This is a genomic window from Kitasatospora sp. NPDC053057, assembly GCF_044546945.1.
Classification (GTDB): Bacteria; Actinomycetota; Actinomycetes; order Streptomycetales; family Streptomycetaceae; genus Kitasatospora.
This window is the reverse complement of sequence record NZ_JBITZP010000035.1, coordinates 1-53,517: the sequence shown is the minus strand read 5'-3', so window position 1 is coordinate 53,517 and position 53,517 is coordinate 1. Positions and strand designations below refer to the sequence as shown.

Genomic DNA, 53,517 nt, shown 5'->3' with positions numbered 1-53,517 from the left:
GTTGATCTGCTCGACCTCGGCGGCGGGGGCCGGCTCGCCGTCGACGAGGGCGCGCAGGACGGCGCGGATCGCGTCGCGCAGCGTCCGGAACGCCGCGAGGTCGGCGTCGCCGAGCGCGGCGGCTGCGGCGCCGGGGGCATCGGGGGCGAGCCAGGCGGTGAGGTCCTCCGGGGCGGCGAGGGTGTCGCGGACCTTGCCCCGGGTGGCGACCAGGGTGTTCGCGAATGCGACGGCGAGCGGCGGGGCGGACCCGGCCGGGGCCTTCGAAGCGGTGACGGAAACCATGACCTAATGGTAACTGCCCCTTGCAACCATCAAGTCTGACTGTCATGATTCTCACGGCTGAACAAGCACCAACCGTTAGAACCGACTCGGGGGAGCACCACCGAATGACCACCACAGTGATCGGGCCCGGCCCGCGGACGCAGGCGCAGACCGACCCGGCCGACGAGCAGCCCCCGGCCCCGGCCCCGCTCCGGCACAACCGGGACTTCCTGAAGTTCTGGTCCGGCGAGACGCTCTCCCTGCTCGGCACCCAGGTCACCACCCTCGCCCTGCCGCTCACCGCCGTGATCGCCTTCGACGCCACCCCGGAGCAGGTCGGGCTGCTGCGCTTCCTCCAGCTGGTCCCCTACCTCGGCCTGGCCCTGCTGTTCGGCGTCCTGGTCGACCGGATGCGGCGCCGGCGCGTCATGCTGCTGGCCAACGGCGCCCGGATGGTGCTCATCGGCCTCATCCCGCTGCTGGCCGCCACCCACCACCTCGACCTGCCGGTGCTGCTCACGCTCGCCTGCGCGATCGGCGTCTTCTCGGTCCTGTTCGACGTCAGCTGGATGTCCTTCGTCCCCACCCTGGTCAAGGACCCGAAGCACTACGTCGAGGCCAACCAGAAGCTCGGCGTCACCTCCTCCACCGCCGACGTCGCCGGCCCCGGCCTGGCCGGGCTGCTGGTCGGCGCCCTGAGCGCGCCGACCGCCCTGCTGGCGGACGCCTTCTCCTACCTGGTCTCGCTCGTGACGCTGCTGACGATCCGCACCCCCGAACCGCGCCCCGCACCGCCCGCGCAGGGCCGCCACCTCGGCCGGGAGCTGGCCGAGGGACTGCGCTGGGTCTTCGGCGACCGCGTCCTGCGCCCGCTCGCCCTCGTGGCGCCGTTCTGCAACTTCTCGATGGTCTCGGTGTGGACGATGTTCGTCCTCTACGCGGTGCGCGACCAGCACCTGACGCCCACCGAGATCGGCATCGTCTTCTCCGCGTCCTCGGTCGGCGGCCTGGCCGGCGCGGCGCTGTCCGGGCGGGTCGTCAAGCGGTTCCGCCTCGGCACGGTCTACGCCGTGTCGATGGCGGCGATCTTCGCGAGCCCGCTGCTGATCCCGCTCGCGGACGGCTCCAAGCCGGTGCTGATGGCCGTCTTCGTCGCCTCGTTCTTCATCGGCTACCTGGGCCTGGGCGTGGCCGGCGTGGTGATGGTCAGCCTGCGCCAGACGCTGACGCCGCAGCCGCTCATGGGCCGGATGAACGCGGCGTTCCGGACGCTGCTGTTCGGCGGCGGCTCGCTGGGCGGCCTGCTCGGCGGCGTCATCGGCGGGGCACTGGGGCTGCGCGAGGGACTCGCCGCGATCGCCGTCGGCTCGGCCCTGATGCTCGTCCCGCTGGCCCTGTCCCCCGTCAGCCGGCTGCGCGAACTGCCGCCGCCCACCGCCTGATCCCCCAGGCCCCCGGACCGCCGGGGTCGACCGGCCCCCTCGGGGGAGAGGCCGGCCGACCCCGGTTACGCGCGTGTGCGGTGGCCGGCGCACCGGCGGGTAGGCGCACGCCGAACGGACGAGCCCGGCCCGGAGGTGGCAGATGAACACCGTCGAACGCGCCCTGCGCGCCCTGGACCGCACCCAGCAGCACCACCGGGCCCCCGCAATGGTCGTCGGGGTGATCAAGAAGTACGGGGACGACCGCTGCGGCCTGCTCGCGGCGCTGATCACCTACTACGGCTTCGTCGCCCTCATCCCGCTGCTGCTCCTGCTCAGCACCGTCCTCGGCTTCGTCCTCCACGGCCACCCGCACGCCCAGCAGGCCGTCGTCAACTCCGCCCTCGCCGACTTCCCCATCATCGGCGACCAACTGCGGCAGAACGTCCACTCCGTCCAGGGCAGCGGACTGGCCCTGGCCGTCGCCGTGCTCGGCCTGCTCTACGGCACGCTCGGCATCGCCCAGGTCCTCCAGCACGCCATGGCCGAGATCTGGAACGTGCCGGGAGCGGTCCGCCCCGGCTACTGGCCTCGCCTGGCCCGCAGCCTGCTGCTGTTCACCGTCCTGGCCGTCGGACTGCTGCTGGCCACCTCCGCCGCCACCCTCGTCGCCGTCGCCCTCACCGGGCCGGCCGCCCGCATCGGCGGGCTCGTCCTGTCCGCCCTGGTCAACACCGCCCTGTGCCTGGCCTGCTTCCGCGTCCTCACGCCCAAGGGCATCCCCACCCGCGCCCTGCTGCCCGGCTGCCTGCTCGCCGGCCCGCTGTTCACCGTCCTGCAGGCCTTCGGCGCCCTCCTGGTCGCCCACCAGCTGCGGCACGCCACGGCCGTCTACGGGTTCTTCGCCACCGTGATCGGCCTGCTCTCCTGGCTCTACCTGAACGCCCAGATCACCGTGTACGCCGCCGAGACCAACGTGGTCCTGCACCGGCGGCTGTGGCCGCGCAGCATCCTGCAGCCCCCGCTGACCGGGCCGGACCAGGAGGTCCTGTCGTCCATCGCGCGCCAGGAGGAACGGCGGCCGGAGCAGCGCGTCAGCGTCGAATTCGAGGACGGGAAGGAGCCCGGGGCCGGACAGGAGAGCGGGGCCGGGAAGGAGCCCGGGGGCGGGGAGGAGGAAGCACCGCCGTCCGGGTAGGGCCGACCCGGGACGGCGACGGCCCGCCGGGTGCAGGGACTCTGCACCCGGCGGGCCGTCGGCCGTGGGCCCCGGGTCAGCGCAAGGTCACCGTGAACACCGGCGAGGCGGTGTTCCCGCTGACGATGCGCAGCTCGTTCAGGCCCTTGATGCCGAGCTTCACGCCGAGGGAGTAGGAGCCGTTGCGGGTCGTGTGCACGGAGGCCGGCAGGGTGACCCACTTGCCGTGCTGCTTCTGCTGGAGGGTCACCGTGGTTCCGGCCTTGAGGCCGGTGGTGGTGCCGGTGACCCGGAACAGCTGCCAGGCCTGGACGGAGGTGACCGACGGCTTGGCGGTGATGCCGGCGGACACGGAGGCGGCGGCGGGCGTGGCGGAGGCGGCCGGGGCGGCCGCCATGGCGGTGCCCGCCGCCCCGAGGAGCAGCGTGCTGAGGGTGGCGACGGCGGCCAGGCGCAGGGAGTTCCGCTTGGTGACGATCACGGGTGCACCCCTTTCAGGGGGAGGTGGTCGTGAGCCCGAAGGCACCGTCGGTGCGGTTCGGGCACTGTCCTTCTTGGAGACGTCCCACTCGGTGCCACCGGTTGTGTGCGGAACGTCACTGTCATGTAACAGTCGGAGATGGTCCTGCCCGGGCGGGGCGGGTCAGTCCTCGTCGGCGCGGGAGAGGGCGTCGGTGATCAGGCGGGTGGCGAAGTCGTGGTCGTCGCCGCAGATGCGGTTGACGTACTCCGCGAGGAGGGTGGCGGTGGCTTCCAGGGGGTTCATCTCGGCGTCGGTCCAGGGGCCGTACTGGGCACGCCACAGGTTGGGGCTCAGGCCGCTGCCGGCGGCGATGAGCAGGCCGGCCATGGTGGGGATGACCTCGGGGCGGAAGGTCTTGGGCATCATCCGCATCGTGGCGACGAGGGTGGGCACCACGTACTCGATGACGTCCTTGCCGTGGTCCTCGCAGGCCTGGCTCAGCCAATTCATGTACATGTAGATGAGCGTGCAGGCGCCTTCCAGCAGGGCGCCGAACTCGTCGGGGCCCATGGAGGCGGCGAGTTGGTCGACCATCCGGCGGTGTTCGGGGTCGGTCCCGGTGCGGCCGTCGTAGAGGGCCTTGAGCCGGGAGTCGATCACCATGAGCGCTGCGCTCACGTCGCCGGCGGGAGCGTACTGGGGGTCGCAGGGCGAGGACACGGGACTCCTCCTCCAAGGGGCGTGGCGGGTTTCGCTGTGCCCGTTGGCCGGGCCGCTCCATGACAGCGGAGGCGGGCCCGGCCCGGAGGGGAAACCGGGTCCGCGTCACCCGGACGGGATCCCGGTGGTGGCAGGGGTGTTGACGGGGCGTCGGCGCCTGCGGAGGCATCCGGTCAGGGTTTGAGGGCGACGCCGGCGTAGAAGGAGACCTGGGCGTCGGTGACGGTGGCCGGCAGCAGGCCGGTGGTGTCGTCGGCGCCGTCGGGGTGCCAGCGGTGGGCCGGGACGATGCCCGGGTCGAGGAGGTCCAGGCCTTCGAAGAAGGTGGCGAACTCGGCCTCGGGGCGCAGCCGCAGGGAGGTGCCGGCCTGGTTGTAGATCTCCTCGACCTTGGAGGCGCCGGGCGGGTCGAGTTCGGCGGTGGCGTGGGAGAGGACCAGGGCGGAGCCGGGGGGCAGGGGGTCCAGGAGGTGCTTGACGATGGCGTGGGCGTCGTCGAGGTCCGGGACGAAGTGGAGCAGGGCGATCATCGACAGGACCACGGGCCGGGTCAGGTCGAGGGTCTCGGCGACCTGGGGGGTGGTCAGGATCGAGGCGGGGTCTCGGACGTCGCCGTGGACGTAGGCGGTGCGGCCCTGGGGGGTGCTGGTCATCAGGGCGCGGGAGTGGGCCAGGACGACGGGGTCGTTGTCGGCGTAGACGACGCGGGCGCGCGGTTCGACGGCCTGGGCGACCTCGTGCAGGTTGGGCGAGGTGGGGATGCCGGTGCCGATGTCCAGCCACTGGCTCAGGCCGCGCCGGGCCAGGGCGCGGGTGGCGCGGTGCATGAAGGTGCGGTTGGCGCGGACGGCGGTGCGCATGGTGGGGAAGGCGGTCAGGACGCGCTCGGCGGCTTCGCGGTCGACGGCGAAGTTGTCCTTGCCGCCGAGGAAGTAGTCGTACATCCGGGCGCTGTGCGGGATGTCCTGGCGTATCTGCGGCCCCGTCGGCTCCGCCGGGTCGGGCTCGGTCGCGCTCATCCAGGTTCCCCCCATGCTCGTTCCTGTCCCTTCGTGATCACACCGGGCCGGGGCAGTCTAGCCAACTGACCGGTGCTGCGCGGGAAGTGGGTCCAGGTCCCGCGGGGTCCGCGGCTCGGCCGACAAGGGCCGGCGCGCCCGCGGGCGGTGAGGAGGACTTCGTGTGCGCCCTGCCGGCCGGTCAGCCGGCTGGGGGGTCCTGCCGGGGCCGGGGCGGGATCGGCTACGGTCAGCCGTCCGTGGTCCGGCCCGGGCCGTTCCGGCCGGTCGCGGGCGGGTCCGGCCTGGTCCGGCCTGGCAGGGAGCGAGAGGAAGGGGCACGGAGTGGCCGCGGGGAGTGTGTTCCGGGGTGAGGGTGTGTCCGCCAAGGAGCGGTTCGACTGCTGGCGGGAGCTGATCGGGCGCACCCGGGCCAGCGAGATGACCAGTGCCCACGCCGACGACTTCCGGGCGGAGATGCGGCGCCTGGAGCTGGGGCCGGTGACCCTGCTGAGGTCCTCGTTCCCGCCCACCCGGTTCCGGCGCACCGCCGCGATGGTGCGGCGCTCGGACCCGGGGGTGTACCACCTGACGATGCCGCTGGGCGGCGGGCTGTCGCTGACACGCGGCGCCCGGGAGGGGACCCGCACGTTCGGGCCGGGCGACCTGTACCTGGTCGACAGCTCGCACCCGTACGACGTGCGGGCCGTCGGTGTGCGCGCCGACGGCCGCCGGGAGCACCGGACCGAGGCCGTGGGCATCGACTTCCCCGTCTCGCTGCTGCCGCTGCCGCCGTACCGGCTGCGCGACCTGCTGGGCCGGGGGTTCTCGGCGCGGGAGGGGACGTCTGCGCTGCTGTCGGAGTTCCTGGTCGGCCTGGACCGGCAGGCCGCCGTCCTGGGGCCGGCCGAGACGGCGCGGCTGGGGACGGTCGCGGTGGACCTGGTGGCGGCCTGGCTGGCCCGGGAGCTGGACGCGGAGGCCGCGCTGCCGGACGACGCCCGGCGGCGGGCGCTGGCGCAGAGCGTGCGGGCCTTCGTCCGGCGCCACCTGCACGACCCCGAGCTTTCGCCGTCCGCGATCGCGGCCGCGCACCACGTCTCCATCAGCCATCTGCACCGGGTGTTCACCCAGCAGTCGCAGGGCGAGACGCTCGCCGCCTGGATCCGCGGCCAGCGGCTGGAGCATGCGCGCCGCGACCTCGCCGACCCGGCGCTGCGGGCCCTGCCGGTCCACGCCGTCGCCGCGCGCTGGGGCATCCCGCGGGCCTCCGACTTCAGCCGCTCCTTCCGCGCCGCGTACGGGCTCTCGCCCCGCGAGCACCGGCAGCGGGAGCTGGCCGGGGGCGCGGGTGCAGGCGGCGCGGGGGCCGCGGGCGGCGCGTAGACGCAAAGCCAAGGAAGTGGCGACGCAGTGCCAACACGGCGGGGCCGTGGCCTGGCATTCTCCACGAGGAACACCGCGGTACGCCCGGGCCGCTCGGCCCGGCGCGGCAGAACCGCCGGTGGCCCGGCACGCCACGGGGGAGCGTGCCGGGCCGCCCGGCCCTGACCGCTAGTTGCGGTAGCGGAAGCGGATCCGGCCGCGGGTGAGGTCGTAGGGGCTGAGCTCCACGAGCACCCGGTCGTGCGGGAGGATCTTGATGTGGTTCTTCCGCACCTTCCCGCTGATGTGCGCGAGCACGATGTGCCCGTTCGGGAGTTCGACCTTGAAGTTGGCGTTGCGCAGGCACTCGACGACGGTGCCTTCGACTTCGATGCCGTTCGTTGTCTTGGTCATGGTCCTTCACCTCTCTTCGATTCGATGACGATGCGGCTCGGGGACGCGTCAGCGCAGGACGAGTTCCAGGACGCCGCCCGTGCGTCGGGCGCCGATGCCCTGGAGGAGCGCGGTGGCGGCCGTGTTGGACTCCGCCACCTCGGCCCAGGCCTCGGTGGTGCCTTCACGGTGCAGTGATTCCAGTGCGTGGGCCAGCAGGGCCCGGGCGATGCCGTGGCGGTGCAGCTCGGCGCGTACGGCGATCAGGCCGATGCGCGGGCGACGGGGCGGTGACACCCGGATCAGCCCCACGTACCGGTCGTGCTGTCGCGCCACCGCGTACCGCGCGGGGTCGACCACGAGGGTCCCCGCCGGGCGGGGCAGGACCTGGGCCGGTATCGACTGCCATCCGGCGCCGGCCTCGATCTCGTCGTGGACGACGCGCTCCAGGGCGCGCAGCGGGCCCTCCTCGGCCAGGCCGGCGGGCACGATCGTCACGCCCTCCGGGGGCCGCGCCGGGCCGAGCCCGGTGACCTGCGGGTCGGTGGGCACCAGGTAGCCCCACTCGCGGCCCGCGGTCGTGAAGCCGGCCCGCCGCCAGGCGGACGCCGTGGCGTGGTCGCTCTCGTCGACCACGGTGTGCAGCGGGCCCGGCAGGTCGGCCCGCATCGCGGCGGCGATCCGCTCGAAGGCCGTGTCGTGCCACGCGTCGATGCTGACGAACAGCCGCCCGTCGGGCCGGCGCGAGGCGTCGCCGCGGCCGACCACCCGGCCGTCCTCCACGGCGTGCCACTCGGTGTCCGAGACCCGCGTGAGCGTGAGGGCATGGGGGTCGGTGTTGCGCCCGTCCGGGGCGGGGTGCGCAGAGTTCATGGTGTTGCCTTTCGGAAGTGCCTTGTCTGAGGCGCTCCCGGGCGACACCAACGTCAATCGCCCACCGTGACGACAAGGGGGAGCACCCACACGGATACAGCCTTCATGGGTGTCACCTCCTCGCTCTTCTCTCACGGCTGCGACGACCGTAGCAGCCAACGGCACACCGGCCCAACCCATTTACGGATCGGCGAGGACGGGCTGGAACGGGGACCCCAGGGCGTCGGGCGGTCGGCTGGGTGGATCATGAAGGGGTCGTTCCCGTGTGGAAGAGGTGGCTTCGTGGTTCCCGTCGTGCCCGATCCGGATGTGCTGCACCCGTTTCCCGAGCAGCCGCGGGTGGTGCTGCTGAAGCCGTTGGTGACCTCGCCGTTGATCGAGGTGGGTGAGTACTCGTACTACGACGACCCGGATGACCCGACGGCGTTCGAGACGCGCAACGTGCTGTACCACTACGGGCCGGAGCGGCTGGTGATCGGGAAGTTCTGCGCGTTCGCCGAGGGGGTGCGGTTCGTGATGAACGGGGCCAACCACCGGATGGACGGGCCGTCGACGTTCCCGTTCCCGATCATGGGCGGCGCGTGGGCGGAGCACTTCGACCTGCTGACCGGGCTGCCGGGGCGCGGGGACACGGTGGTGGGGCACGACGTGTGGCTCGGGTACCGCACGACGGTGATGCCGGGGGTGCGGATCGGCAGCGGTGCGATCGTCGCCGCCGGGTCGGTCGTCACCTCCGACATCCCCGACTACGCGATCGCCGGCGGCAACCCGGCCAAGGTGATCCGGCTGCGCTACGAGGAGGCGGAGGTGGCGCGGCTGCTGGCCGTCGCGTGGTGGGACTGGCCGGTGGAGCACCTGACGCGTCATCTGCGGACCGTGATGTCCGGCAGCGTCGAGGAGTTGGAGGCCGCCGCGCCCAGGCCGTGAGTCGGGGGCGCGGCGGGCCGGCCGGGGGTCAGTGGCGCAGGTCAGTGGCGCAGGACGGCGGCGATGCGCTGGGTGTCGCTGAGGGTGTCGTCGGGGACGAAGGTGATCAGGGCGCCGGTGTCGAGGGCGCGTTCGATGACCTCGTCGACGATGTCCTCGCGGGCGCCGCTCTCGTCGGCCTGGGCGGGGACGAGGTGGTCGCCGTCGTCGCGGACGGTGGCGCGGTAGTTCTCCTCGACCACCAGGCGGGCGATGCGGGCCTCGCCGGCGGCCCGCCAGACCTCGTCGAGGCCGGCGGCGAACTCCTGGCGGCCGCGGGCCTTGTCGAGCTGGGCGAGGGTGTCGCCGATCTCGCGCTCGGCGTGGGCGCGGGCGGCGGGTTCGACCACCCGCTGGACGGTCGCGACGTCGGCCTGGGCGAGGCCGCCGTGCGGGATCTGGGCGGCGGCCTCCCTGGCGATCGGGCCGGCGGCGTCCAGCAGGGCGAGGGCGGGCGCGTCGCCGACGACGTACAGCGGGCGGGGGTCGGCGGCCAGGACCTTGCCGATCGCGGTGTCGGCCTGGCGCAGGAAGGTCTTGGTCTCCTCGTCGCGGAAGGTGCTGGGGGTGTCGCCGATGCGCTCGCGGCGTTCCGGGTCGGGGTTGTCGAAGGTGCGCGTCAGCGGGAAGCCGTGGTCGACCTCCTCGGTGACCCTCTCCTGGGTGCCGCCCCACAGCACGGCCCGGTCGGCGGCGACGGCGAGCACCCAGTAGGGGCGCTCGGCGGCCTGGGCGGCGACCAGGTTGCGGGTGAGGAAGGTGTCGGACAGGACCACCCGGGCGGGGGCGGTACGGGCGAATGACCACACCTGGTGCTCGCCGGGCGCGGCGAGGATCGCCAGGCCGTCCTCGGCGTGGACGAGGTCGACCTCGGCGAGCGCCCGGTCGAGTTGTTCGAGGACGTCGATGCGGTCGGCCCGGGAGACCTTGGGGTCGGCCTGGACCCGTTCCTTGGCCTCGGCCAGCAGGTTGCGCAGCCGGACCGGGTCCTGGGTGCTGTCCGGTTCGCGGCGGTGGGTGGACATCAGGACGGACACCGCCGGGTAGGGCCGGGTCCGGCGCAGTTCGGCGAGGACGGCGGGGCTGAGGGCGGGGTGCATGGGGACCCTTTCCGAAGGCGGTCGGCCTTCTTTGCGTGGACGCACGGTGCCTGGCACAGCTGCCAAATGTCCTCAATGTAACGATTTGCGCACCGGGTCGCCGGGTCAGCTCTTGCCCCGGAGCCGCCCAAGGCTGTACCTACTGGTATGTACAGATAATTCCAGGGAGAGGAGTCGGCATGCCGTTCGTCCGCATCGACGCGTTGGGGGCCGGTCCGCAACGGCTCGACGCCCTCGGGCGCGCCGTGCACGAGGCGCTGATGGAGACGATCGGGATCCCGCCGGACGACCACTTCCAGGTGCTGGTCGGGCACGACGGCACCAACGGCACGCTGCGCTACGGCGGTTACCTCGGGGTGCGGCGGGACGAGGGCCTCGTGTACGTGGCAATCACGCTGCGGGCCGGGCGTACGGACGCGCAGAAGCGGGCCCTGTACGCAAGGATCGCCGAACTCGCCCACGAGTACGCGGGCACCGAGCCGCGCAACGTGTTCGTCGTCCTGACGGAGAACGCGTCGGTCGACTGGTCGTTGGGCCACGGGCTCGCCCAGTACGCCCCCGGGCCCGGGGCTCTCATGTGAGGGGGGCGGCGGTCTGCTCCGCGGTGTGGGTGACGGGTGGCCAGGGGGCGTGGGCCGCGACCTGGGTGCGCAGTCCGCGCAGGGCCCGGGCGGAGCCGATGCCGACCGCGCCGGTGACCCGGCCCTCGCGCAGGCAGGCGGCGGCGAAGCGGTGGTCGGCCAGGCTGCCGTCGACGAGTTCGAAGCGGTCGGCGCCACCGGGGCTGCCGAACGCCTGCACCCGCAGGCCGTACTGGTCGGTCCACAGGTACGGGACCGGCGCGTAGGCCTGCCGCGCGCCGTCCGGGCCGGCCAGCAGGTTCCGGGCGGCGTGCAGGGCCTGTTCGCCGGCGTTGGTGCGCTGTTCGAGGCGCCGGCGCCGGCCGGTGCGCGGGTCGGGCCAGGAGGCGGCGTCGCCGGCCGCCCAGACGCCGGGGCCGGCGGCGCAGTTCGCGTCGCAGGCCACGCCGTCGGCCAGCGGCACCCCGCTGCCGGCCAGCCACTCGGTGGCGGGCTCGGATCCGATCGCCATCAGCACGGCGTCGGCGGCCAGTTCGGATCCGTCGGCCAGCCGCACGCCGGCGGCCCGGCCACGCCTTTGCAGCACTGCGCGGGCCGCGCCCCGGTGGATCCGCACTCCGTGCGCGCGGTGCAGGCCGGTCAGCAGCGCGGCCGTCTCGGCGCCCAGGACAGCGGCCAGTGGTGCGGCGGCGGACACCAGCCAGGTCACCTCGGCCCCGAGCCCGACGGCGGTGGCCGCCGCCTCGGCGCCGAGCAGCCCGCCGCCGACCACCAACAGCCGTACGCCCGGGCGCAGTTCCTCGCGCAGGGCGAGGGCGTCGGCGAGGGTGCGCAGCACGTGGGCGCCGGGCAGTGGCGTCTTCGCTGCGCGCAGCGGCGTCATGGCGCCGGGCAGTCGGCGCGGGCGCACGCCGGTGGCGAGGATGACGGCCTGGCAGCGGACCCGGTGGCCGTCGGCGAGGTGCACCGTCCGGGCCTGGCGGTCCAGGCGTTCGGCGGGTGTGCCCAGGCGCAGGTCGAGCCGTAGCTCCTCCAGTGCGCCGGGGCTGCGCAGGGCCAGTTTCTCGGGCTGCCACTGCCCGTCGAGGAGTTGCTTGGACAGGGGCGGGCGGTCGTACGGGGGTTCGTCCTCGGCGCCGATGAGGGTGAGGCGGCCGTCGTAGCCGGCCCGGCGCAGTGCCTCGGCGGCGTGCAGTCCGGCGGCGCCTGCGCCGACGACGGCCACCTCCTGCAGTGCGGTCACGCCTGGTCCGGTGTCTGGTCCGGTGCCTGTTCCAGCTGGATCGCGGCGGCCGGGCAGACGGCGGCGGCGTCCTGGACGGCCTGGTGGAGTTCGGCGGGCGGGCGGGCGTCGAGCAGGACGACGATGCCGTCCTCGTCGCGCTGGTCGAAGACTTCGGGGGCGGCGAGGACGCAGTGCCCGGCGCCGCAGCACTTCTCCTGGTCGATCCGGACGAGCATGGGGGTTCCCTTCGGGGCACGGCTGGTGTCGGGGTGGGGCTCCGGGGTGGGGGCGGGCGTGCTGGCGCCCGGGGGGTCACCAGGTGATCGGCAGCTCGTGGACGCCGTAGATGAGCATGTCGCCGCGGAAGCGGACCTCCTCGAACGGTACGGCCAGGCGCAGTTCGGGCAGTCGCCGCAGGACGGTGTTGAGGGCGATCTGCAGTTCCAGCCGGGCGAGGGGCTGGCCCAGGCACTGGTGGACGCCGAAGCCGAAGGCCAGGTGGCGGCGGGCGTCGCGGGTCAGGTCGAGGTCGTCGCCGTCCGGGAACTCGTCCTCGTCCCGGTTGGCGGTGCTGATCATGCAGACGACGCCCTCGCCGGCCCGGATGCGCACCCCGCCCAGTTCGACGTCCTCGGTGGCGACCCGGGACAGGCCGGAGTGCACGATCGTCAGGTACCGCAGCAGTTCCTCGACCGCGCCGGTGACGGACTCGGGGTGGCGGCGCAGGCGGTCGAGCTGCTCGGGGTGGCGCAGCAGGGCGAGGACCGACAACGCGGTCATGTTGGCGGTGGTCTCGTGTCCGGCGACCAGCAGCAGCCGGCCCATCGCGCCGATCTCCTCGTTGCTGAGGTCGCCGCGTTCCACCAGACGGCTGAGGATGCCGTCGTCGGGCCGGGTGCGCTTGGCCTCGGTGAGCCGGATCAGGTAGTCGACCAGGCGGTCCTGGGCGGCGGCGACGTCCTCGACGGAGGATTCGCGGCGCAGCAGGACGCGGCTGCACTCCTGGAAGAACTCGTGGTCCTGGTAGGGGACGCCGAGCAGCAGGCAGATGACCAGGGAGGGCAGCGGCAGGGCGAACTCGCGAACCAGGTCGGCCTCGGTGCGTGCGTCGGCGGTCATCCGGTCGAGCAGGTCGTCGGCGATGCGCTGGATCTCGGGGCGCAGCGCCTCGACCTTCTTGATCATGAATTCGCCGGTGAGCATCCGGCGCAGCCGGGCGTGCTCGGGGTCGTCCATCCGGATGAAGGTGGGCTGGCCGGTGTTCAGTTGCCGGATGCCGGCGGTGAGGAAGGGGAAGCCGGGGCGGGTGCCGTCGGCGCTGAAGCGGGGGTCGGACAGGACCGCCTTGATGTCCTCGTGGCGGGTGACCAGCCAGCTGGCGCTGCCGTCCCACAGGGAGATGCGGCTGACCGGTTCCTCCTGCTGGGCCTGGCGGTAGGCGGGCGGCGGGGCGAACGGGCAGGTGCCGCGGGCGGCGGGGTGGGTGAAGCGGGGGGTCTGTGCGGCGGTGGCCATCAGGGGCTCCCTTCTGGTGGGTGGGGTGGAGCGAGCCCTGGAGCATTTACGTGCCAAAAGCAACTAACTCGCCGTCACGCTAACTCGCGGTCCGTGGCGGTGGAAGAGCCCATCCGGTGGGCGCCGAATCTGTCCGAAATCTGGTCAGTGGTCGGCTCCGCAGCGGTGGCGGGCACCGGCTCGCTAAAGTTCCCCCATGCCGGACGCCGCAGACGCCCTCTTCCCCGTACCGGACGCCGCAGACGATCGGACCGCCACTGCGGACCTGGAGGCCGTACTGGCCTCGCTGGCCTACCTGCTGACCCGCTCCCAGGAGCACGAACGCCGCACCGCCCGGGCCGGCATCACGGCCGCCCGCTCGGACGTCTACCTGCTGCGGGCGCTCGCCGAGGCCGAGGGGGCCAGCCGGGTCGGCGACCTGGCCGCCAGCCTGATGGTCAAGCCCTCCCACGTCACTCGGCAGATCGACCGCCTGGAAGGCCAGCGGCTGGTCGAACGCACCCCGGACGCGCTGGACCGCCGGGCCCGCCGGGTCGCGCTCACGGCCGACGGGCGGGCGATGCTGGAGCGGCTGAAACAGGCCAACATCATCGGCCTGACCAGCGCGCTGGACGGCGTGGCGGAGCCGGACGTCGCCGCGACGGTGGGCGTGCTGCGGCACCTGATCGAGCGGTACGTGCACCGGGTGCGCAGCACGATGCTGTCGGAGGAGGACGGCGCTGCCCCGGCGGGCGGGGCGGCGGGGGCGGCGGCCGAGGTCTGTACCGCCGTGCGCGACGTCGTGGAGACCTGAACGTCCCCACCGCCGAGGGCGGTGGGGACGTTTGGGGTCGCCGGCGGGTCGGTGGTCGCCACCCACCGGCCGCACGGATCCGCCGATCAACACCGCCTGCCTGGTCCAGCGCCCGGGCCCCTCTCCCGACCCCCGCGTCGCCCTGGTGCGCGAGCACCTGCCGGCGGCGGCGCGGGAGTGGTGAAGGCGGGGCCTCAGGCGGGGTGATCGTCGTCCGACTCCGCGGTCCGCAGGCAGGCCCAGTCCCGGTCGGCCGGAGTCGGCTCGGTGCGCCACCGGGCCCGCAGGACGCCGTCGGCGTCGGGCAGTACGGCGGTGAACAGCGGGCTGCGCTCGTCGGTGTACACCGACAGGACGGCGGCGGCCCGGGCCTCGGACAGTTCGGCGGCCCTCGCCCTGAACTCCTCCGGGTCGTCGACCTCGCTGGTGATCCGGCCGTCGTGGCCCTCCCGGACGAACTCGACCAGCCCTTCCTCGGGGAGGGCGGCCAGGACCGCCGCGACGTCGGTGGACAGGTCCGGCCAGACGGCGAGCCGGGCGCGCGGGGCCAGCCGGGCGCGCACCGCGTCGATCGCTCCCCCGTCGAGCCGGTACCAGCGGGAGGCGTTGTCGATGTGCATCTCCTCCAGCAGCGCCGCCCGCCCGGCCGCCACGCACCGGCGCAGCTGGGCCCAGAAGTCGTCGTCGGCGGGGCGCTGCCCGCCCGGCTCGTCGAACTCGGCCTCGTACGGGGAGGCGTCCAACGGCTCCGGGTGGAGGCCCAGTTCGCGGGTGCGCGCCACCGCCGCCGCGCAGGGCGCGCTGCTGCTGACGTAGACGTACTGGTCCCAGCCGACGTGCACGGCGAAGGACGGCTCAGCGTCGGTCTCGGGCTCGGTCTCCAGGCGGCACCAGGCGCCGCTGTCGCGGAGCATGGCCCGTACCAGTTCCAGGCCGACCGCGATCGGCACCCGGGCTCCGTCGTGGAAGCCGGTCAGGTCCGGCGGGAAGAGCCCCGCGAGTCCGCCGCCCTCGGCCGCCGGCTCCAGGCCGAAGTGGGTGAAGCCGGGCGGGGCTTGGGGCTCGCGGATCGACAGGTGCCGTACGCCGCTCTCCTTTGCGAAGGCGGCGACGGCCTCCAGATAGGCGGCCTCGACCGGCCCGTGGTCGCTGACCGCCTCCTCCGGCCCCGTGTAGACGCCCCGCTCGTCGCGGTCGGCGGGGTCGTACTTGGCGATCCGGTACACGTGGGGCGGCGCGTCGCGGTGCCGTCGGGGATGGGAGTTCATCCCGGCCATCCTGCCGGAGGAGGCGGGCCGCGCGGCGGTCAGGGCAGGTGGGCGGCGGCTTCGGCGGTGTTGGCGTGGTGGGCGGCCTGGCGGGGGACGGGGAGCCAGGTGGGGCGGAAGCGGCGGCGGTAGTGGGTGCACCAGGTGTGCAGGAGGTCGTCGAGGCGGGGGTCGGGGGTGGCGCGGCGCAGGAGGGCGGCGGCGCGTACCGGGATGCGGTGGGCCCACAGGTCGATGCCGGCCAGGTGGGCGCGGGTAAGCAGGGGTGGCGGGAGGACGGGGCGTTCGGCGGTGCGCGGGTCCCAGGCGTCGGCGAGTTGGTTGAGGGCGGTCAGCTGGGTGCGGGCGGCGCGCAGCAGCGGGGTGTCGTGGGATGGGAGTGCGGTCAGGGGGTCGGTCAGCAGGTCGGTGAGCTGTCGGCCGCGCTCGCGCAGGTGGTCGGCGCTGGCGCGCAGGCGCTGGTCGGCGTCGTCGGCGGGGTGGGTGTCGCCGAGTCGGTCGGTGGTCCAGGCGGGCACTTCGACGACGACGGTGCGGCCGCCGTGGCGCTGGGGGGCGAACCAGGTGGCGGCGCGGGCGCCGGCCGGGGGTCGGTGGTGCGGGGTCTCGTGCGGGGTTTCGTGCGGGGCGAGCATGCCGGTGGTGTTCTCCTGGGAGTCGATGTGGTGGGGCTCCATCAGGAAGACGCCGGGGCCGGCGGCGGGCAGGCGGTAGGTGTCGAAGGAGCCGGTCTCGACCGGGATGCCGAGGGCGGCGGCGGAGCGGGCGAAGGGCTGGGCGAGGGCGCTCGGGTCGGCGGTGGCCTGGAGGAAGGTGCCGCCCACGTCGGCGGTGTGGAGGGAGAGTTGGAGGGAGGGGCGGAGTTCGTCGATGAGGTCGAGGAGGATCCGGCTCTCTGGGAGGCGGCCGCCGATCGCCGGGGCCCATTCGGGCTGTTCGTCGGCGGCGGGGCGGTAGTAGCCGGCGAAGTAGGCGGGCAGGGTGCGGGCGAGGAGGGCGCCTCGGGCCAGGTGCGCGCCGTCGGGGTCGAGGCAGAGCAGGAAGTGCCAGGCCGTCGCCCCGTGCGGGGTGGGGCGGGCCAGGGCGCGGTGGGCGAGTTCGACGATGCCGGCCCGGCCGGAGAACTCGTCGGCGTGGGCGCCGGAGACGACCAGGACGTTGTCGGCGGGGCGGGCGCCGGCTTCGGGCCCGATGGACAGGAGCTGCAGGGGGCGGCCGGCGCGGGAGGCGCCGAGGGTGCGCACCCGGCACCTCCGGGGGTGGCGGGCGGCCAGTTGGTGGGCGGTGTCGGCGAGTTCGTCGAGTGTGGGGTAGCGGTCGTGGAGCAGTATCGCCCTGCCGGCGCGGGTCGAGGTGTCGGTCAGCATCGGTCTCCTTCCCCTTGGTGCCCGGCGGCCGGTGGGCCCGGGGGTGACATTGGATCCGGTCGGGTACGGGTCCGTCCAGGGTGTCCGTCCGGGGGTGCCGCGGGTGCGGGCGCACCGGTACGGGGGCGAGTCGGCGGCGCGGGCGGCCTGAGGCCCCTTCGGGCCGAAGCGTCCCCCGTCCGGCCGGTCCAAGGGCATGATGCGGGGATGGACAAGACGATGGACCCGGCGGCTGACGGGGAGTTCGCCGCCCTTTGCGGTCGGGCGTGGGACGTTCTGGTCCCCGCCCGTGCCGGTTACCTGGCAGGCGTCTCGCCGCACTACGACGAGGTCCTCGACGAGGTCGCGCAGCGGGTTCGGAGCAGCGGCAGCCTCGGCAAGACGGACATCGCGGCGCTGACGGTCTGGAAGCGGCTGTCCGCGCGGACCCCGTGGGCGGCGGTGCTCATGTCCCGGCCCGATGCCGAGGTGCGGGCCGTCACCGGGCGGGCCGTCGCGGCCGTCCGGGACACCGCCGTTCCGCGCGGTGAGGCCGCCCGTGCGGGGCGGGCCGTTCTCATGGGGCTGCCCGGTTTCCGTACCGGGGACGCGCTCGCCTCGGCGGTGCTGACCGCGGCGGCGCCCGCTCGGATGGCGGTCTACGACAGCCGTGTCCAGGTCGCGCTGGACGCCCTCGGGTTCACGCTCACCCCCGCACCGGGGCGGTACGGCCGCTACCTGCGGCTCCTCGACGGCCTCCTGCTGCACGGCGGGGCGCCGGCGGAGGGCTGGACGGCCCGTGACCTCGACACCGCCCTGTACTGGGCCGGCGGCAACGGGCCACAGCCGTCCTGAGGCATGCGCCGGACGGCGGCTCAGGACCGGGACGGCGGGCCGTCAGCGGTAGCTGCGGGCCGCTCGGTCGCGGTCGGCCAGGACGTTGGCGACGAAGAGGCCGAGGTCGAAGTCCTCGGCGTCGACGAACGGGGTCAGGTCGTTCTCCAGGCCGGACCATTCGGGCGGCACCGGATAGCGCAGCTCGGTGACCTGGCCGACGGTCAGGACGCACTGCCGCCCGACGACCTGGTGACAGACGGCGGTGGCGGCGTCGAGCCGGGTGTCGCGCTCCCCCACCCGGATCCGCAGTCCGTCCGCACCCCGGTAGAACACCACGCGGGCGCCGGCCAGTTGGCCGTAATGGCCGTGAGTCATCCGTCCTGAGTCGACGGTCCGCTCCGGGCCGAGTCGTCCGGTGGCCGGATCGAAGTCGGCGGCCCGGCCGGACACATCGAAGCCGGCGACCAGCATGACGGGCTCCCTTCTGCGGACCGGTCCTGACGCCGTCCCCGCTGCCAGGTTGCGGCATCCGGCGCCTTGAAGGAAGTGCGGACGCGGCGGGGCGTCAGGGGCGGTGAGCGGGCGGGAACCGGGCCGCGGCACAGGGGCTGAGGCACGGGGTGGGCCGATGGCGCGAAACACCGGCACACGGGCGGCGGAACTCGGGGCCGTGGGTGGCAGGAGAGAGCGGGCGACGGGCGACGGGTGGCGTCCAGCAGGACACCGTGAGCCACTGGGCTGTGGCCCGCAGGCGCAGCGGCCGGCCGGGGCGCCGGGGGTGGGCGGGCCGGGCCGGGGTCAGGGCTGGTAGTCGGTGAGGGTGTGGTGCGGGTGCCAGCCCTGGGTGCGGGCTCGGGTGAGGTCGAGGATGACGCTGCGGGTGAGGAGGTCGAGGGTGTAGGCGGTGAGGCCGGGCAGGAGGGTGGTGCGGGCGGCGAGGCGGGCGAGGGGGGCGGGGAGGTGGGTGATGCGGGCGGGCAGGTGGTGGGCGGTGAGGACGTGGCGCAGGGCTGCGTCGCGGCGGTAGGGGGCGGGGTCGGCGATGTTGTAGGCGCCGGGGGGCCAGGGTGGGGTGGTGGTGAGGCCGAGGGCGGCCAGGCAGGCGTCGGTGAGGTTGGCGACGGCGGTGAGGCTGAGGGGGATGTCGGGGCCGGGCAGGGGCAGCAGGCCGTGGCGGGCGCGGGCGAGCAGGGGTGGCAGGAGGTGGGGGTCGCCGGGGCCGTAGACGGCGCGGGGGCGTAGGACGACGGCGCCGGCGGCCAGGGCCTGGCGTTCGGCGGCGGCTTTGGTGCGGCCGTAGGCGTTGAGGTGGCCGGTGTCGGTGGGGTGGTCCTCGGTGAGGACGGTGCTGGTGGTGCGCGGGTCGTAGACGCTGGCGCTGCTGATGTGGACGAGGGGGCGGCCGGCGGCGGCGCGCAGGACGCGCTGGGTGCCGGTGACGTTGACGGCGTGCTGGTGGGCTTCGGCCCGGTGGCCCGGGGGCAGGTCGGCGACGGCGGCGGCGCAGTGGACGACGAGGTCGGCGCCGGTGAAGTCGGGGTCGGTTTCGGTGGCGTCCCAGGGCAGGTGGCGGCCGACTGGGCCGGGGCGGCGGCCGTGGCAGGTGACGTCGAGGCCCAACTGGGCGGCGGCGCGGGCGAGGTGGGAGCCGCAGAAGCCGGCGGCGCCGGTGATGGCGATGCGCATCAGCGGCCGCCCGCGCGCAGGGTGAGGTGGGCGTAGCCGGGCAGGGCGGCGTGGCGGTCGGCGCGGGCGCGGGTGACGTGGGGGTGGTGGGGGGCCAACGCGAGGAGGGTGTCGGCGAGTTGGGTGCGGGCCAGGGCGGCGCCGGGGCAGGCGTGTGCTCCGGTGCCGAAGACGGCTTGGGTGGCGGCGGGGTCCTCGGGTGGGGTGCGGTGGTGGGCGCGGGCGGCGTGACGGGCGACGAGGATGAGCCGGTCGCCGGCCTGGACGGGGTGTCCGGCGAGGGTGGCGTCCTCGGCGGCGGCTCTGGGCAGTAGCGGGGAGGGGGCGGTCAGGCGCAGGAGTTCGGCGGCGAGGGCGGGTGCGGTGGTGTCGTCGACGGCGGGCCACAGGCGGGCGTCGGCGCACCAGGCGGCGGCTCTGGGCAGGGCGGCGACGGTGGTGTTGACGGCGGCGACGGCGAGCATGGCGTCCTGTGGGTCGGGCAGCAGGGCGGTGAGGCGGGCGGCGGCTTCGGCGGCGGCGTGGGCGGACGTACGGCTGCGGCGGCGGGGGCCGGGCAGGTGGTCGCGGGCGGTGGCGGCGGCTGCTTCGCGGGCGGCGCGGGCGAGTTGGCGGGGCGGGGCGCTGGCGCCGGTCAGGGCGGCGGCGGTGGTTCCGGCCAACTCCTCGGCGAGGTCGACGAGTTCGAGGGTGCCGGTGGCGAGGGCGGGGACGCGTTCGGCGAGGACGGCCTGCCAGAGCGGGCGCAGCCGGGGCAGGGCGGGGGCGGCGAGGTCGGTGGCGAGGGCGCGGCGGGCGGCGCGGTGGTCGTCGCCGTCCTGGTCGAACAGGAGGCTGCCGCCGGTGAGTCGGGCGGCGGCGCCGCCGGTGGTGCCGGGTGCGGTGCGTTCCAGGGGGATGCGGGTGAGGGCGTGGCGGTAGGCGTCGGGGTCGTGGACGAGCAGGGTGCGGCCCAGGCGCAGTACCGGGCGGTGGCGGGTGGCGCAGAGCAGGGCGAACAGGAGGGGGTGGCTGCGCAGGTAGACGGTGCGGTCGCGGCGCCGGGCCCGGCGGGAGGCGGCGGGGGGCGATTCCGTGGACGATGCGGTGGGCGATGCGGTGGGCGTCATCGGGCCAACTCCCGTTCGCAGTAGGCGGATGCGGCGGCCCGGTCGGGTTTGCGGGAGCGGCCGGCGAGGGGGACGGTGCCGAAGAGCAGGGCGTCGGGGCGGGCGGCGCCCATGCGTTGCAGCGGGCCGTCGAGTCGGGTGCGCAGCTGCTGGGGGTCGGCGCCGGGGGCGGGCTGGACGAGGGCGACGAGTCGTTCGTCGCCGTGGGCGTCGGGTACGCCGACGAGCAGGGCGAGTTCGACGCCGGGGATGTGCAGGGCGGGTTCGTACAGGCCTGGGTAGATGTTGCGGGCGCGGCGCAGCACCATGTCCTTGAGGCGGCCGGCGAGGACGATGCGGCCGTCGGGGGTGAGGGTGGCGCGGTCGCCGGTGTGGATCCAGGGGTCGGGTTCGTGGCCGAGGTAGCGGTGGCGGGCGCCGGGGCCGGTGAGGTGGAGTTCGCCGTCGTCGGCGAGGCGGGTGCGGATGCCGGGCAGGGGGTGGCCGACGAGGTCGCCGTCGTCGGTGTGGGCGCTCTTGTCGGCTTCCTCGACGGCGGCGGCGGGGAAGAGTTCGGTGAGGGCGTAGACGCTCCAGGCCTGGTCGGCGCCGGCGTGTTTGGCGCGGCGCAGCAGGGCGGCGTCGGCGGGGGCGGAGCCGGTCCACAGGGTGCCGGTGAGGTGGGCGCCGGCGGTGAGGGCGGTGCGCAGCCGGGGTGGGGTGAGGTAGGTGTGGGCGGGGGTGAGGTGGGTGAGTTGGCGGGCGAGGGCGGTGGGGGTTCGGGCGGGCAGGGCGACGGTGGCGCCGGCGGCGAGGGCGGGGGCGAGGACGAAGAAGGTGCCGCCGAGGACGGTGGTCCCTGCTTGGGGGCGGACCAGGTCGGCGACGGTGTGCAGGCCGGCGGTGAGGCTGGCGTGGGTGTGGACGACGGCGCGGGGGCGGGCGGTGGTGCCGGAGGTGAAGACGATCACGGCGTCGGCGTCCGGATCGTGGCGCCTGGGCGGTATGGGGGTGGTGGCGGGGCGCAGGCGGGGTGCGCAGCCGGGCAGGCGGCGGCCGAGGGTGGCGACGGGGCCGAGGGTGCCCAGGCGGGGCAGGTGGAGGTCGGCGCGGCGGGCGAGCGGTGCGGCCCAGCCGGCGGCGGCTTGGGCGGTGGCGTCGGCGAGGATGAGGCCGGGCGCGGCGAGGGCGAGGTGGGCGGCGAGGACGTCGGGGCCGGCGGTGGGGTCGAGGACGGCGGCGCGCAGGCCGAGGCGGTGGGCGGCGAGCAGGACGGCGAGGGCGCGGGGGCCGGGGCGCAGGGCGAGGCCGAGGGTGGTGCCGGGGGTGAGGCGGCGGGCGTTCAGGGCGGCGGCGTAGCCGTCGGCGAGGTCGGCGAGGTCGCCGCGGCGGATGCGGGTGCGGGTGGCGCCGGTGCGGGTGTGGTGCAGGACGGCGGGGCGGTCGGGGTGGTGGGTGCGCAGGGCGTGGGCGAGTCGGTCGAGCACGGTGGATTCCCCCCGGTGGTGTCAGCGGATGTCGGCGGGGCGTGGGCCGGCGCCGCGTTCGAGGTACCAGCGGGCGGTGCCGATCACTCCGTAGGCGCGGATGCGGCGGGTGGAGTTCTGTACGACCATGGCGCGGCTGCGGGTGATGGCGGTGGTGTGGCGGCGGACCTGGTTGAGGAAGGTCCGGTCGGTGGGTGAGGGGCGCCGGGGCATGCCGCCGACGGCCTGGTAGAGCGCGGCGGTGATGGCCATGTTGTTTCCCGCGTGCATCCGGTAGGGGGTGAGGTAGCCGTGGCGGCGGTGGTGGGCGGGGCGGATGCGGCCGAAGAACGCGCCGAGGGCGACCAGGAGGCGGAAGAGTGCGCGGCCGGCCGGTCCGTGTTCGTCGCGGCGGGCGGTGACGCGGCCGCAGACCAGTCCGTCGCAGGCGAGGAGGGCGGCGCGGGCGGCGGCGGTCCAGCCGGGTTCGGGCAGGCAGTCGGCGTCGGTGCGGGCGAGCAGGGTGGCGCCGTGGGCGATGGCGTGGCGGAAGGCGGTGTCGACGGCGCAGCCGACGCCCTTCTCCGGTTCGGTCAGGACGTGGACCGGGAAGGGGGCGTGGGCGGCGAAGGCGCGGGCGGTGGCGACGGTGGCGTCGGTGGAGCCGTTGTCGGCGACGAGGAGGGTGAAGTCGCGGTCGTGTTGGGCGGCGAGGGCGCGCAGGGCGCCGTCGATCCGGGCTTCCTCCTGGTAGGCGGGGACGATCACCCACAGCTGGTTCATCTGAGTCCTCCATGGATACCCCCGGCTTTAGCCGGGGGAGGAAATGGATCTCCCGCGTAGCGGGTCAGGGGGAGCCAGACCGCCGTCAAGGCGGTATGGCGTCTCGGTAGATGATCGCCCGTCACGTGATCACAAAGATTGGTGTTAGTGTGTGATCCATGACGGCCACTCATGTGAAGCGGGCATACAAGTTCCGCTTCTATCCGACTCATGCGCAGGCGGCGGAGCTGTCGCGCACGTTCGGGTGCGTTCGGCTCGTATACAACAAGGCGTTGGCTGCCCGCTCTGAGGCGTGGACGATGCGTCAGGAGCGGGTGAACTACAACGCCACCTCCGCGATGCTGACGGCGTGGAAGAAGACCGAGGAGCTGGCGTTCCTCACCGAGGTCTCCTCCGTTCCGTTGCAGCAGGCCCTTCGCCACCTGCAAGGGGCGTTCTCGAACTTCTGGCTCAAGCGGGCGAAGTACCCGACATTCAAGAGCCGGAAGAAGTCCCGGAAGTCCGCCGAGTACACGTCCTCCGCGTTCCGGTACCAGGACGGCAAGCTGACCTTGGCGAAGATGGCGGAGCCGCTGGACATCGTGTGGTCGCGCCCGCTGCCCGAAGGACAGTCGCTGTCCACGGTCACGGTGTCGCAGGACGCGGCCGGTCGCTGGTTCGTCTCCATGCTGTGCGAAGACCGGCCCACGATGCCCGATGCCCCCGCCGGGTCGGCGGTCGGCATCGACGCCGGTATCACGAGCCTGGTGACGCTCTCCACCGGGGAGAAGATCACCAACCCCAAGCACGAGCGCGCTGACCGGGAACGGCTCGCCAAGGCTCAGCGGGAGCTGTCCCGCAAGGCCAAGGGGTCGGCGAACCGCGAGAAGGCCCGGCGCAAGGTCGCCCGCGTCCACGCCCGCATCGCCGACCGGCGCAGGGACTTCCTGCACAAGCTCACCACCCGACTCGTCCGTGAAAACCAAACGGTCGTGATCGAGGATCTGACGGTCCGCAACATGCTCAAGAACCGAAAGCTGGCCCGCTCGATCAGCGACGCGAGCTGGACTGAGCTGCGGTCCATGCTGGAGTACAAGACCGAGTGGTACGGCCGCGACCTGGTGACCATCGACCGGTGGTTCCCCAGCTCCAAGCTGTGCTCGGCCTGCGGAACCATCCGCGACAAGATGCCCCTCAACGTCCGCGCGTGGGAGTGCGACTGTGGAGCAGTCCACGACCGGGACGTGAACGCAGCACGTAACATACTGGCCGCCGGGCTGGCGGCAGCAGCCTGTGGAGACGGTGTAAGACCTCAACGGAGCACTCCGGGCGGGCGGTCGTCGGTGAAGCAGGAAGTAGTCCCACCGCCGCGCTCACGCGCAGCGGCTCAGCCGCGAGGCTGAGGGGAATCCCCCTCCTTCAGGAGGGAGAGGAAGTCAAGAGGCCTCCCAGACCATGGTCATCAGGGAGACGCCGCCGCCCAGGCCGATCATGAGAACCTTCTCCCCCGGATTCAACTGCTCTTTGACGAAATCGAGTTGGATGCCGAGGGTGGCGCTGGCGACGTTGCCGAGTTCGGGCACGGTGAGCACCAGCTTGTCGGTGGGGGCGCCGGTGAGTTCGACGAAGCGCTCCAGGTAGGGGACGGTCACCTGGTGCACCAGCACCCGGGCGTAGTCGTCCCAGGTGAGGCCGGTGCGTTCGGCGAGGCCGGCCAGGGCGGCGGGGCCGATCTGTTCGAAGATGCCGCGCAACTCCTTGCCGCCGCCGCGGAAGTAGGTGTACTCGTCGCCGCGCGGGTGGCGCGAGCCGCCGCCGGGGATGCCGCCGGCCTGCCAGTGTTCGGAGGCGGTGACGGTGGCGGTGTCGAGGATGCCGCCGCGCTCGACCGGCTCGACGACCACGGCGGCGCCGGCGTCGCCGAAGGTGTAGCCGGCGAAGCCCTCGCGCAGGGCGGCGGCGTCGGCGGGGTCGCGGCGCATCGCGCGGCTGGGGGTCTCGCCGGTGACCACCAGGGCGCGCCGGGCGCGGCCGGCCAGGATCATCGCGCGGGCCAGGTCGATCCCGTTGAGGAAGCTGTTGCAGGCGTTGCTGACGTCCAGCGCGTGGGCGCGGGTGCCGAGTTCGGCCTGGACGATGTGGGCGGTGGCGGGCTCGCAGATGTCTCGGGTGGCGGAGGCGAAGAGCAGCAGGTCGACGTCGTGCGGGTGCAGTCCGCGGGCGGCCAGGGCCCGGCGGGCGGCGCCGGTGGCGAGGGTGGAGGCGTACTCGTCGTCGGCGGCGAAGCGGCGGGTGCGGATGCCGGTGGCCTTCTCCAGCATCCGCTCGGGCAGGGCGAGTTCGGCGCCGGCGGTGATCTCGTCCTGGAGCTGCTGGGAGGTGAGCCGGCGGGCGGGCAGGTGGGAGCCGACGGCGGTGATGCCGATCCTCGGTGTCGCTGCTGGATGCATGGCCCCATGCTGCGGGGCGGGCGCCGGGGCCCACCTGAGTACGGGTACTCAGGTGGGTCCGGGCGGATACCCGTTCGGGTCGTGAGGTGTCGGACAGTGGTGTGGTCGACGGCTGCGGCGAGGGCGGGGGTCCAGGGCGGGCTGTCACACCCGACCGGCAGACTGGAGGCGGACCACCCGAGCGAAGCGAGGACGACACCATGGCCGACCGGCCCCTGACACTGATGGCAGTGCACGCCCACCCCGACGACGAGGCCACCGGCACCGGCGGCGTGCTCGCCCGCTACGCCGCCGAGGGCATCCGCACCGTCCTCGTCACCTGCACCGACGGCGCCTGCGGCGACGGCCCCGGCGGCGTCAAGCCCGGCGAGGACGGGCACGACCCGCAGGCGGTGGCCGCCCTGCGCCGCAAGGAGCTGGAGGCCAGCTGCCGCGTCCTCGGCGTCGACCACCTCGAAACGCTCGACTACGGCGACTCCGGGATGATGGGCTGGCCCGCCAACGATGCCCCCGGCTCGTTCTGGGGCACCCCCGTCGCCGACGGTGCCGCCCGCCTGGCCGAGCTGATCCACCACTACCGGCCGGACGTCGTCGTCACCTACGACGAGAACGGCTTCTACGGCCACCCCGACCACATCCAGGCCCACCGCATCACCATGGCCGCCCTGGACCTGGCCCCCGAACTGGCGCCCAAGGTGTACTGGACCACCGCGCCGCACTCGGCGATGAAGCGGTTCGGCGAGGTGATGCGGGAGTTCGGCGCCGACTGGGACGAGCCGGGCGAAGCGGCCGGGGAGACGGACGGGGCTGGGGAGACCGGCGGGGCCGGCGGGACGGACGGGGCCGGGTCGGCCGTCGAGGCCCCCGAGCTGCCGCCGATCGGGCTGCCCGACGAGGAGGTCACCACCTGGGTGGACACCCACGCCTACGGCGGACAGAAGTACGACGCGCTGGCCGCCCACGCCAGCCAGGGCGAGAACATCTTCTTCCTGCGGATGGGCAAGGAGCGCTTCACCGAGCTGATGGGCACCGAGACCTTCGTCCGCGTCCGCGACACCACCGGCGCACCGCTGCCCGAGCAGGACCTGTTCGCCGGCCTGCGCTGACGCCCGCCGCGCGGGGGCCCCGGACCGCCCGGCTGACGGCGACGGCGGCGTGCGCGCGGGTGCGCGCACGCCGCCGGGCGGGCAAGCGATCAGGCGGGCCGAGCGGTCAACCGGGCCGAGCGGTCAGGCGGGCCGAGCGGTCAGGCGGTGAAGCCAGGCAGCGGTCAGGCCGGGACGATGGCGAAGGAGCCGTTGCTGAGCGAAGTCTCGGTGTACGGGCCGCTGTTGATGGCCTGCGGGCCGTAGCTGTCGAAGACCTGGCCGTTGACGGTGACGCCGGAGAAGTCCAGGCGGCTGAAGGACGGGTAGCTCTGGCTCGGGGACTCGATCACGGCCTCGGCGCTGACGTTCTGCCCGTTGAGCTGCTGGGTGGTGGTCTCGGTCCAGCCCTTGGTGTTGTCGGTGATCTGCAGGGTGTAGTCGGAGCCGCCGCTGTTGACCACCGAGGCGGTGAAGCTGTCGCCCGCGTCCACCGGGTCGCTGAAGTACTGCGGCGGGGCCGGGTACATCTCGTACCAGGCGGAGTAGGCCGGGGAGCCGCTGGAGCAGTCGACCTGGACGCCGGTCTGCTCGACGGTCTGCGAGCCGTAGCCGTCGATGCCGACCCAGGGGGCGAACAGGTCGTTGGAGGTGTTGCACTGGACGGTGGGCATGGTCCACGAGCCGGAGACGCTCTGGAATCCGTTGCCCTGGGCGACGTAACCGCCCCAGACGCCGCCGTCGTAGCGGGCGCCGTGGCCGTAGTGGTGCGTGCCGTAGGCGTGCGCGGTGTGGGTGGGGGCGGTGTGGGTGGGGGCGTGGGCGGCGGTGCCGCCGGACGTGGCGCTGGAGGAGCTGCTGCTGCGGCGCGAGGTCGAACTGCGGCGCGCCCGGGGCCGGATCGGCGAGTTGATGCGCACCTACCGGCAGGGCCGCCCGGACCCGGAGGCGGCCAGGCCGGTGGAGGTGATCAGCGGGCGCCGCTCGATCGCCGAGCTGTGGCGCACCCTGCAGCTGGGGGTGGTGAACCGTGGGGCAGTTGAGTGTTGTTGAGTGATCTTTGGCGTTCATGAGTGACTTTGCCAGTTTCTCTTGAAGTGTTGTCCAGAAGGTTCCGCTTCCGCTGTTTCGGGCTGCTCGTGCTGCTGGCTGTGCCAGCATGTCCGTGGTCGAAGGATTCGTGAGGGCGGAGGGGGCCGGGGGTGGCGGTGTTGCGGCAGATCGCTCGGCCGTTCGTCGCCGACGCCGCACCGGGGGTGTGCATACGGGACCGGCTCAAGGGCCTGACCGCCCAGGACGACGCGGTGCTGCGCCTGGTCGGCGCACACCTCGGTTCTCTCGCCTCGCGGGACCTGGCCCGGCGCGTCGCCGACGCCCGGGAGCACTCCACCCAGACATGGGCAGCCCGCAAGCGCGACCTCACCCCGCAGTCGTCGTCGCGCTGGGCCGGATCCATCACCAGGACCACGCACGACCAGTGGGGCCTGTCGCGCCGCGCGCAGTGGCAGCACCTGCGAGGGCTCGCCGCGGGAATCGCCGTGATCCGCCACCGCCTCGCCCTGCCGATCGGCACCAAGGGCGGCAGACGGCAGCCCGGCGGGTACCACTCGCGCCGGGAATGGCACGCCAAGTCCCGGCGCCTGGCGCACCTGGAGCTCGAGTACGCGCGGGTGAAGGCCGACCACGACGCAGGCCGGGTGACGGTGGTGCGCGGCGGCCGCAAGCTCCTCAACACCCGCCACAACCTGGATGCGGCAGGGATGTCGCAGGAGCAATGGCACGCGCGGCGGGAGGCGGCCCGCTGGTTCCTGACGGCTGACGGTGAGTCCGGCAAACGGCACGGGAACGAGACGATCCGCATCGCCCCTGACGGCGAAGTCTCGATCAAGCTCCCGGCCCCGCTGGCAGAGCACGCGAACTCCGGGCACGGCCGGTACGTCCTCGCGGCGAAGGTCACGTTCCCGCACCGGGGCGAGGAATGGCGCGACCGCATCGAGGCGAACCACGCCGTCGCCTACCGCATCCACCTCGACGCATCCTCGGGCCGCTGGTACCTCGACGCGTCGTGGACCCGCAAAGACCTACCCGTCATCCCGCTCGACGCGCTACGGGCGAACGGCGTGATCGGCGTCGACACGAACGCCGACCACCTGGCCGCGTGGCTGCTGGACGAACACGGCAACCCGACCGGCGCGCCACGCCGCTTCGACTACCACCTGTCCGGCACCACCACCCACCGTGACGCCCAGCTCCGGCACGCTCTCACCCGCCTGCTGCACTGGGCCAAGTCCACGGGCGTGAAGGCCATCGCGATCGAAGACCTGGACTTCACCGACTCCAGGACCCGGGAGAACCACGGCCGGAAGAAGAGGTTCCGGCAGCTCGTCTGCGGCATCCCCACCGGCAAACTCCGCGCACGCCTGCTGTCGATGTGCGCCGAAGCCGGTATCGGCGTGATCGCTGTCGACCCCGCCTACACCAGCATGTGGGGCGCGCAGCACTGGCAGGAACCGCTGACAGGCAGGAAACGCAAGACTTCCCGACACGCCGCCGCCTCGGTGGCGATCGGCAGGCGCGCCCTCGGGCATGCGATCCGGCGACGGACGGCACCGCCCCGCGACGACCGGAGCGATCGTCGCGGGCATCGGACCGCCCAGGCCGGACCGCGTGACCGAGGACGTGAGGAAACCCGCCCCCGCATCCCCGGACCACGGACACGATCCGTGTCGCCGCACGCGGAGAGAACGCGGGCGACCAGCGCATCCAAAACCGTTCGGAATGCGCCAGATGACCAGGTTTGGGTCCAAGACTCACTCCTGCTCACTGACTAAGGAACGGTGCGTGAGCGGGTGCGGGTGCGGGTGCTGGACCGTCCGCCGTACGTGCGGCGCTCCGATCCGCAGACCGAACTGGCGCTGCTGGGGCGGGGGGTGGCGACCCGGGTGGTGTACCACAGCCGGGTGCTGCGCGACCCGGAGCGCCTCGCGGAGATCCGGACCTTCACGGCGGCCGGGGAGCAGGCCCGGGTGCACACCGAAGTGCCGCTGAAGCTGGCCCTGCTGGACGACCGGTGGGCGCTGCTGCCGGTCAGTGCGGGCACCGAGCTGGAGAGCGTGCTGCTGATCCGGCCCTCCACCCTGCTGGACGCGCTGGCCGGGCTGTTCGAGCTGTACTGGGCGCACGGGATGCGGCTGCCGGAGCCGTCCGAGGAGCCGGCGGAGGACCGGCACCGGCAGCTGCTGACGCTGCTGGCGGCCGGGCTCACCGACGAGTCGATCGCCCGGCAGCTGGGGGTGTCCACCCGCACGGTGCAGCGCTGGGTGCGGGAGCTGATGGACCGATTCGGCGCCCGGACCCGCTTCCAGGCGGGCATCCAGGCGACCCGGGCGGAGCTGCTCTAGTTCCTACCGGGCGGCGCGAGCAGGTCGAGCAGGACCCGACCGCGAAGGTGCGTTACAACTTCTAACGAACGCAGTAATATCTAGCAGATCTGATCCTCCGCCCGTCGAAGGGGAGCAACATGCCCGGCATCCGCACCGCCCTGCCCGCCGCCGCGATCGCCGCCGCCCTGCTCGGCACCGCCGCCGTGCCCTCCCAGGCCGCCGCCCACTCCGGCACCCGCTCCCCCGCCCGCTCACCTGCCGCGGGCACGGCGTCGACCCCGCCGCCCAGGTCCGCTACCGCACCGAGGCCGTGATCCACGCGCCGCTGTCCACCATCTGGCGGCAGACCGATGTCGCCCGCTGGCCGTCCTGGCAGCACGCCGTGGCCAGCGCCGAACGCCTGGACCACGGCCCGCTGCGAGCCGGCTCGGCGTTCCACTGGACCACCCCGCTGCCGCCAAACCCCGCCACCACCGCCACCAGCCTGGACATCACCTCCACCGTCCGGCAGCTGAAGCCGGGCGCCTGCATCCGCTGGACCGGCCCCGCCGTCGCCGAGGGCCTGCACATCGACGGCGTGCACGTGTGGACCTTCACGCCGGTGCGCGGCGGCGTCCTGGTGCGCACCGAGGAGACCCACTCCGGGCCGCAGGTCGACGCGGACGTCCCCGCCGCGACGGCGATCCTGCGCCAGGGCCTGGAGGCCTGGCTGTGCGACCTGAAGGCCGCCGCCGAGGCGTAGGTGACCACCCGTCATCGGCCCCGCCCGGCGCGAGTGCGCAGGTCATGAGCGGGGCCGGTGGCGCGCGGGAGCGCTGGCGGCCACGAGAATGGTGCGGTTAGTTGCTCTGCGACCAGGGCTTTACGTACAGAGAAAGCGAACCCCCACATGGATCTCGGCGTGCGCTGGAAGCTGCACGGTGACGGGCGCACGCCCGCACCGGGAGCGGTCGTCCGCCCCGACGAACGGCTCTCCTGGCCCCGCACGGCAGGGCTCGGCGCCCAGCACGTGGTCGCCATGTTCGGCGCGAGCTTCGTGGCCCCGGTGCTGATGGGGCTGGACCCCAACCTGGCGATCATGATGTCCGGCGTCTCGACCGTGATCTTCCTGCTGGCCACCCGCGGCCGGGTGCCCAGCTACCTCGGCTGCTCACTGTCCTTCGTCGGGGTCGCCGCGGTGATCCGGGCGCAGGGCGGCACCAGCGCGACGGTGACCGGCGCGGTGCTCGTGGTCGGCGTGGTGCTGTTCCTGGTGGGCCTGGCGGTCCAGTACTTCGGGGCGCGGATCATCCACGCGACGATGCCGCCGATCGTCACCGGCGCCGTCGTCATGCTGATCGGCTTCAACCTGGCCCCGGTGACCGCCTCGACGTACTGGCCGCAGGACCAGTGGACGGCACTGCTGGTGATGCTGTTCACCGGCCTCGCGGTGGTGTGCCTGCGCGGCTTCTGGTCCCGGGTGGCGATCTTCCTGGGGCTGGTCTTCGGGTACGGGATCTCCTTCGTCTTCGACCGGGTCTTCGGCAAGATCCACTCGGTGGACGGCGGCGGGCACATGACCGACCACTGGCGCCTGGACCTCTCGGGCGTCGGCAAGGCCGACTGGATCGGCCTGCCCGCCTTCCACGGCCCCTCCTTCCAGTGGTCCGCGGTCCTGGTCGCGCTGCCCGTGGTGATCGCACTGGTCGCGGAGAACGCCGGGCACGTCAAGGCCGTCGGCGAGATGACGGGCGAGAACCTGGACGACAGGCTGGGCACCGCGATCTCGGCGGACGGCGTCGGCTCCGTGCTCTCCACCGCCCTCGGCGGCCCGCCCAACACCACGTACTCCGAGAACATCGGCGTGATGGCCGCCACCCGGGTCTACTCCACGGCCGCCTACTGGGCCGCGGCCGGCTTCGCGCTGCTGTTCGGCATCTGCCCGAAGTTCGGCGCCGTCGTCGCCGCGATCCCCGGCGGGGTGCTCGGCGGCATCACCGTCATCCTGTACGGCATGATCGGCCTGCTCGGCGCGCAGATCTGGAGCAAGTCCGGGGTGGACCTGCGCAACCCGCTGAACCTGGTGCCGGCGGCGGCGGGCATCATCATCGGCATCGGCAACGTGACGCTGAAGTTCACCAACACCTTCAGCCTCAGCGGCATCGCGCTCGGCACCCTGGTCGTCATCACCGGCTACCACGCGCTGCGGGCGCTGGCCCCCGCACACCTCAAGACGCAGGAACCGCTGCTGGACGAGGGCACCTCCTCCTACGACGAGGACGCCGGGCAGCGGCGCACCCCGTAGCGGCGGCGCACTCGTGAAAAGACCGGCGGAAGTAACCGAAAGGTACTTCCGCCGGTCTTTCTCGCCTGGTCCGAGGGGCTGTCAGGTGTCGACACCAGTCCTCGGGGGACGCGGCGAACACGTTCAGGCAGCGTCTCTGATCAGCTGAGTGATCCTGTGTGATCCAGCGGTTGCGGGATCGGTTGGATCGTTTCCCACCTGGGCGGGGTAGCGTGGGCGTGCAGGTGGAAGCCCGCGCCCAGTGCTGCTCCGTGTGGCCGGTGGCCGGTGGGTCTGCTGATCGTGGTCACGCTCTGGTGCCGGTGGGCTGCGCGGGGCAGCCGGATCCGGTCCGTTGGGGCGTGTCCCTCCGGACGCTTTCCGGCATGGCCCGAAGGCCGTGCCGGGGAGGGAATCCTGCGTCGCCTGGGCGCGGGACGGTTGGTTCGTGGCCGGGTGGAGCCGGTCTTGGACCGGTCTATCCGGCTGGTTTTCGGGGTGGCCGTTATGACGGCCTTGGCTTCCATCGTGTCCACGACCTTGCGGATCACCATGGTTCCGCTGGTCTTGTCCACGATGGTCTTGGTCTGGTGCGTGAGGCCGCGTGCTGCGATACGACGCCATGCGCCCTCGTCGCGGTCGCCCTGCCACTGGCAGGACGGGCAGATGGCCCATTTCCAGCCCGATACGGTGGGCCGGTCGGGTGCCTTGCGGTGCCGGAGCGGGGTGAGGCAGTGCGGGCAGTGCTTGGAGGTGTTGCGCGGCGGCACCGTCACGACCGCGATGCCGGTTTCAGCGGCGAGGTGCCGCGTGCGGTCGGCGATCTGCCCGCGCACGGTTTGGGACATGCGCGTGTTCTGGGTGCGGCCCATGCCCCCTGCTTCCATCGACCGCAGGTCTTCCAGGTAGATGACCGTGGCCCCGGCGGCGACGGCTTGATCCACGGCCCAGCGGGCAGCGCTCCAGGCCAGGGCGTCGTTGAGGTTGGAGCGGCGTTCCGAGACGCGTCGGATCTCCTGCGCCAGCACGGCCTGCTTCGTCTCCAAGACGGGGTCGGCGAGCCGCGTGTACTGGTCGGTCTTGGCGCGCAGCCGCTCGGACTGCTTCCGCAGGCGGTACTGCTTGGCCAGCACACCGGAGGCCCGGAACTGCGCGCCCGCACCGAGAGCGGTGATCCGCCCATCGTCGTGAAGCCGGGCCACGCCAGCGGACAGCAGGGTGTTCAGACCCCAGTCCACGCCGAGCGCGACGATGTGCCCGGAGCGCTGGGCTTTGGGGACGGGGTGGGTGTAGGCGAGATCAGCGCGGACTTTGCCACCGACGACGCGCAGGGTGGGCAGGTGCAGGACAGCGTTCGCGGGGACCGTGGGCGGCAGCGTGATCGGGCACGCCACCCACGACCAGTCCGCGTACTTCCGCGGGTCCGGACAGGTAGGGAGCTGCAACCGCAGCAGGGCCTTCGTCGGCTCGGTCGCGGACCGCTCGATCGACGCCTGCTGTCCATCGCAGGCGGCCAGCAGCAGCATCCGCGCCACACGCGGCGCGGGTTCCAGCTCGAACACGTCAGCCGGAAGACGGCCGTTCTTGCGCTCGAAGTTGGCGATCTGCCGGGTGCGGGAGCGGATCACGCTGGACAGCAGGTACTCCCCGCCGGGGATCGCGGCCCGCACCGCTTCCCACTCGGTTTCGGTGCGCTTCCTCGGATCAGCGGGCCAGGTCACCAGAATTCCGGCGACCACATCGGCACGCCACTTCACCGACCGCAGGGAACGCCCGGCCTGTTCCTGCGCGGCACGCACTATCCGGTCATTGACCTTCGCACTGGAGTTGACGGTCCAGCCGAGACGTCGCAGCGACATCCACGCGTTCGACGGCAGCGTGCGGCCCCCGGCGTCCACACCGGCAGCCAGGGTGTCCACGTCGGCGGCGTTCCAGTGCTCGCCGAGCAGGGAGGCGACCATGTCGGCTGCCAGATCAGCACACCAGCCAACTCGTTCCACCAAGGCGACAGCGGTCAGGACTTCGCTGGTCTTTTCATCCACGCCGCAGTGAGCCAGGGTGCGGGCGCACGCGGTACGGGAGGTCTCACCATCAGCGAGAGGCAGTTTCCGGCTCACTTGGCCACTCCGTCGCCGCACTGCCCCGACTCGGCCAGCAACCTGCGCCGGGCGTCCGCCGACCGCATCCCGTACAAGCGGCCCGCGAAGGTCGTCACCAACGAGATGAAGTCCTCCAGGAGTTCCTGACGGCCGCCGGTCCGCTTCGGATGAAGCACCTCCAGCGTCGCCCCGTGGACGGTGAACAGCCGCTTGAGCCAGCCGAGACCGAACCGGGCCAGCCGGTCCTCATGGGTCACTCGAACCACCGTCACTGAACCATCAGCGACCGCCGTCAGCAGCTTGTTCAGACCAGGCCGGTCCTCACGCAGACCGGAGCCCCGGTCCTTGAACACCTTCACCACGTCGCCGGTAGCCGTGGCGCGCAACTCCGCCTCCTGCGCTTCCAGCGAAGACTCCTGACCGGTCGAACCGGACACGCGAACGTACAAGCCCTCCAAGCGAATCCAGTCACCGCTACCAGCGGTGACCTTCATCGCCTCCACATCCACAGAGGAGAACCGGCGCTCACGCCCGACCCAAGTCACCGGGATCTTCCCCGAATCCGCCCAAAGTCGAAGCGTCACCGGGTGAACACCCAAGCGCTTAGCGGCCTTTGACAGTCGAAGAAGTTCCACGCGATCACCATAGGATCACTGTGGATGTTTAATCAGATTTGTCAGCCTTGCGGGACGTCTGCGCCGTTGCCAACATTGGGCGTTGATCGTTCGGCTGTTGATCCACATCAAGGGGGAGGATCGTGAAGTACGTCAAGCTGGGCTCCACCGGCATGGACGTGTCGCGGATTTGCCTGGGTGCCATGAGCTTCGGCGCCCCCGGCCAGGGCGACCACAGTTGGACCCTGGACCTCGACCAGTCACGGCCGATGATGCTGCACGCCCTGGAGTCCGGGGTGAACTTCCTGGACACCGCCAACGTCTACTCCGCCGGGAGCAGCGAGCAGATCGTCGGGCAGGTCCTGCGCGAGTACGGCCACCGCGACGAGATCGTGCTGGCGACCAAGGTTCACGGGCGGACGCGCCCGGGACCCAACGGCGTGGGGCTGTCCCGCAAGGCGATCATGGCCGAGATCGACAACAGCCTGCGCAGGCTGGGCACGGACTACGTCGACCTCTACCAGATCCACCGGTGGGACCCGGCGACGCCGATCGAGACCACCATGGAGGCGCTGCACGATGCGGTGAAGGCGGGCAAGGCCCTGCACATCGGTGCGTCGTCGATGTGGGCCTGGCAGTTCGCCAAAGCCCAGTACGTCGCCGAGCGGAACGGCTGGACGCCTTTCAGCACCATGCAGAACCACTACAACCTGATCTACCGCGAAGAAGAGCGGGAAATGCTGCCCCTGTGCGCCGACCAGGGCGTCGGCGTCATCCCTTGGAGCCCGCTGGCCCGGGGACGGCTCGCCAGGGAGTGGGCCGGCGTCAGCGCCCGCAGCGCAACGGACGAGTTCGGCAAGACCCTCTACCGCGACACCGATCGCGAGATCGTCGACCGGCTCGGACGGCTGGCCGCCAAGCGTGAGCTGCCAATGGCGCAGCTCGCGCTGGCGTGGCTGCTCTCCAAGCCGACGATCACCTCCCCCATCGTCGGCGCCACCAGGATGAGCCATCTCCAGGACGCCATCGCCGCGGTGGACGTGGAACTCGACGACGAGGAGATCAGCTACCTCGAGGAGCCGTACCAGCCGCACGAGGTCGTCGGGCACCCCATCACCGAGTGGCCGGGCCAGCACTGAGGCGCTCCCGTCACGGTGTCGGGCACTGCCGGGGCCCCGTTGTCGGGAGTCGTCAGCCGATCCGGGCAACGCGGGCCGCGGCCACGGCCACCAGCAGTCCCAGACCGATACAGGCCGCGCAGACGAGGAACATCGCCTGATATCCGGCGGTCTGGGCGACCAGCCCGAGGGAGCCACTGCCGGCGGCGAGGCCCACGGTGAAGCAGGCCCCGAAGGTCGACAGCGCCGTGGCGCGCCGGCGTTCGCTGACCGAGCGCACCACGAACAGTCCCAGCACCGGATAGATCTGCCACATGCCCACACCGGTGAGCACACCGCCGATCACCCCCACGACGAGGCCGTGCGACAGCCCGATGAGCGCGACCCCCAGGGCCTCGACGAGGAACAGGCCGGCGAGCGCCACCGGTCGCGTGGCCTCCCAACGGATCCAGGTGCCCGCTATGCGCAACAGCACCACGGTCAGGGAGTACGCGGTGACCACGGCCGCTCCCCCGGCGATACCGAGGTCGTCGAACTTCGCGACCGCGAAGCTGGCGACGGCCGCGAAGCCGAACGCGGTGAAGATCAGCGCGACGCTGGGAAGCGCGGTGCCGAGCAGTGCCGGGCTGTTGTCGATGCCGGTGCGCGCCGTCTTCGGCGGCAGGCGCACCTCGGGTACGTACAGGGCCATGGGGATGACGAGCAGGGCGATCAGCCCGGAGATCACGAACGTGGTCGCCGTGCCCGCCAGGTGTTCGAGCAGCGTGCCCAGCGGGGCGCCCACGCCGATGGCGACGTAGTTGACGGTGCCGCCCAGTCCCAGCGCCCAGCCCTGCCGGTCCTTGGCAACCAGCTGCACCGGCCAGACGCCGGTCGCGGCCAGCATCACGCCCATGCCGACGCCCACCAGCAGGCGCAGGGCGATGAGTTCGGCGATCGATCCGGCGAGGGGGTAGCTGACGGTGGCGAGCGTGGTCAGTGTCGTGCCGCCGATGGTCAGGGCCCGGGCGCCGAGGCGGTTCATCAGCGCGCCCGATACCGGACGGGACAGCAGCGAGGTCACCGCATAGGCGGTGATGACCGCGCCGACCTCCGCCGGGCCACCGTGCAGCCGACCTGTGACGTAGAGGGGCAGGATCGGGATGGTCAACGCGAACGGCAGGTAGCCGAGCCCACCCGCGAGCGAGATCACCAGCGCGTGCCGTACGGATCGCTTGTCGGTGCTCTCGGTCTCAGGCGCTGACTCGGTCTCGGTCCGCACAGTTTCGCTCCCCCAGGCGATGAAGACGATCGCAGGCCCGGACTGCCAATCGTGCGGTCCGGGCCTGCTGTTTCAGACATCACCGAACTCGCCGCTGCGGACAGCGGTGACGAACGACTCCCATGCCCCGACTGTAAAGATCAGAGCTGGTCCGTCGGGGTCCTTGGAGTCGCGGACAGGCATCACACCGGGGAAGTCTGGTGCTACCTCCACGCAGTCGCCCCCGTTGTTGCTGAAACCGGACTTTCGCCATCTGGCGTTGGCCAGGACCGCAGCTGGGATCATGACACTCCTGTCAGACATCGCCGAACTCGCCGCTGCGGACAGCGGCGACGAACGACTTCCAGGCCTCCGACGGGAAGATCAGGGCAGGGCCCTGGGGGTCCTTGGAGTCACGGACCCTGCCCGGGTGCGCGTCATCTACCTCGATGCAGCCGCCCTGCCCGTTGCTATAGGTGCTCTTGCGCCACGCGGCGTCGGTCAGGTCAGCTTGCATGGCCTTCATAGTCCTCTCGTGCCTGCCGGATCATGACGAGACTGTCCGGTTGGTTCAGGGCGTTCACCTGCAGTCGATCGTACTTTCCAGCCCAGACGGATACGACCTCGATGTCCTGCTCCAAGAAGCCCCTTTGGAGCGTCTCCGTGTAGCCCACCATGGTCCGATTCGCCAGCGTGAGCAGCGTGACCGAGTGCGAGAACGGTCGCTCCTCGCCCAGCGAGGAGGGCGCGACCTGAATCACGATGTTCGACCTTGCCGCCAAGTGCTCCAGATGCTGTAGCTGCTGAGCCATGATGGCCGGTCCGCCGATCGGACGTCGCAGGGCTGACTCATCAAGGACAACGTGAACCGCCGATGTTCGATCAATGATCCGTTGCCGCACGGACTTGAGCTTCAGCCGTTCGTCGGCTTGCTCCTGTGTGGCCTCACCACGCCGAACTGGTGCCGACTCGTACGCGGCGCTGTAGCCCGCGTGTTGGAGTATGCCAGGCACCATGTCCAGCTCGAAGATCCTGATGGCCAGGGCTTCGCGCTCCTTGGCCGCATACTCGGGGAAGCCCGGGATCAACGATCCGTTCTTCCAGCTCCACCACAGGAGCTCAAGCGAACCACCGGCCTCCAACGCAGCATCGCAGAGGACGATGAACTTTAAGCTCGGGGCCGTTTTCCCCGTCTCTACGTTCGAGATGTAGACGCTTGAGTACTGAACCAGCTTCCCCAACTCGGCCTGGGTCAAGCCCCTTGCATCCCGCAACGTGCGGAGATGGACAACCAGTGCCGCCAAGGGCGATGACTTTGGATCAAGCGTGCGACGGTTCAAGGCCAGCCTCAACTTAAAGCAGGATCAACTGGAGAGTTCAAGTCCTTCCGATCGTAGGGGTCAGCGCGGAACCATGGCTACACCCGGTGATTTACCAGACGCACAGCGCAACTTCTGGAGCCTCCATGCCTGACGCGCAGAATCCCCCCTGCCCCTTCCAACTCCACGAAGTAGTGCGGGACTTCAGCTACCTGGAGAACGGGAAGCCACGTGAGGGCGTCTTCGTCGAGGTGCTGCTCGGAAAAGCAGTTCTCCGACCGCTGGGGGCGACTGGGCCCGAGTGGCGGGTCGCCCCGGCCTTCCTCCAGCCCCTCAACCCGCGGGAGACCGCGCCGGGCACCTGGGGGAAGCCGCGCCGCCGGCTGCTGTGACCGACCTTCGAAACCCTCACACCTGGAGCAGAGTTGAGCAGGACCCACCTCATGAGCCGTCCCCCCGCCCGGCGATCGGGCCAGCAGGTCTTCGTCCTTCTCGAAGACCCCGACCGGCGGGACGAGTTCTTCGTCCTCCTCGTCGACCCCGCTTACCGGGACGGCATGACCCTGCCCGGCGGCAGCGCCGAGCAGGACGAGCTCCCCCACCTCGCCGCCCGCCGCCACCTCGAAACGGAGACCGGGCTCGTCCTGGGGCTGCGAACGGTCCTCACCATCGACTACGTGCCCGCCGCCGAGTTCCCCGAGGGCGTCAACTTCGTGTACGCGGGCGGGATGATCACGCCCCGACAGGCCGAGACCGTCCGCCGCCACCAGCCGCCGGCCGACATCCGCGGCCTCCACTGGGTGCCCCAGTCCAAGCTGCGCGACGTCATGGCCGACGACCAGTACCGGCGCGTCGAGGACGCCTGGGACGCCTGGGAGCACGGCGCCGGCCTCCCGCTCCTCATCCAGGGCGTTCCGGTCCCGGTGAGCTGGCCTGTACCGGGATGCCCGGGTTAAGCGATGGTCACGACCACGGCCGTGGCCGTGACCATGACCGGGGTGCCGGCGAGCTCCCCGGCATCCGCCGACACCGTCCAGCAGCAACCGGCCCCGGTCGACCGCTGGAAGTTCAACCAGGCCTCCAGGCCGGCGTGACGATACTGCTGACCACGGGCTCCACCGCCCACCTGGAGGCGGCCCTGGATGCGGGTCTGGCCCGGCTGTGGGAGGCGCGGCCCGTCGCCTGACGGCCGGGGCTGATGGTCTGGACCAGGCCGGAATTGTGGCGAGGGACACGCCGCGCAGCCCTGGTCGTGAGAAGGCTCACCCGTGGCGGGCGAGCGGGCCGGCGGGCGGCGATGGCGCCCATGAGGACTGGGCAGGCCGTGGTTCGGCATGGGCGAAGGCCCTGTCCGCTTCGGGACCAAGGTCATCAATCCGATTGACCTTCGGCCCGGTGGTGACCCCCACGGACCCGGGCAACCGTGGACGGTCGCCCGGTGTGATCGGGCGGTGGCGCCGTCCAGCGTGGGCGGCGTCGTTCCCTGCCGTCTACCCGGCGCACGGCGTGTGTGAAAAGCGCAGAGCCGTACGCTCCGGAGGACCCCGAAGCCCATGTCCCAGACCATCGACAACGCCCCGTATACCGCCTTCCACCGAAGGCTGGCCCTCGCCTGTTCCGGTGGGCCGCTGCTCGACGGCTACATCCTGAGCATCGTCGGCGTCGCCCTGATCGGGATGCGCCCCGACCTCGGCCTGTCCACCGCGGAGGTCAGCCTGATCGGCGCCGCCGCCCTGGTGGGCATGTTCGTCGGCGGCGCCCTGTTCGGCGTGCTGACCGACAAGATCGGCCGGGAGGTGATGTACACCGCCGACCTGCTGGTGATGGTCGCGTGCTCGGTGCTCTCCTTCTGGGTGGACGACGTGTGGGCGATCGTCGTGCTGCGCTTCGTGCTCGGCATGGCGGTGGCCGCCGACTACCCGATCGCCACCTCCCTGCTCGCCGAGTGGCTGCCTGCCAAGCACCGCGGGCGGCTGCTCGGCCAGCAGATCGTCGCCTGGTACGCCGGCTCGGTGCTCGCCTACGTGGTGGGCTACCTGTTCCTGGAGCTGGCCGGACCGGGCAGCTGGCGGTGGATGCTGGCCAGTTCCACCGTGCTGTGCGTGGTCTTCCTGGTGATCCGCCGCGGCTCGCCGGAGTCGCCGCGCTGGCTGGCCGCCAACGGGCGGGTCGGCGATGCGGTGCGCGTGGTGGAGAAGCACCTCGGGGTGCGGGTGGACGGGCGCGAGCTGATGCCCGACCCGGCCGAACGCGCCCGGCGCAGCAGCGGGCTGCGGCTGCTGATGACCCCGCCCTACCGGCGCCGCACCCTGTTCTGCGGCCTGTTCTTCCTGTGCCAGGTGGGCCCGCTGTTCGCGATGCTGACCTTCGGCCCGCAGATCCTGTCCTCCTTCGGCATGCCCGGCGGCACCGTGATGGAGACCCTGGGCACCGGGCTGATCAGCCTGGTCTTCCTGCTGGGCTGCTACCCGGCGCTGCGTCTGATCGACACCAAGGGCCGGCGCCCGGTCATCATCTGGTCCTTCGCGCTGATGGCCGTCCCGCTGGCGCTGCTGGGCGTGTGGCCCAGCGCCCCGGCCGCCGTGGCGCTGACCGCGCTGTGCGCGTACGCGTTCCTGTGCGGCGGGCCGAACGTGCTCGACTGGACCTACCCGAACGAGCTGTTCCCGACCGAGATCCGGGCCACGGCGGTGGGTGTGGCGACCTCGGTGAGCCGGATCGGGGCGGCGGTGGGCACCTACCTGCTGCCGCTGTCGCTGACCGGGCTGGGCACCGGGCCGACCATGCTGATCGCCGCCGGGACGACGGCTCTGGGGCTGCTGGTGTGCGTGCTGTGGGCGGAGGAGACCCGCGGCACGGCGCTGGGCGCGGCGCCGGCCGCCGGCCGTACGGCGGCGGCCAAGGCGCCGGCCGTCCCGGCGCAGCGCGTGCCGCAGACGGCGCGCGGCTGACGGCTGACGCGTGAGCGGCGCCGCCCGGGGGCCCGGGCGGCGCCGTCGTCGGTTCACCAGGGCTCGGAGTCCTTGACCCGGGGGTCCAGCGGGTGCCAACGGGTAGTTCGGCAGGTCACAGCGCCCGGCCGGACGCCCATTGAAAGTACCGTCCTGTGCAACTATTGTTCAGACATATAAAGCGCATCAGCAAGCGCCTGCGTCCTGGCGCCGCCGATCCCACGGGAGTCCGACATGAGCACCACCCTCTTCACCCCGTACACCCTGCGGGAGCTGACCGTCCCCAACCGGATCTGGATGCCGCCGATGTGCCAGTACAGCGCCGCACCCGCGGGCGAGGCCGCCGGGGTCCCCCACGACTGGCACTACACCCACCTCGCGGCGCGGGCCGCCGGCGGCACCGGGCTGATCATCACGGAGGCCACCGCGGTCAGCCCCGAGGGGCGCATCAGCCCGTACGACCTCGGCCTGTGGAACGACACCCAGATGGAGGCCTTCCGCCGGATCACCGCCTTCCTCAAGGAACAGGGCACCGTCCCCGTCGTCCAGCTCGGCCACGCCGGGCGCAAGGCCTCCACCGAGCGGCCCTGGATCGACCGCGGGCGCGCCCTGGCCCCCGACGAGGAGCACGGCTGGACCCCGGTCGGCGCCAGCGCCCTGCCCTTCTCTCCCGGCCACACCACGCCCGAGGAACTGACGGTCGATCAGATCCGTGAGATCGTCGGCAAGTTCGCCGCCGCCGCCCGGCGCGCGCTGGAGGCCGGCTTCCAGGCCGTCGAACTCCATGGCGCCCACGGCTACCTGATCCACCAGTTCCTCTCCCCGCAGAGCAACCACCGCACCGACGCCTACGGCGGCTCCTTCGAGGGCCGCATCCGCTTCGCGCTGGAGGTCGTCGACGCGGTGCGCGCGGTGTGGCCCGAGGAGCTGCCGCTGTTCTTCCGCGTCTCGGCGACCGACTGGCTCACCGAGAACCCGCAGGACGGTCGCGAGGGCTGGACCTCCGAGGACACCGTCCGCCTCGCCAAGGAGCTCCAGGCGCACGGCGTGGACCTGCTGGACGTCTCCACCGGCGGCCTCGTCCCCGACGCCCGGATCGACGCCGCGCCCGGCTTCCAGGTGCCCTTCGCCGAGGCGGTGCGCACCGAGGCCGGGCTGCCGGTGGCGGCCGTCGGCCTGATCACCGACCCCGCCCAGGCCCAGGACATCCTCACCTCCGGCCGGGCCGACGCCGTCCTGGTCGGCCGCGCGCTGCTGCGCAACCCGTTCTGGGCCCGCCACGCGGCCGTCGAGCTGGACGGCGAGGTCCACTCCCCCATCCAGTACCACCGCGCCTGAGCGCGGCTGCCCCCGTGCGGCCGCGGCCGCTGCCGGCACTGGTCCCGACCGCACGCGACGACGCTCGGCGGCGCTCGGTGAACCACTGGCGCGAAGCCGGGGCCGAGGGCGCCGCAGGACGGTGTCCTGCGGCGCCCTTCCACCTTTTCGCTCCCACCGGGTCAACGGCCTTGGAGGCTCCGCCGGTTCATGGCCGGAGGGATCGAATCCGTTGACGGCGGGTCAGGAGTTGCCGCGGCCCAGGAAGTGGCCGGCGGTGGTGGCGCTGGTGGAGCGGCGGTCGTGCGAGGCGTCCTCGACGACGTGGATCATGCTGCTGTCCGGGTCCATGCCGCGGTCCTTGGCCCAGCCGCTGACCAGGTGGGTCATCTCGTTGTTGGCGTCCAGGTAGGTGTCGGAGATCTTGACGTTGGCGGCGCTGTTGTTGGCGTCCTTCATCTGGTTGTCCCAGTCGAAGGCCCAGGTGTCGACCAGGCGTTGGGCGCTGTCGCCGACCCACGGGATGGGGGTCAGCGGTGCGCCGATGATGTGGTCGGCGACCTTGGCCTTCCAGTCGGCCTGGAGGTTGGCGTCGTCGCGCTGGCCCATGGCGACGTCGGCGCGGATCGCGTCGTAGACGCCGAGGCTCGCGGCGCCCTTGTTCATCACGTCCTGGATGTCGTTCTGCGAGGGGTTGGGCCCGATCGAGGACAGCTCCTGGGCGATCTTGGCGCTTTCGGCCTGGTGCAGGGTGGCGTAGGCGTCGGGGTTGTCGGACAGTCCGCGCATGACGCGCACCAGGCTGTCCTCGCCGACGCCCATGTGGACGGTGCCGTTGGCGTCGGTCCACACCGTGCTGCCGTGGTCCATGTACTGGGAGTTGCGGCCGTTGAAGATCTCGTGGGTGTCGTTGGTGTAGTCCGCCAGGGCGTTGGCCAGCGGCTGGCGCAGGTTGGCGTTGATCTTGTTGCCGCCCTGGCCCTCGTCCAGGGTGGTGACGGTGTCGTGCATGATCCGGGCCTGGGCGTCGGTGTGGTGGCCGCTGTGCGGGGCGCCGGCCGGCTGGCCGGTGGTGGCGGCCTCCAGGGCCGCGCCCAGGCCGCTCTGGGACAGCGGGTCGGGCATCTTGACCACGCCGGCGTAGGCGTTGGCGACCCAACCGTCCGGCCACTTGCGGTCCTTGAGCAGGTAGTGCAGGTGCTGGTTGCCGCCGCCCGAGTTCGGGTCCAGGTAGGCGGTGGCGGCATCGGGCTCGCGGCCCATGATCGCGAGCACGTTGTCCAGCGGGTCGGCGCCGAGCGCGTCGCCGCTGTGGCTGGCCTTGTAGCTCCAGGCGTCGGGGTGCTTCTTCTCCGTCTCGGTGATGTCGTCGGCGAGGTCGCCGAGCATCGGGGCGGAGTACTTGGCGTCGCCCTTGGTCATCAGGGTGGTGAGGACCTGGTAGCCGTACACCGGGTCGGTGTTGGAGCCGTAGTTCTTGTAGCCGGCGTCCTTCATGTTCTGGCGCCAGCGCCGGTAGAAGTCGGTGTTGGTGTCCTGGGTGGCGGAGGCCACCGCGTGGGTGAGGCCGCCCTGCAGGTCGGTGTAGGCGGCCTTCTTGTCGCCGCCGGGGCTGTTCAGCTGCTGGGCGAGCTTCATCAGGCCGTCCGGGCCGAGCCGGTCGAGCAGGCCCTGGGAGAAGGCGGGGTGGTCGGCCTTGTCCTTCATCAGGTCCTGCAGCTCGGTGAGCTGCTCCGGGGTGAGGCTGTCCAGGTTGGTGGCCAGGTCCGCGGCGCGCTGTGCGTCGCCGGCGTCGCCGCCGCCCATCGCCTTGCCGTTGAAGGTGGTGTCCAGCAGGACGCCGGCCTTGGAGACGTCGCGCAGGGCGGCGGCGATGCGCTGGTCGGCGCGGGTGGCGGCCTGGACGCCGGCCGTGATCGCCTTGGTCCACTTGTCGGCCGCGTCCTGGTAGGACTGCCGGGCCTCGGGGTCGTGGTGCAGCGCCTGGCGGGTCGCGGGGTCGAGCGTGCTCTCGTCGAACACGGCGGTGCCGGTGCCGGTGACCTTGAAGCCGTCCTTGACGGCGCCGTCGGCGGCGTCGCGGGTCTGCTTCTGGGCGGCGGCGAAGTCGGTGTGCGCCTCGTCGAGCAGCGAGGCCATCGCGTTGGCCTCGGTCTGGGCGTCGACGATCTGGCCCTTGGTGGCCAGCAGCGCCGTGTTGGCCAGGTTCGCCGTGTCGCCGGTCCACCACGGGCCGCCGCCCAGGCCGCTGCCGCCGCCCGTGAACAGGCCGCTGCCGCCGCCGATGCCGCTGCTGGCGCCGGTCCCGCCCAGGACGTCCTGCTCCATGGTGGTCTGCATGGTGTGGAAGCGCGTGGCCATCGCGCGCCACTGGGTGGCGGCGGCGCTCAGCGCGTCGGGGTTGGCGTTGAGTACGTCTTCGTATCCGAGCATGGTCACTGCACCTGGAAGGACTGGGCGATGGACTGGTTGGTGGCGCGGTAGTTGGCGCCGGTGCTCTGCATCGCGGCGGCGTTGGCGTTCAGCCGGCCGGTCAGCGCCTGGACCTGCTTGTGCCACTCGTCCAGCGAGTCCTTCAACGCCCCGGCGCTGTCCCAGCCCTTGAGGGCGCCGACGGCCGTGCCGGTGGCGTCGTCGGCGACCCCGCCCGCGCCGGGGCAGTCGTGGGCCAGGTTGGTCAGCGTGCCGTGCGCCTTGTCCAGCGCGCCGTGGTTGATCCCGAACCCGCCTGCTGGTGTGCTCATCCGTTGATCCCCCATGTGTGGTGACCCGATGGTGTGGTCACCGGGCGCCGATGATCGTAGATCCACCGGGCACCGGAATAGGCGCGGAATTGATCAGGGATTTGTCACCGTTTCGTCACCGCCCGGCGACACGAGGGCCGTTCGAGGGGGCGCGGGCCGCACGGTCCACGGCCCGTGGACCACCGCATCACGCCCCTCGACAACGGAGCACACACCCCCGGACCCGGTGCCCGCCCCGGGCATGACGTCCCGCGAGAAGGGGCCCCTCGCCCCCGTGGAGGGGGTGAGGGGCCCTGGTGGCGGGTCGGTCAGGCGAGCAGGTCGCACTGGAGGGTGACGACCTGGCGGAAGGCCGTGGCGGGCACCCCCCGGGGGTTGGTCATGGTGATGACGGCCACCACGTCCGAGGCCGACACGTACGCCACGCGCGTGGTCGGCACGCCCTTGCCGGCGGTCTCCTGGGAGTCCTTGCGGGTCACCTCGATGCCGTCGACGGTGTCCCAGCCGCCGCCGTCCGCGACCTTCGCGTCGGGGGCGGCCTTGAGCTGCAGCTCCGTACGCCCGCGGAAGTAGGTGTCCCGGGCCTCGCTCGGGGAGCCGAAGCGCAGCAGCCGGATCCGGGTCAGGGTGCCGTCGGAGGCCGTCCACTCCCGGGCGGTGGCCGCGCGGCACACGTTCTGCAGCAGCAGGCCGTGCAGCCTGGCCGGGTTCTGCAGCTCGGAGCCCATCGCCTCGCAGGCCACCCAGTCGGCCGGGGCTGTCGCGCCGGCAGCGGCGGACGCGGACGCCGTCGCGGAGGCCGAGGCGCTCGGGCTCGCCGAAGGGGTGCCGGAGGGCGCCGCCGTCGCGGAGGCCGAAGCCGAGGCGGTGGCGGTGGCGGGTGCGGTGGGCGGCGGGAAGACCGGCGGGTTCACCGAGCCGCCGGCCTCCTTGGGGGCGGGCAGCAGCAGGAGGCGCAGGTCCGCCTGGTGGAGGCCCTTGCTCTTGTCCTTCAGGTCCGGCGCCGCCTTGCCCGAGGGCAGCGGAGGCAGCGTCAGGGGCGGGAAGGTGTAGCGGCCGTCGTTGGCGGTGGCCAGGCCGGGGATGTCGGTGCGCTCGGGGGCGGTGACGGCCAGCGCGGTGCCGGTGCCCGCGAGGGCGAACACCAGGACGGCGCAGCCCCAGCGCACCGCGGCCCTACGGCGGCGGGTGCGGCGGGCGGCCTGCTCCTCCGGGGTCTGCGACGGCGCGAAGGCCTGGAAGGCGTCGGGCCGCGGGTCGTCGATCGTGATGGCGGCCCAGGGGTTCTCGTCGGCCCCGGAGGTGACGGGGGTGACGAGGGTCTGGTCGTGGGGCTCCGGCGCGGGCTGCGGCGCGGTGGCGTGGTCGGTCATACGGTCGCTCCGGGGCTGGCGAGGCGGTCGAGCTGCATGGTGTAGAGGCCGACGATCTTGTCCTTGGGCAGCGGTGCCACGCCCTCGACGCTCATGACCACCAGCAGGTCGCCCTCGGCGGCCGAGCACTCCAGGTAGTCGATCGGCGCGGACGGCGGCGCGGGCATCAGGTAGCAGTGCGCCTCGGGGTGGCCCGGGATCTGCGGGCCGGAGCGGAAGATGCCGGTGTCGCCGGTGAACACCGCGGTGTACTCGTTGATCCGTTGCACCTCCTGCTGGTTGAACTGGCGCAGCCGCAGCCCGACCACCAGGTTGTTGTCGCTGTTGCGGTAGGTGCGCACGCCGGTGCCCTTGACGTGCAGCCCCTCCCAGTAGGAGCGGAGCTTGTCGCGCTTGTCCTTGGGGACCTGCTGGAGCTCGGCGTCCAGCTCGTCCGATATCTGCCCGGGGCCGAGTTCGGTGTCGTTGCCGTAGCCGCCCTCGTCGGGGCCGGGTTCGAAGCCGGCCGGGACGGGCAGCAGCAGGTCGCGCAGCGAGCCGAAGTGGCTGCCGTTGGACTTGGCGCCGAACGGCGTGGGGGTGACCGTCGGGGCGGGGGCGCCGGTGGGGCCGGCGACGGCCGGGGCGGGGTCGTCGTACCGGGTCTTGATGATGCCGACGCCGATGACCACGCCCACCAGCGCGGCGGCCACCGTCGCGGCGCCCGCGCGCAGCAGACGGCGGGAGGCGGGGCGGGGCGCGGCGGGGGGCTGCTCGGGGGTGAACCCTGCGGTGGGCTCGGCGGGTTCGGGGGCGGGCGGGGCTTCCGGGGTGGCCGGGGCTTCCGGGGTGGCCGGGGTTTCGGGGGTGGCCGGCGGTGCGGTCACGGAGTCGTCGGTCATACCAGCCGCTCCCACTGCTGCTTGGCGAGGGCCTTGAGGTCCCCGGCGTCCACCGGCTTCGGGCTGAAGATCTCCACCTTCATCTGCACCGTGCCGCGCTGGGCGGTGGCGTGCCCGTAGTAGTACTGGTCCTCGGTGTCGGACCACTTCCTGGGCAGGAAGTCCACGCTGTAGCCGCCGTTGGCGTCGCCGGCGAAGGGCATCCCGGGGGTGGCCTCGGCCTGGTCGATGTGCTCGGGGGTGTACTGGGTGAGCGAGACGCGGTAGCGGATGTCGTCCTTCATCCAGTCCACCTCGGCGGCGCGCCGGAAGCCGGAGGAGGCCAGGTCCTTGAAGATCAGGGCCGCATCGCCCTTGCGCTCGGCCAGTTCACCGATCGACATCCAGCTCGGCGCGTCCGGGTAGTCGCCCCAGGCGCCGCTGCCCGACGGGGCGCTGACCAACAGCTTGCGCAGGTCGCCCTCGATGACCGGCGGCGCGGGCTGCTCGGCGGCGAGGGCGGCCGGGTCGACCACCTCGGCCGGGTAGGCCGGCAGGGCCACCTGCAGCGGCGGCAGCGGCGTGGGCGGGCGCCCGGCCTGGATCGCGTAGCCGACGCCGCCACCGGCCAGGACGCCGACGACCAGCGCGCAGACGGACAGCAGCACCGGGCGGGGGCGGCGCGGGGCGCGCGGCGCGGACTCGGGGCCGGCGGACAGCAGGTCGGCGGCGTAGCCGTCCGACTCGCCCGCGGCGGAGGGCTCCTGGTGCGGCGCCGGCTCAGGCGTCTCGGCGGTCGCACCCGGGACGGGCGGCACCGGCGGGACGGGGGGCACGGGCGGCACGGGCGGCACGGGAGGTTCACCCGGCACCGGCGGCACGGGAGGTACCGGGGGTACGGGAGGTACCGGGGGTACGGGCGGCAGCGGCGGTTCGGCCGCCGCGGCGGGCTCGGCCGACGCGGACGGCGGCTGCTCGGGTTCGGTGGTCACGGAAGTGGCTCCAGAGGAGGAAGGGAGGTCGACGTCGTGGGGCGGGCGCGGGCGCGGGCTCAGCCGCCGGAGGCGAGCCACTCGCGCTGGCGCTTCATCAGGTCGTTCAGCAGCGCCTTGTCCGGCGTGCCCTTGACGTCGACGTCGACGGTGTACTGGACGTCGCCCTGGCTGGAGATGCCGGTCATCGAGCCGGTGTACGCCTCGTGCTTGGGCTTGCGGCGGAAGCCGTGGGCGTTGGGGTCGCCGTCGATGTCGATCGGCTCCTGCGACTTGATCGTGTAGCCCTGGACGAACCTGCTCGCCATGTCGGCGGAGCTGAAGTGCAGCAGGGTGACGGTCACTTCGGCCTTGCCGTCGGCCGTCCGGTAGGTGCGGGTCGCCCCGTCCCGGTAGCCGAGCCGGTTGAGGATGGTGTCGATGTCGTCCGGCTTGCCGAAGATCTCGGAGACGTCGTCGCGGGTCATCGTCATCCCGTCCGCGGGCCCGTAGGACTCGCCGCCGGCGGGGATCGGGAGCAGGAAGTAGCGCAGGTCGCCCTCGTGCTTGCCGTCGCTGACCGTGCCCTTGACGGTGCTGGCCGGGGCGGGCTCGCTCGGGACGACGGTGGGCACCGGGACGGCGGAGGGCGTCGCGCTCGCGCTCGCACCGGCGCTCGGCGAGGCGGCGGCGGCGGTGGCGCGGGGTGCGGGCGCGGCGGCCGGGCGGGTGTCCGGCTTGCCGACCGCGACGGTCACCGCGGCGCTGGCCGCCGTGACGGCGAGCAGTCCGGCGGTGGCCAGCGCGACGCCGACGGCGCGCGGCAGGCGGCGCGGGGCCTGGGCCGGGTCAGGCGCGGGTGCGGGCAGGGGCACGGGCGCGGGCGCGGGCGCGGGCGCGGGCACGGCAGCTGCTTCCGGCGCGGCTGCGGGCTCCGGTGCGGCTGCGGGTACGGCAGCCGGTTCCGTCACCGCAGCCGGCTCCGGCGGCGGATCGGTGAAGGCGGCGCTCTCGTTCTCGGGCGCGGACAAAGGACTCCCCCCAAGGGAAACGTGGGATTTTCACACGCGGGCCACTGTCGGATTCCGCTCCCCCAGCGGCTCTCCGGACCGTCCGTCACGTGTCTCAGCAGGCATTATGAGAGTCGGATGACATTCACGCCAACGAAAACAACCACCGCACTCCCACCCAATGGTTGATGAAATGGACACTCCGTGATCCAACCGCAACAGGCGGACCCGCCCGGGTGGACGCTCCGGCCGTGACGACGTGTCGTGCGGCTCCGGCTTGAGTTGGAGTGCACTCCAAGTCCTACGGTTCATGCCGTGGTCACGGCCGGACGGCCGGGACCAGGGCACGAGCACGAGTACGGGTACGAGGAGAGGACAGGCGCCATGGGTGTTCCCGCGAAGGAGGCCGGGCAGCGGCAGGAGCGTTTCGACCGGGGCATGGAGATGCTCACCCGGGTCGACGGCGAGGGCGGGCAGCGGGTGGTGGAGGCGCTGGCCGACATCAACCCCGAGCTGGCCCACCAGACTGTCGCCTGGGGCTTCGGCGAGATCTACAGCCGCCCCGAACTCGCCCCGCGCGACCGGCAGTTGGTGACCCTGGGGATGCTCACCGCGCTGGGCGGCTGCGAGCCGCAGCTGGAGGTGCACATCAACGCCGCCCTCAATGTCGGCCTCACCCCCACCGAGGTCACCGAGGCCCTGCTGCACTCCGCCGTGTACTGCGGGTTCCCCAAGGCGCTGAACGCGACCTTCGTCGCCAAGAAGGTCTTCGGCGAGCGCGGCCTGCTCCCGGTCACGGCGCACTGACGCCGCGCCGGGCGCGGTGCCCCGGCCGTCCTGGACTCAGGGCCGTCCTGGACTCAGGGCCGTCCTGGGCTCAGAGCTTGGACTCGTAGGCGAACACGGTCTTGATGACGGGACTCTGCAGCGGGGTCAGCAGGTCGACGAGCTGCTGGCGGTCGGTGGCGCGGCCGTCGGACCACTGGCCGAGGGAGACGAGCATCGCGCGGCCGGCACTGCTGAAGGCCTGGACCATGCCGCTGTCCGGCGGGAGGGTCCGCAGCCCGGAGGCGGGCGGCGGGGCCTGCGCGCCGACCTCGAAGTCCTCGAAGTGCATGGACAGTCGGGTGACCAGGTCGACGGCCTCCATGGGGTCCTTCATCGTGAACACCGCCAGATTGAACTGGTCGTCCTGGGCGTCCTTGTAGAGGGCGACCTGCTCGCCCACGCAGCCCTTGCCCGCCCTGATCATGGCGATCAGCCCGGGGGCGACCGAGTCCGGCTCGGTGCACGAGGGCAGGGCGGCGGAGGCGACCCTGGTGTAGACGGCGCCGGAAGCCGCCTTCACCTCGGCGGGGAAGACCTGGTCCAGCGGTATCGGCGGACGGCCCGCGGCGGCGGCCGGGGTGCCCGGGGCGGCGGAGGCCGTCGGGGTGGGGCTGGTGAGGGCTGCGAGGGGGGCCGCGGTGGTCGGGGCGGCGGTGTCCGCGGCGGGCTGCAGGACCTTGAAGCCGATGAGGGTCAGGGCGGCGGCGCCGAGGGCCAGGGCCGCGTTGCGCGGCCAGACCCGCTTGGGCCCCGGTTCGGCGGCCAGGAGCAGCGCCTCCTTCTCCGCGGCCACGGTCTGCACGAACTCGTTCCACTGCTCGTCATCGGTCTTGTCCTGGCCCGGGCCCGGGTCGTCGTTTCGCATACCGACATACGGTAGTGATCACGACTGACACATCCCGCCACCAGATGGTCACATCTTGATCAACTTGTGCCGTCCGGGCCCGCCCGCACCGGCCTGGGCGGAACGGCCGCGCCGTGGCTCGCCAAGCGCGAACCGCTGCCGGAGTGGGTGGCCCGGGCCGAGGACGAACCCCCCGCGCGGAAGGGGAGTTGAGACGGCCGGCCGGGGCCGTGAGGGGCGGATCAGGGCGGCGGTGGCGGTGTTGAGGACGAAGGCTGGTCGATGCCCCCGAAGGTGCGCCGGTAGGCGCCGGGGGTGGTGCCGAGCGCGGCGTGGAAGCGGCGGCGCAGGTTGACGGCGGAGGCCAGGCCCACCCGGGCGGCGACGGCCTCCACCGGCAGGTCGGTCTGCTCCAGCAGGGCGCGGGCGGCGTCGATGCGCCGGGCCAGCAGCCACTGGCCGGGGCTGGTGCCGAGCTGCTCGGTGAAGCGCCGGGCCAGGGTGCGGCCGGACAGGCCGGCGCGGGCGGCCAGGTCGTCCAGGCTCAGCCGCTCCCCCAGCCGTTCCTGGGCCCATTCCAGCAGCGGGGCCAGCGACTCGTCCGCGCGGGCGGGCGCCGGGGCGGCGGCGTACTGCAGCTGGCTGCCCTCGCGGTGCGGGGGCAGCACCATGTGCCGGGCGACCTGCGCGGCGTAGGCGGCGCCGTGGTCGCGGCGCAGCAGGTGCAGGCACAGGTCGATGCCGGCGCCGGAGCCGGCGCTGGTGGCGACGTCGCCGTGGTCGACGTACAGCACGTCCCGGTCGACCTCCAGGGCCGGGTGCTGGGCGGCGAGTTGGGCGGTGCGGCCCCAGTGGGTGGTGGCACGGCGCCCGTCGAGCAGACCGGCCTGGGCGAGGACGAAGGCGCCGGTGCAGATGGAGACGATCCGGGCGCCGCGGGCGTGGGCGGTGCGCAGTGCGTCCAGGACGGCGGTGGGCGCGGGTGAGCCGGGCGGCTGCCAGCCGGGGACGACGACGGTGTCGGCCCGTTCCAGCGTCTCCAGGCCGTCCTGGACCAGCAGCGGGACGCCGAGGGTGGTGGGCAGCGGGCCGGGGGTCGCGGTGCACAGCGCGAAGTCGTAGTACGAGGGCAGTCCGGCGCGTTCGGTGCCGAAGGCCTCGGCGACGCAGGCGAGTTCGAACGGTGCCTGGGGTGCGCCGAGCAGGGCCACCACCCGGTGGCGGGGTGCTTTCACGGCAGGGGCGTTCATGGCAGGGGCGTTCATGGCAGGAATGTACCTGAGGATGTCTTTCCGGACACTGGGGCGGCGGGGGCCTGGGCGGCCACAGTGGGGGCATGGACGAGAACGACGCACTGAAGACGACCCTGCTGGCCGAGGACGTGGAGCCGGTCGAGGTCGGGCCGGGGATCCTGCGGCGGCGGCTGACCGCCACCGGGTACGCCCGTGCCTGGCTGATCGACTTCGCGCCGGGCAGCCGGTGGCCGGAGGTCGACGTGCACGACACCGAGGAGCGGTACTTCGTGCTCAGCGGCGAGGTGATCGAGGGCGAGGAGCGCCACCCGGCGGGCAGTTACGTGGTGTTCGCGCCGGGCAGCCGGCACCGGCCGCGCACCGAGACCGGCGCGCGGATCCTGGGGATCACCCTGGCCGGCGCCTGACGGGGCGCCGGCCGGTCGTGACGATGTCGCGGCCTTGTCACCGTCGGGGAGGAGGCCTGGCCACGGGGGCCGGGCGGCCCGAGGATCGGGTACCGGACGGTGGTGGGGCCGCGACGCCGGGGGGCGGGGCTGATGGGGACGGGAGCGGCGGGGGCGGGGCCGGTGCGGCCGTGCGTGGCGGTGGCCGTGGCGGCGGTGGCGACGCTGGCGCTCGCGGGCTCGGCGGCGGTGTGGCAGTGGTCGCAGGACGAGCCGGTGGGCGGGTGGCTGTGGTGGCTGTGCGCCGGCGCGGCGGCGGTGGCCCTGGCGGCGTCCGCCGTGCTGCGCGGTCGCGATCCGCGGGCGCCCGTCGGGATGGGCACGCGGGCGGTGGGGTCGCTAACTGCGCTCGAATAAGTGTTCATGAGTGTCTTTCAGGTGTCATGAGTGTTGTATGTTCTTGTGTATGAACCTGACGGAATGGGCACGCGCACAGGGGGTCGCGCCGCGTACTGCGTACCGCTGGTTCCGTGAGGGCACGTTGCCGGTCCCTGCGGAACGAGTGGGGCCGCGCACGATCCTGGTGAACATCGACGCGAACACCTCACGCACCGTGAGCGGCGGTGTGGGCTTGTACGCCCGTGTCTCCTCCCACGATCAGAAGGCTGACCTGGAGCGGCAGACTGCACGGTTGTCGGCGTGGGCAGCGAAGGCCGGTCACAAGGTCGTCCGGGTCGAGTCCGAGATCGCCTCGGGCGTGAACGGCTGCCGTGCGAAGGCGAAGCGGCTGCTGGCCGACCCGAAGGTGACCACGGTCGTGGTCGAGCACAAAGACCGGCTCGGCCACATGAACGTCGAACTGGTCGAAGCGGCGCTGTCCGCGACCGGGCGCCGCCTGGTGGTGCTCGATGACGGTGAGGTCGAAGACGGCCTGGTCCGCGACATGGTCGAGGTGCTGACATCGTTCTGTGCCCGCCTGTACGGCCGCCGGTCGGCGAAGAACCGGGCGAGGAAGGCGCTTGAAGCGGCGGCTGCCGATGACTGAGTCGAAGAAGAAGCAGCTCCGCACGATCGAGGAGCC

General features: G+C 72.7%; 56 protein-coding genes and 1 pseudogene (1 of these 57 only partly in view). 24 read left to right on the top strand and 33 right to left on the bottom strand.

All coding sequences use genetic code 11. The features are described from left to right. Positions 1 to 285: the 5' portion of a CGNR zinc finger domain-containing protein gene (locus ACIG5E_RS29530; protein ID WP_396538456.1), read on the bottom strand. The gene continues 294 nt to the left of window position 1, outside the view; only the first 285 of its 579 coding nucleotides appear in the window; the start codon lies at positions 283 to 285; its stop codon lies beyond the left edge, outside the window. A gap of 104 nt (positions 286 to 389) precedes the next feature. Here ACIG5E_RS29530 and ACIG5E_RS29525 point away from each other — a divergent pair, with 104 nt between their 5' ends. Beyond that, positions 390 to 1,706: an MFS transporter gene (locus ACIG5E_RS29525; protein WP_396538454.1), complete on the top strand. Its 1,317-nt coding sequence runs from the start codon at positions 390 to 392 to the stop codon at positions 1,704 to 1,706. Between the two features lie 142 nt (positions 1,707 to 1,848). Next, positions 1,849 to 2,883: a YihY/virulence factor BrkB family protein gene (locus ACIG5E_RS29520; protein WP_396538452.1), complete on the top strand. Its 1,035-nt coding sequence runs from the start codon at positions 1,849 to 1,851 to the stop codon at positions 2,881 to 2,883. A 76-nt stretch (positions 2,884 to 2,959) separates the two neighbouring features. Here ACIG5E_RS29520 and ACIG5E_RS29515 read toward each other — a convergent pair whose 3' ends face one another. The 3 genes from ACIG5E_RS29515 to ACIG5E_RS29505 all read right to left on the bottom strand — a co-directional run bounded on the left by ACIG5E_RS29515 (position 2,960) and on the right by ACIG5E_RS29505 (position 5,085). Continuing rightward, complete coding sequence (locus ACIG5E_RS29515) at positions 2,960 to 3,364, bottom strand: hypothetical protein (protein ID WP_396538450.1); 405 nt, start codon at positions 3,362 to 3,364, stop codon at positions 2,960 to 2,962. Between the two features lie 162 nt (positions 3,365 to 3,526). After that, entirely contained in the window at positions 3,527 to 4,066 is a 540-nt protein-coding gene (locus tag ACIG5E_RS29510) for a hypothetical protein (protein ID WP_396538448.1), read from the bottom strand. Between the two features lie 173 nt (positions 4,067 to 4,239). Further along, positions 4,240 to 5,085 carry an SAM-dependent methyltransferase gene (locus ACIG5E_RS29505; protein ID WP_396538446.1) on the bottom strand — a complete coding sequence of 282 codons (846 nt, stop codon included), beginning with the start codon at positions 5,083 to 5,085 and terminating at the stop codon, positions 4,240 to 4,242. Between the two features lie 324 nt (positions 5,086 to 5,409). Here ACIG5E_RS29505 and ACIG5E_RS29500 point away from each other — a divergent pair, with 324 nt between their 5' ends. After that, a complete protein-coding gene (locus tag ACIG5E_RS29500) occupies positions 5,410 to 6,450 on the top strand; it encodes an AraC family transcriptional regulator (RefSeq protein WP_396538444.1) in 1,041 nt (346 codons plus the stop codon). Positions 6,451 to 6,618: 168 nt separating this feature from the next. Here the strand turns inward: ACIG5E_RS29500 and infA are convergent, their stop codons facing one another. Then, positions 6,619 to 6,843, bottom strand: a complete 225-nt coding sequence (infA, locus tag ACIG5E_RS29495) for a translation initiation factor IF-1 (RefSeq protein WP_396538442.1) — start codon at positions 6,841 to 6,843, stop codon at positions 6,619 to 6,621. 48 nt (positions 6,844 to 6,891) lie between these two features. After that, complete coding sequence (locus ACIG5E_RS29490) at positions 6,892 to 7,695, bottom strand: GNAT family N-acetyltransferase (RefSeq protein WP_396538440.1); 804 nt, start codon at positions 7,693 to 7,695, stop codon at positions 6,892 to 6,894. Between the two features lie 282 nt (positions 7,696 to 7,977). Between ACIG5E_RS29490 and ACIG5E_RS29485 the strand changes: the two genes are divergently transcribed. Then, positions 7,978 to 8,622, top strand: a complete 645-nt coding sequence (locus ACIG5E_RS29485; RefSeq protein WP_396538438.1) for a CatB-related O-acetyltransferase — start codon at positions 7,978 to 7,980, stop codon at positions 8,620 to 8,622. Positions 8,623 to 8,663: 41 nt separating this feature from the next. On the opposite strand, the gene ACIG5E_RS29480 is transcribed toward ACIG5E_RS29485, so the two are convergent. Next, entirely contained in the window at positions 8,664 to 9,761 is a 1,098-nt protein-coding gene (locus ACIG5E_RS29480) for a chemotaxis protein (protein WP_396538436.1), read from the bottom strand. Between the two features lie 179 nt (positions 9,762 to 9,940). Here ACIG5E_RS29480 and ACIG5E_RS29475 point away from each other — a divergent pair, with 179 nt between their 5' ends. Further along, positions 9,941 to 10,342 (top strand): tautomerase family protein, encoded by a 402-nt coding sequence (locus ACIG5E_RS29475; protein ID WP_396538434.1) that lies wholly within the window; start codon positions 9,941 to 9,943, stop codon positions 10,340 to 10,342. Here ACIG5E_RS29475 and ACIG5E_RS29470 read toward each other — a convergent pair. The 3 genes from ACIG5E_RS29470 to ACIG5E_RS29460 all read right to left on the bottom strand — a co-directional run bounded on the left by ACIG5E_RS29470 (position 10,335) and on the right by ACIG5E_RS29460 (position 13,082). Continuing rightward, positions 10,335 to 11,585: an NAD(P)/FAD-dependent oxidoreductase gene (locus ACIG5E_RS29470; protein ID WP_396538432.1), complete on the bottom strand. Its 1,251-nt coding sequence runs from the start codon at positions 11,583 to 11,585 to the stop codon at positions 10,335 to 10,337. The two genes, ACIG5E_RS29475 and ACIG5E_RS29470, sit on opposite strands and share 8 nt — an antisense overlap. After that, positions 11,582 to 11,803: a ferredoxin gene (locus ACIG5E_RS29465; protein ID WP_396538430.1), complete on the bottom strand. Its 222-nt coding sequence runs from the start codon at positions 11,801 to 11,803 to the stop codon at positions 11,582 to 11,584. The genes ACIG5E_RS29470 and ACIG5E_RS29465 overlap by 4 nt, the downstream gene beginning before the upstream one ends. Positions 11,804 to 11,879: 76 nt before the next feature. Then, positions 11,880 to 13,082 (bottom strand): cytochrome P450, encoded by a 1,203-nt coding sequence (locus ACIG5E_RS29460; RefSeq protein WP_396538428.1) that lies wholly within the window; start codon positions 13,080 to 13,082, stop codon positions 11,880 to 11,882. A gap of 196 nt (positions 13,083 to 13,278) precedes the next feature. Between ACIG5E_RS29460 and ACIG5E_RS29455 the strand changes: the two genes are divergently transcribed. After that, positions 13,279 to 13,875: a MarR family winged helix-turn-helix transcriptional regulator gene (locus tag ACIG5E_RS29455; RefSeq protein WP_396538426.1), complete on the top strand. Its 597-nt coding sequence runs from the start codon at positions 13,279 to 13,281 to the stop codon at positions 13,873 to 13,875. 194 nt (positions 13,876 to 14,069) lie between these two features. Here ACIG5E_RS29455 and ACIG5E_RS29450 read toward each other — a convergent pair whose 3' ends face one another. Further along, entirely contained in the window at positions 14,070 to 15,143 is a 1,074-nt protein-coding gene (locus tag ACIG5E_RS29450; RefSeq protein WP_396538424.1) for an RNA-binding protein, read from the bottom strand. 38 nt (positions 15,144 to 15,181) lie between these two features. Further along, positions 15,182 to 16,510 (bottom strand): M14 family zinc carboxypeptidase, encoded by a 1,329-nt coding sequence (locus tag ACIG5E_RS29445; RefSeq protein ID WP_396538422.1) that lies wholly within the window; start codon positions 16,508 to 16,510, stop codon positions 15,182 to 15,184. A 207-nt stretch (positions 16,511 to 16,717) separates the two neighbouring features. On the opposite strand from ACIG5E_RS29445, the gene ACIG5E_RS29440 reads away from it, so the two are divergent. After that, entirely contained in the window at positions 16,718 to 17,344 is a 627-nt protein-coding gene (locus tag ACIG5E_RS29440; RefSeq protein ID WP_396538420.1) for a hypothetical protein, read from the top strand. A gap of 42 nt (positions 17,345 to 17,386) precedes the next feature. On the opposite strand, the gene ACIG5E_RS29435 is transcribed toward ACIG5E_RS29440, so the two are convergent. The 5 genes from ACIG5E_RS29435 to ACIG5E_RS29415 all read right to left on the bottom strand — a co-directional run bounded on the left by ACIG5E_RS29435 (position 17,387) and on the right by ACIG5E_RS29415 (position 22,349). Then, positions 17,387 to 17,797: a hypothetical protein gene (locus tag ACIG5E_RS29435; RefSeq protein WP_396538418.1), complete on the bottom strand. Its 411-nt coding sequence runs from the start codon at positions 17,795 to 17,797 to the stop codon at positions 17,387 to 17,389. A 327-nt stretch (positions 17,798 to 18,124) separates the two neighbouring features. Then, positions 18,125 to 19,012, bottom strand: a complete 888-nt coding sequence (locus ACIG5E_RS29430) for an NAD-dependent epimerase/dehydratase family protein (protein WP_396538416.1) — start codon at positions 19,010 to 19,012, stop codon at positions 18,125 to 18,127. Then, the gene (locus ACIG5E_RS29425; protein ID WP_396538414.1) at positions 19,012 to 20,121 is read right to left on the bottom strand and encodes a cytochrome P450; all 1,110 of its coding nucleotides are present in this window, start codon (positions 20,119 to 20,121) and stop codon (positions 19,012 to 19,014) included. The genes ACIG5E_RS29430 and ACIG5E_RS29425 overlap by 1 nt, the downstream gene beginning before the upstream one ends. Continuing rightward, entirely contained in the window at positions 20,118 to 21,587 is a 1,470-nt protein-coding gene (locus ACIG5E_RS29420) for a class I adenylate-forming enzyme family protein (protein WP_396538412.1), read from the bottom strand. Before ACIG5E_RS29420 ends, ACIG5E_RS29425 begins: the two co-directional genes overlap by 4 nt. A 21-nt stretch (positions 21,588 to 21,608) precedes the next feature. Continuing rightward, positions 21,609 to 22,349 carry a glycosyltransferase family A protein gene (locus ACIG5E_RS29415; protein WP_396538410.1) on the bottom strand — a complete coding sequence of 247 codons (741 nt, stop codon included), beginning with the start codon at positions 22,347 to 22,349 and terminating at the stop codon, positions 21,609 to 21,611. A 158-nt stretch (positions 22,350 to 22,507) separates the two neighbouring features. On the opposite strand from ACIG5E_RS29415, the gene ACIG5E_RS29410 reads away from it, so the two are divergent. Then, positions 22,508 to 23,731: an RNA-guided endonuclease InsQ/TnpB family protein gene (locus ACIG5E_RS29410; protein ID WP_396538408.1), complete on the top strand. Its 1,224-nt coding sequence runs from the start codon at positions 22,508 to 22,510 to the stop codon at positions 23,729 to 23,731. Between the two features lie 33 nt (positions 23,732 to 23,764). On the opposite strand, the gene ACIG5E_RS29405 is transcribed toward ACIG5E_RS29410, so the two are convergent. Continuing rightward, on the bottom strand, positions 23,765 to 24,778 hold the full coding sequence (locus ACIG5E_RS29405; protein WP_396538406.1) for a 3-oxoacyl-ACP synthase III family protein: 1,014 nt from the start codon (positions 24,776 to 24,778) through the stop codon (positions 23,765 to 23,767). A gap of 200 nt (positions 24,779 to 24,978) precedes the next feature. Here ACIG5E_RS29405 and ACIG5E_RS29400 point away from each other — a divergent pair, with 200 nt between their 5' ends. Beyond that, positions 24,979 to 25,884, top strand: a complete 906-nt coding sequence (locus ACIG5E_RS29400; protein ID WP_396538404.1) for a PIG-L family deacetylase — start codon at positions 24,979 to 24,981, stop codon at positions 25,882 to 25,884. A 164-nt stretch (positions 25,885 to 26,048) separates the two neighbouring features. Here the strand turns inward: ACIG5E_RS29400 and ACIG5E_RS29395 are convergent, their stop codons facing one another. Next, positions 26,049 to 26,783, bottom strand: coding sequence for a G1 family glutamic endopeptidase (locus ACIG5E_RS29395; protein ID WP_396538402.1), 735 nt, complete (start codon positions 26,781 to 26,783; stop codon positions 26,049 to 26,051). Between ACIG5E_RS29395 and ACIG5E_RS29390 the strand changes: the two genes are divergently transcribed. From ACIG5E_RS29390 to ACIG5E_RS29370, 5 genes and pseudogenes are all read left to right on the top strand, one after another. Then, on the top strand, positions 26,776 to 26,916 hold the full coding sequence (locus tag ACIG5E_RS29390; RefSeq protein ID WP_396538400.1) for a hypothetical protein: 141 nt from the start codon (positions 26,776 to 26,778) through the stop codon (positions 26,914 to 26,916). The two genes, ACIG5E_RS29395 and ACIG5E_RS29390, sit on opposite strands and share 8 nt — an antisense overlap. Before the next feature lie 149 nt (positions 26,917 to 27,065). Further along, complete coding sequence (locus ACIG5E_RS29385; RefSeq protein ID WP_396538398.1) at positions 27,066 to 28,694, top strand: IS200/IS605 family accessory protein TnpB-related protein; 1,629 nt, start codon at positions 27,066 to 27,068, stop codon at positions 28,692 to 28,694. Between the two features lie 6 nt (positions 28,695 to 28,700). Continuing rightward, positions 28,701 to 29,264 (top strand): LuxR C-terminal-related transcriptional regulator, encoded by a 564-nt coding sequence (locus ACIG5E_RS29380; RefSeq protein ID WP_396538396.1) that lies wholly within the window; start codon positions 28,701 to 28,703, stop codon positions 29,262 to 29,264. A gap of 119 nt (positions 29,265 to 29,383) precedes the next feature. Next, positions 29,384 to 29,988: pseudogene (locus tag ACIG5E_RS29375) on the top strand (SRPBCC family protein). A gap of 147 nt (positions 29,989 to 30,135) precedes the next feature. Next, positions 30,136 to 31,530 (top strand): uracil-xanthine permease family protein, encoded by a 1,395-nt coding sequence (locus tag ACIG5E_RS29370; protein ID WP_396538394.1) that lies wholly within the window; start codon positions 30,136 to 30,138, stop codon positions 31,528 to 31,530. A 140-nt stretch (positions 31,531 to 31,670) separates the two neighbouring features. Here the strand turns inward: ACIG5E_RS29370 and ACIG5E_RS29365 are convergent, their stop codons facing one another. After that, positions 31,671 to 33,551 carry a zinc ribbon domain-containing protein gene (locus tag ACIG5E_RS29365; protein WP_396538392.1) on the bottom strand — a complete coding sequence of 627 codons (1,881 nt, stop codon included), beginning with the start codon at positions 33,549 to 33,551 and terminating at the stop codon, positions 31,671 to 31,673. 71 nt (positions 33,552 to 33,622) lie between these two features. Beyond that, positions 33,623 to 34,243, bottom strand: coding sequence for an IS607 family transposase (locus tag ACIG5E_RS29360; RefSeq protein ID WP_396538390.1), 621 nt, complete (start codon positions 34,241 to 34,243; stop codon positions 33,623 to 33,625). A 122-nt stretch (positions 34,244 to 34,365) separates the two neighbouring features. Between ACIG5E_RS29360 and ACIG5E_RS29355 the strand changes: the two genes are divergently transcribed. Beyond that, positions 34,366 to 35,361: an aldo/keto reductase gene (locus ACIG5E_RS29355; RefSeq protein WP_396538388.1), complete on the top strand. Its 996-nt coding sequence runs from the start codon at positions 34,366 to 34,368 to the stop codon at positions 35,359 to 35,361. 52 nt (positions 35,362 to 35,413) lie between these two features. On the opposite strand, the gene ACIG5E_RS29350 is transcribed toward ACIG5E_RS29355, so the two are convergent. The 4 genes from ACIG5E_RS29350 to ACIG5E_RS29335 form a co-directional block, all read right to left on the bottom strand. Further along, entirely contained in the window at positions 35,414 to 36,601 is a 1,188-nt protein-coding gene (locus tag ACIG5E_RS29350; protein WP_396538386.1) for an MFS transporter, read from the bottom strand. Positions 36,602 to 36,673: 72 nt separating this feature from the next. Next, the gene (locus ACIG5E_RS29345) at positions 36,674 to 36,886 is read right to left on the bottom strand and encodes a DUF397 domain-containing protein (RefSeq protein ID WP_396538384.1); all 213 of its coding nucleotides are present in this window, start codon (positions 36,884 to 36,886) and stop codon (positions 36,674 to 36,676) included. A 10-nt stretch (positions 36,887 to 36,896) separates the two neighbouring features. Then, the gene (locus ACIG5E_RS29340; protein ID WP_396538382.1) at positions 36,897 to 37,097 is read right to left on the bottom strand and encodes a DUF397 domain-containing protein; all 201 of its coding nucleotides are present in this window, start codon (positions 37,095 to 37,097) and stop codon (positions 36,897 to 36,899) included. Beyond that, positions 37,087 to 37,884: a helix-turn-helix transcriptional regulator gene (locus tag ACIG5E_RS29335; RefSeq protein WP_396538380.1), complete on the bottom strand. Its 798-nt coding sequence runs from the start codon at positions 37,882 to 37,884 to the stop codon at positions 37,087 to 37,089. Before ACIG5E_RS29335 ends, ACIG5E_RS29340 begins: the two co-directional genes overlap by 11 nt. Before the next feature lie 161 nt (positions 37,885 to 38,045). Here ACIG5E_RS29335 and ACIG5E_RS29330 point away from each other — a divergent pair, with 161 nt between their 5' ends. The 5 genes from ACIG5E_RS29330 to ACIG5E_RS29310 all read left to right on the top strand — a co-directional run bounded on the left by ACIG5E_RS29330 (position 38,046) and on the right by ACIG5E_RS29310 (position 42,188). Next, positions 38,046 to 38,291: a hypothetical protein gene (locus ACIG5E_RS29330; RefSeq protein WP_396538378.1), complete on the top strand. Its 246-nt coding sequence runs from the start codon at positions 38,046 to 38,048 to the stop codon at positions 38,289 to 38,291. A gap of 51 nt (positions 38,292 to 38,342) precedes the next feature. Then, a complete protein-coding gene (locus ACIG5E_RS29325) occupies positions 38,343 to 38,855 on the top strand; it encodes an NUDIX domain-containing protein (protein WP_396538376.1) in 513 nt (170 codons plus the stop codon). A 3-nt stretch (positions 38,856 to 38,858) separates the two neighbouring features. Further along, the gene (locus ACIG5E_RS29320; protein WP_396538374.1) at positions 38,859 to 38,993 is read left to right on the top strand and encodes a hypothetical protein; all 135 of its coding nucleotides are present in this window, start codon (positions 38,859 to 38,861) and stop codon (positions 38,991 to 38,993) included. Positions 38,994 to 39,452: 459 nt separating this feature from the next. Beyond that, a complete protein-coding gene (locus tag ACIG5E_RS29315; protein WP_396538372.1) occupies positions 39,453 to 40,850 on the top strand; it encodes an MFS transporter in 1,398 nt (465 codons plus the stop codon). A 234-nt stretch (positions 40,851 to 41,084) separates the two neighbouring features. Next, on the top strand, positions 41,085 to 42,188 hold the full coding sequence (locus ACIG5E_RS29310) for an NADH:flavin oxidoreductase/NADH oxidase (protein ID WP_396538370.1): 1,104 nt from the start codon (positions 41,085 to 41,087) through the stop codon (positions 42,186 to 42,188). Between the two features lie 222 nt (positions 42,189 to 42,410). Here the strand turns inward: ACIG5E_RS29310 and ACIG5E_RS29305 are convergent, their stop codons facing one another. From ACIG5E_RS29305 to ACIG5E_RS29280, 6 genes are all read right to left on the bottom strand, one after another. Further along, positions 42,411 to 44,600: a hypothetical protein gene (locus ACIG5E_RS29305; protein ID WP_396538368.1), complete on the bottom strand. Its 2,190-nt coding sequence runs from the start codon at positions 44,598 to 44,600 to the stop codon at positions 42,411 to 42,413. Positions 44,601 to 44,602: 2 nt separating this feature from the next. Next, a complete protein-coding gene (locus tag ACIG5E_RS29300; RefSeq protein WP_396538366.1) occupies positions 44,603 to 44,911 on the bottom strand; it encodes a hypothetical protein in 309 nt (102 codons plus the stop codon). 308 nt (positions 44,912 to 45,219) lie between these two features. Beyond that, complete coding sequence (locus ACIG5E_RS29295; RefSeq protein ID WP_396538364.1) at positions 45,220 to 46,284, bottom strand: hypothetical protein; 1,065 nt, start codon at positions 46,282 to 46,284, stop codon at positions 45,220 to 45,222. Continuing rightward, entirely contained in the window at positions 46,281 to 47,165 is an 885-nt protein-coding gene (locus ACIG5E_RS29290; RefSeq protein ID WP_396538362.1) for a hypothetical protein, read from the bottom strand. The genes ACIG5E_RS29295 and ACIG5E_RS29290 overlap by 4 nt, the downstream gene beginning before the upstream one ends. Beyond that, on the bottom strand, positions 47,162 to 47,989 hold the full coding sequence (locus tag ACIG5E_RS29285) for a hypothetical protein (RefSeq protein WP_396538360.1): 828 nt from the start codon (positions 47,987 to 47,989) through the stop codon (positions 47,162 to 47,164). Before ACIG5E_RS29285 ends, ACIG5E_RS29290 begins: the two co-directional genes overlap by 4 nt. Positions 47,990 to 48,195: 206 nt before the next feature. Beyond that, positions 48,196 to 49,020 (bottom strand): hypothetical protein, encoded by an 825-nt coding sequence (locus ACIG5E_RS29280; protein WP_396538358.1) that lies wholly within the window; start codon positions 49,018 to 49,020, stop codon positions 48,196 to 48,198. A gap of 489 nt (positions 49,021 to 49,509) precedes the next feature. Between ACIG5E_RS29280 and ACIG5E_RS29275 the strand changes: the two genes are divergently transcribed. Further along, positions 49,510 to 49,932 (top strand): carboxymuconolactone decarboxylase family protein, encoded by a 423-nt coding sequence (locus ACIG5E_RS29275; protein WP_396538356.1) that lies wholly within the window; start codon positions 49,510 to 49,512, stop codon positions 49,930 to 49,932. Between the two features lie 70 nt (positions 49,933 to 50,002). On the opposite strand, the gene ACIG5E_RS29270 is transcribed toward ACIG5E_RS29275, so the two are convergent. Together ACIG5E_RS29270 and ACIG5E_RS29265 are read right to left on the bottom strand one after the other, a co-directional pair. Further along, a complete protein-coding gene (locus ACIG5E_RS29270) occupies positions 50,003 to 50,818 on the bottom strand; it encodes a hypothetical protein (protein WP_396538354.1) in 816 nt (271 codons plus the stop codon). A 221-nt stretch (positions 50,819 to 51,039) separates the two neighbouring features. After that, on the bottom strand, positions 51,040 to 52,062 hold the full coding sequence (locus ACIG5E_RS29265; RefSeq protein ID WP_396538352.1) for a helix-turn-helix domain-containing protein: 1,023 nt from the start codon (positions 52,060 to 52,062) through the stop codon (positions 51,040 to 51,042). Positions 52,063 to 52,133: 71 nt separating this feature from the next. On the opposite strand from ACIG5E_RS29265, the gene ACIG5E_RS29260 reads away from it, so the two are divergent. The 3 genes from ACIG5E_RS29260 to ACIG5E_RS29250 all read left to right on the top strand — a co-directional run bounded on the left by ACIG5E_RS29260 (position 52,134) and on the right by ACIG5E_RS29250 (position 53,481). Continuing rightward, positions 52,134 to 52,457: a cupin domain-containing protein gene (locus ACIG5E_RS29260; protein WP_396538350.1), complete on the top strand. Its 324-nt coding sequence runs from the start codon at positions 52,134 to 52,136 to the stop codon at positions 52,455 to 52,457. A 132-nt stretch (positions 52,458 to 52,589) separates the two neighbouring features. Continuing rightward, positions 52,590 to 52,853, top strand: a complete 264-nt coding sequence (locus tag ACIG5E_RS29255; protein WP_396538348.1) for a hypothetical protein — start codon at positions 52,590 to 52,592, stop codon at positions 52,851 to 52,853. 49 nt (positions 52,854 to 52,902) lie between these two features. Then, on the top strand, positions 52,903 to 53,481 hold the full coding sequence (locus tag ACIG5E_RS29250; protein ID WP_396538346.1) for an IS607 family transposase: 579 nt from the start codon (positions 52,903 to 52,905) through the stop codon (positions 53,479 to 53,481). Positions 53,482 to 53,517 lie beyond the last annotated feature (36 nt).

Bases quoted from the DNA above. Each gene is read 5' to 3' on its own strand.
- ACIG5E_RS29525 (WP_396538454.1), top strand. From the start codon at position 390: ATGACCACCACAGTGATCGGGCCCGGCCCGCGGACGCAGGCGCAGACC.
- ACIG5E_RS29520 (WP_396538452.1), top strand. From the start codon at position 1,849: ATGAACACCGTCGAACGCGCCCTGCGCGCCCTGGACCGCACCCAGCAG.
- ACIG5E_RS29505 (WP_396538446.1), bottom strand. From the start codon at position 5,085: ATGAGCGCGACCGAGCCCGACCCGGCGGAGCCGACGGGGCCGCAGATA.
- infA (WP_396538442.1), bottom strand. From the start codon at position 6,843: ATGACCAAGACAACGAACGGCATCGAAGTCGAAGGCACCGTCGTCGAG.
- ACIG5E_RS29490 (WP_396538440.1), bottom strand. From the start codon at position 7,695: ATGAACTCTGCGCACCCCGCCCCGGACGGGCGCAACACCGACCCCCAT.
- ACIG5E_RS29480 (WP_396538436.1), bottom strand. From the start codon at position 9,761: ATGCACCCCGCCCTCAGCCCCGCCGTCCTCGCCGAACTGCGCCGGACC.
- ACIG5E_RS29475 (WP_396538434.1), top strand. From the start codon at position 9,941: ATGCCGTTCGTCCGCATCGACGCGTTGGGGGCCGGTCCGCAACGGCTC.
- ACIG5E_RS29465 (WP_396538430.1), bottom strand. From the start codon at position 11,803: ATGCTCGTCCGGATCGACCAGGAGAAGTGCTGCGGCGCCGGGCACTGC.
- ACIG5E_RS29460 (WP_396538428.1), bottom strand. From the start codon at position 13,082: ATGGCCACCGCCGCACAGACCCCCCGCTTCACCCACCCCGCCGCCCGC.
- ACIG5E_RS29455 (WP_396538426.1), top strand. From the start codon at position 13,279: ATGCCGGACGCCGCAGACGCCCTCTTCCCCGTACCGGACGCCGCAGAC.
- ACIG5E_RS29450 (WP_396538424.1), bottom strand. From the start codon at position 15,143: ATGAACTCCCATCCCCGACGGCACCGCGACGCGCCGCCCCACGTGTAC.
- ACIG5E_RS29445 (WP_396538422.1), bottom strand. From the start codon at position 16,510: ATGCTGACCGACACCTCGACCCGCGCCGGCAGGGCGATACTGCTCCAC.
- ACIG5E_RS29440 (WP_396538420.1), top strand. From the start codon at position 16,718: ATGGACAAGACGATGGACCCGGCGGCTGACGGGGAGTTCGCCGCCCTT.
- ACIG5E_RS29435 (WP_396538418.1), bottom strand. From the start codon at position 17,797: ATGCTGGTCGCCGGCTTCGATGTGTCCGGCCGGGCCGCCGACTTCGAT.
- ACIG5E_RS29430 (WP_396538416.1), bottom strand. From the start codon at position 19,012: ATGCGCATCGCCATCACCGGCGCCGCCGGCTTCTGCGGCTCCCACCTC.
- ACIG5E_RS29425 (WP_396538414.1), bottom strand. From the start codon at position 20,121: ATGACGCCCACCGCATCGCCCACCGCATCGTCCACGGAATCGCCCCCC.
- ACIG5E_RS29415 (WP_396538410.1), bottom strand. From the start codon at position 22,349: ATGAACCAGCTGTGGGTGATCGTCCCCGCCTACCAGGAGGAAGCCCGG.
- ACIG5E_RS29410 (WP_396538408.1), top strand. From the start codon at position 22,508: ATGACGGCCACTCATGTGAAGCGGGCATACAAGTTCCGCTTCTATCCG.
- ACIG5E_RS29405 (WP_396538406.1), bottom strand. From the start codon at position 24,778: ATGCATCCAGCAGCGACACCGAGGATCGGCATCACCGCCGTCGGCTCC.
- ACIG5E_RS29400 (WP_396538404.1), top strand. From the start codon at position 24,979: ATGGCCGACCGGCCCCTGACACTGATGGCAGTGCACGCCCACCCCGAC.
- ACIG5E_RS29390 (WP_396538400.1), top strand. From the start codon at position 26,776: ATGCGCACCTACCGGCAGGGCCGCCCGGACCCGGAGGCGGCCAGGCCG.
- ACIG5E_RS29370 (WP_396538394.1), top strand. From the start codon at position 30,136: ATGGATCTCGGCGTGCGCTGGAAGCTGCACGGTGACGGGCGCACGCCC.
- ACIG5E_RS29345 (WP_396538384.1), bottom strand. From the start codon at position 36,886: ATGATCCCAGCTGCGGTCCTGGCCAACGCCAGATGGCGAAAGTCCGGT.
- ACIG5E_RS29340 (WP_396538382.1), bottom strand. From the start codon at position 37,097: ATGCAAGCTGACCTGACCGACGCCGCGTGGCGCAAGAGCACCTATAGC.
- ACIG5E_RS29330 (WP_396538378.1), top strand. From the start codon at position 38,046: ATGCCTGACGCGCAGAATCCCCCCTGCCCCTTCCAACTCCACGAAGTA.
- ACIG5E_RS29325 (WP_396538376.1), top strand. From the start codon at position 38,343: ATGAGCCGTCCCCCCGCCCGGCGATCGGGCCAGCAGGTCTTCGTCCTT.
- ACIG5E_RS29320 (WP_396538374.1), top strand. From the start codon at position 38,859: ATGGTCACGACCACGGCCGTGGCCGTGACCATGACCGGGGTGCCGGCG.
- ACIG5E_RS29315 (WP_396538372.1), top strand. From the start codon at position 39,453: ATGTCCCAGACCATCGACAACGCCCCGTATACCGCCTTCCACCGAAGG.
- ACIG5E_RS29310 (WP_396538370.1), top strand. From the start codon at position 41,085: ATGAGCACCACCCTCTTCACCCCGTACACCCTGCGGGAGCTGACCGTC.
- ACIG5E_RS29305 (WP_396538368.1), bottom strand. From the start codon at position 44,600: ATGCTCGGATACGAAGACGTACTCAACGCCAACCCCGACGCGCTGAGC.
- ACIG5E_RS29300 (WP_396538366.1), bottom strand. From the start codon at position 44,911: ATGAGCACACCAGCAGGCGGGTTCGGGATCAACCACGGCGCGCTGGAC.
- ACIG5E_RS29295 (WP_396538364.1), bottom strand. From the start codon at position 46,284: ATGACCGACCACGCCACCGCGCCGCAGCCCGCGCCGGAGCCCCACGAC.
- ACIG5E_RS29290 (WP_396538362.1), bottom strand. From the start codon at position 47,165: ATGACCGACGACTCCGTGACCGCACCGCCGGCCACCCCCGAAACCCCG.
- ACIG5E_RS29275 (WP_396538356.1), top strand. From the start codon at position 49,510: ATGGGTGTTCCCGCGAAGGAGGCCGGGCAGCGGCAGGAGCGTTTCGAC.
- ACIG5E_RS29270 (WP_396538354.1), bottom strand. From the start codon at position 50,818: ATGCGAAACGACGACCCGGGCCCGGGCCAGGACAAGACCGATGACGAG.
- ACIG5E_RS29265 (WP_396538352.1), bottom strand. From the start codon at position 52,062: ATGAACGCCCCTGCCATGAACGCCCCTGCCGTGAAAGCACCCCGCCAC.
- ACIG5E_RS29260 (WP_396538350.1), top strand. From the start codon at position 52,134: ATGGACGAGAACGACGCACTGAAGACGACCCTGCTGGCCGAGGACGTG.
- ACIG5E_RS29255 (WP_396538348.1), top strand. From the start codon at position 52,590: ATGGGGACGGGAGCGGCGGGGGCGGGGCCGGTGCGGCCGTGCGTGGCG.
- ACIG5E_RS29250 (WP_396538346.1), top strand. From the start codon at position 52,903: ATGAACCTGACGGAATGGGCACGCGCACAGGGGGTCGCGCCGCGTACT.